We start from the raw sequence: 57,671 nt of genomic DNA on the forward strand, positions 1-57,671 counted from the left end.
GAGCGAAGCGAAGGATCTCCTGGGGTAAGCCACTGCCAAGAGTCGGGAGGTCCTTCGCTTTTGCTCAGGATGACGTGTTGATTGTCGTCCTGAGCGAAGCGAAGGATCTCCTGTGGCAAGCTACTGCCAGGAGTCGAGAGGTCCTTCGCTTTTGCTCAGGATGATGTGTTGATTGTCGCGCGAAAGGATTAAATTCACGGTTTCACAGCATAATCTATACATGGACAACTTGAATTGCCTAACAATTCTCTTATCCATTAATGAATCGCTTTAGTCACATAATAAGGCATTTCTTTGTCTTCGGCTCCTCCTGTTGGAGATCTTGATAGACTTCAAGGCAATTCACTAATAAACCATTGGCCATAAGGCTTAAGCTATTGCTTTCAAGATAAGTGGCTTGATGATTGTCATAGAGTTGCATAGTACCCTTATGAGCAGTGCTATAAGATTTTTTTTGAGCCTCAGGCGACAAGATTGCTTCAGGCAACTGAGCAATGTAAGAGAGGGTTTTCTGTAGTTGCTCTAGCTTACTGATCGTTTTGAGAATAGTCTGGGCGCGCGTATGCATTAAAAAAGAGGGGTCCTCAATAATCGTTTTAAGAAGATTGAGTAAAGGTTTAACTTCATCGGCAACTGCTTCGCTGTTTAAGTTGCTTAGATCAAATTGTTTATAGTCTTGTTGTCGTTGAAGAAGATCAACATGCCATTCTTTTAATTTTGTAGCGAATGAATCCCCTTTTGAAAAAAATTCGACTCCTTTTGGGATTTTGTTGAGGGTGCTCTCAACAAGAGTAAGTAATTCATCAAAATGGATATCCTTTTTTAGTCCAGCGAGCATTACTTTTGCTTCTGCTTTATATAAGCGTTTATCTTCTTTAAGATAGCTTTCTTTTATCCAGAAAGCATAACTGCTTTTTAATGAATTTTTCATAAGGTCTCAGAAGCATAAAATTTAATCATTATAGCGAAGCGGCATGCATAGTCCACACAAACTTCTCCGCGTCCATCTTAAGATTAGATTGTCAATTCGCTTTAAAATAAGCAACGATAACCTTGCTGTATAATAATTTCTACCGGATTGATTTTAATTTAGTGGGTAATAAGGATATGATATAAGCTTATTTGAGCGGAGTCGTTATTAGAGCGGGTGTAGTTCAATGGTAGAACTTCAGCTTCCCAAGCTGATAGCGTGGGTTCAATTCCCATCACCCGCTCCATCTTTGGGCGTAGGAGTACAAGAAGGTACGAGCTATTACAACGGAAGTCGTTTATGGAAATCCATTACCTAGATAAGTTATTTAATCCGCACTCCATTGCCGTCATCGGCGCGAGCGATAAACCTTTGTCAGTTGGCGCTAAAGTGTTCAGTAATTTACTTGCTGATTTTTCAGGTAAGGTGTTTCCTGTGAATCCTAAACACAAGATGATCCAAGGTAAACCGTGTTTTTCTTCTGTTAAAAAAATTAGCCAACCGATCGATCTTGCCGTCATTACCACGCCTGCCGCTTGTGTTCCACAAGTCATGAAAGAGTGTGGAGAAAAAAACGTGCGGCATGCCATTATTCTTTCTGCAGGATTCGGGGAGTCCATGGAAAGAGGTAAAGAGCTTGAGCAAACGATCATCGAGCTGGCCCAACAATTTAAAATCCGCTTTATTGGTCCTAACTGTTTGGGAATAAGAAACCCTTTCATAGGGTTAAATGCGACTTTTGAAAGCAGTCCTATTTTGTCGGGAAATTTAGCGTTTGTTTCACAATCTGGGGCTCTATGTGCTGCAATTTTAGATTGGGCATTTCAAGAGCAGGTTGGGTTTTCTTCTGTAGTTTCCTTAGGAAATAGCGCTGATATTGGTTTTGGTGAGGTACTCGATTATTTGGCGCTTGATGCAAAAACCGATTGCATTTTGCTTTACATCGAAGGAATACGTAATGCTCGTAAATTCATGAGTGGACTGCGGGCCGCTTCGCGCTTAAAACCCATCATTGCCATTAAAGCAGGTCGAAATTCTCAAGGCACCCGGGCTGCTATTTCTCACACAGGGGCGATGATTGGTGCGGATGATGTCTTTGATGCGGCATTGCGCCGAGCGGGTGTGGTGAGAGTGGCAAGCATCAAGGAATTATTTTCAGCAGCCGAAGTGTTTTCAAGCTCTCGCCGCAGCAAAGGGGAGCGACTGATGATCCTTACGAATGGTGGTGGCGCGGGGGTTATGGCCGCTGATCGGGCTGCTGATCTTAATATTCCTTTGCCTGAATTAACGAATGACACCATTTCATATTTGGATTCTGTACTCCCTCGTCACTGGTCACACCATAACCCTATTGATATCTTAGGCGATGCCACGCCAGAGCGATACCAACAGGTCATGAGCGCGTGTTTGAAAGATGAAAATTGTGATGGACTATTAACCATTCTTATTCCAGTTTCCATGTCTGAGCCGCTTAAAGTGGCCGAACAAGTCAACGCGATAAGCCAACAAAGTGATAAACCGATTTTAACGTGCTGGATGGGTAAAACTCAGGTTGAGAAAGCAAATCATTTTTTTGCCCAGCATAAAATTCCTTCGTTCAGCACCCCTGAAATGGCTGTGGAAGCGTTTTCTTATTTAGCAACTTATCACCATAATCAGCAGTTATTGCTGCAAGTCCCTGAACCACTTTCGTACCAAAGCCAACCGGATATTAATGGTGCACAACTCATCATAGAGAGCGCTATCGCAGAGCATCGAAAAATACTGACCACCACCGAGTCAAAGGCAATTTTACGGGCTTTTGGTATCCCCATCACCCAAACTTTACTTGCTCGAACTGCTACAGAAGCCTTAATTGCAGCGGAGTCGCTTGGATTTCCAGTGGTAATGAAAATTTATTCACCCGATATCACTCATAAGCAGGACGTTTCCGGTGTGCAGCTTAATATCACCAACGCTGAGGCGGTGAGAGCCTTTTTTTATCAGTTAATCGACAATGCCAAAAAGAAGCTGCCGAATGCAACGCTCATTGGGGTTACTGTAGAACCCATGTACAAGACTGCGAATGACCGCGAATTGATGGTGGGGGTGATTAAGGATCCCGTTTTTGGTCCCACAATTAATTTTGGAGCGGGGGGAAGTTTGATTGAAATCATGCAAGATCGGGCCATTGCATTGCCTCCACTCAATAAATACCTGACTGAAAACTTAATCGCCCGCACCCGCATTGCAAAACTTTTAGGGGAATTTCGCAATAAGCCTGCCGTGAATATTGCTGCTGTCGAAGATCTGTTATTGCGCATTTCTGAAATGGTTTGCGAACTACCTCAAATTGAAGAAATGGATATCAACCCGCTGATTGCAAATGATAAGGAAGTGGTTGCAGTGGATGCGCGCATTGTGATTAACTTTGAAACGCCACTTATTCCTTATAGCCATCTCGCCATCCATCCCTATCCAGTGCATTTAATTTCTCATTGGCAATTGGCGGATGGTACCCCCATTACCATTAGGCCCATCAGACCTGAAGATGCAACCTCAGAGCAAAATTTTATTCGGCAACTTTCTCAGCAAACAAAATATTTTCGTTTTATGGGGGGGCTGCGCGAATTGACGCCTGAAATGCTGAAAAGAACAACGCAAATTGATTACGATCGCGAAATGGCAATGGTGGCTGTGATCCCAAACAACGCGCAAGAGGCAATTATTGGAATTGCCCATTACAATGTCTATCCCGATTTTCAAACTTGCGAATTTGCTTTAGTTATTGCTGATCAATGGCAAAATAAAGGAATAGGGAGTCATTTACTGTCAAATTTGATGGCGGTTGCTAAAAGCAAAAATTTAAGAACGGTGGAAGGAGTCATTATGTCAGCGAATCTTGCTATGTTAGCGTTGGCAAAAAATTTAGGTTTTTCCATGAAGGCGATGAAAGAAGATCCCACGCTTTTATTGGCTAAAAAATCACTTGTTTAATACTCCCTTTTACAACTCAGGTAGAAAGAGATGCCAAATAACTGCTTAAAATTAGTCAGATTAGGGATCGATACGCAACAAGAATTGACTGTTTTCACCCACTCAAACTGCTTTATTTGTAAATCGGAAGGGTTTGAATCATTAACTCGACTCGTTGTTTCAGCGAATCATCATGCCATCATTGCGACTTTGAACGTCATAAAGTCTGAAATTTTGAAACAGGATGAGGTCAGTTTATCCGAAAGTGCCTGGAAGGAGTTAGGTGTAAACGAGGGAGACTTAGTGGAGTTGTTGCATCTTTCCCCTGTGACTTCGTTAGAATATGTGCGCTCAAAAATCCACGGAAATGCCCTCTCCGCTGCTGAATTTAAAGCAGTTATTCAAGACATTGTGGCCGGGAAATACTCAAATATCCATTTATCGAGCTTTGTTACTGCTTGTGCAGGCGATCATTTGAGTTTAAGAGAGATTATCGATTTAACGCAGGCAATGGTGCAGGCAGGAAAACAGATTGCTTGGAATTACTCTACGGTAGTGGACAAGCACAGCATTGGCGGTATCCCGGGAAACAGAACCACGCCAATCATCGTTGCCATTGTTGCTGCGGCAGGTTTGATTATCCCCAAAACCTCCTCACGCGCCATTACCTCGCCTTCTGGTACTGCAGATACCATTGAAACGATGACCCCAGTGACCTTGGATTTAAGGCAAATTCGACGTGTTGTTGAAAAAGAGGGAGGATGTATGATTTGGGGTGGGGCGATAGGGATTAGCCCTGCGGATGACATGCTGATTCGTGTTGAGCGGGTTTTAGATCTCGACTCCGAAGGACAAATGATTGCTTCTGTGTTATCGAAAAAAGCAGCCATGGGTGTCACTCATGTGGTACTTGATGTGCCAGTAGGGTCAACGGCCAAAATTCGCTCAGAACAAGCCTTTTTAAGACTTAAAGAATATTTTGCCATCGTAGGTAAAGCCATGGGTATGGAAGTGATGGTTATAAAAGCCCATGGTACTCAGCCGGTTGGAAAAGGAATTGGGCCAGCATTGGAAGCAAAGGATATTTTAGCTGTTTTGCAAAACCATGCTTCACTTTCAAGAGACTTGAAAAATAAAGCGATTGCATTAGCCGGTGCTATTCTGGAAATGGGGAAAAAAGCTCAACTAGGGATGGGTGAGCACATGGCCAAGCAGCTGATAGAAAGCGGTGCTGCTTTTAAAAAATTTTTAGCTATTTGCGAAGCACAAGGCGGCTTTAAAGAGCCACCCAACGCTTCTTTAACCTATGACATCGTTGCCACTCACAAAGGGCAAGTGATTGAGATTCAAAACAGGCAATTAGCCAAAGTGGCTAAATTAGCTGGAGCACCTAATGATACAGCAGCAGGGATCGAATTTTTTTCTCCCTTAGGAATTCATGTTGAGCCAGGGGATGTGCTATATCGAATTCATGCTGTATCAAAAGGCGCGTTGGCATATGCAGTTTCTTACGCGCGAGCAATTCCTCACGTTGTGACGATTAAACGAGATTAGTTGAGGGGAGTTGATGAGCTACTTAAGCTTTTCCTGTTTTGAGCCATCGCCACATTAATTTGTTTTTAATTACTTCTACTAAATAAAGGTAACTCACTGTTGCAATGATTAAGAAGATAAAAAAAGAAACGGGGAGTGGAACGAATCCTAAAGAGGCAGCTAAGGGGCTAAAGGGCAATAAAATACTAAAGAAAACCACGGTTAAAACAGTAAATAGTAATGGAACACTTGGTTTGTTTTTAAGCGGTGATCTGACTGTTCGAATAACAAAAATGACCAACGTTTGCGTTGCTAAAGATTCGACAAACCAGCCAGTCTGGAATAAGGCCTCTGACGCTTTGAAATAATAAAGCATAACGCCAAAAGTAATAAAATCAAAAAGAGAGCTAATAGGGCCAATATAGAACATGAATTTGCGGATGAGGTTGATATCCCAATGTTTGGGTTTATTAATGAAACTTGAATCCACATTGTCAGTGGGAATAGAAATTTGTGAGATATCATAAAGTAGATTATTAAGAAGAATTTGAGTTGGTTTCATGGGTAAAAAAGGCAAAAATGGAGAGGCAAATGCCATGCTGAGCATATTACCAAAATTTGAACTGGTGCCCATCATTAAATATTTCATGATGTTTCCAAAGGATTTTCGTCCTTCCATAATCCCATTTAATAAAACGTTTAAATCATGTTCTAATAAAATAATATGAGCCGCATCCCGAGCGACATCAGCTGCACCTGAAACAGAAATACCTACATCGGCACTATGAAGCGAAGGGGCATCATTGATTCCATCCCCGAGATACCCAACAACATGACCATCTGCCCTAAGCGCTCTTATAATGCGCTGTTTTTGATGGGGGGAAACGCGTGCAAAAATTTCAGTTTTTTCTACGACTTTTGCTAAGGCTAAATCAGACATAGATTCTATCTGACTGCCTAGTACTATTTTTTTGGTTAAAAGGCCAACTTTGTCACAAACATGGTGAGTAACTAGCTCATTATCGCCTGTTACTATTTTAACCTTTACCCCTGCCTGTTTTAGCTTGGCAATGGTTTCTTTAACGTCGTCTAAGGGGGGATCAAAAAAAGCTAAAAAACCAACTAGAATTAACTCGTGCTCATCCTCAATCTTATAGCTTGTTTTCGTTGTTGCTCGGCGATATGCAACGGCCAATACTCGATATCCTTCTTGGCTTAGAGAGTGAAAGAAATCCAACGCTTGTTTGATTGCTTTCGCATCGAGTGGTTTTTCTTCGTCATCGGTCTTATATTTTGTGCAAATGTTAATTATATTTTCAGGCGCTCCTTTAGAAATGATAAAGTGGGTTCCGCTTTTATCCACCACGATACTTGAACGTCTTCGCTCAAAATCAAAGGGAATTTCATCGATTTTTACATAGCCTTGTTGAGCAGGATGTTCATGATGCAAAATCGCTGCATCTAAAGGGTTAATGCCTGATTTATTAAGCAGGGCTTTATCTAAAGGATTTTTTATGTTGGTACTAAATAAGCTGCTTAAATAGGCTAACAACAAGACATACTCTGACTTTTCTCCAGAAATATCCGTGTATTTTTCTAAGGTCATTTCACCTTGAGTCAACGTGCCTGTTTTATCAGAGCACAAAATGTCAATGCTGCCAAAATTTTGTATGGACGCTAAGTTTTTAACAATCACTTTTTGCTTTGCCATGTTTAAAGCACCTGCTGTCAAAGTGACTGTGGTAATCATGGGTAAAAATTCGGGTGTAAGTCCTACGGCTAGAGCAATAGAAAACAGTAACGATTCCAGAGGGGGATGTTTAAGATAAATATTGACTAAAAAGACGAAAAGAATAAGGAAAATAACGGTTTTCATGATAAAAAAACCGAAATGTAATATTCCTTTTTCAAATTCGGTTTGTGCCGAGGTAACTAATAAACTTTGGGCAATTTGCCCAAATAGAGTGTCTTTTCCCGTCATTAAGACGAGTGCACTGGCATGTCCGCTGACAACAGAAGATCCTGAAAAAATACCATTTATGGCTTCAGCAGGGTTTTTTAAGCGAGTTGCCGTTGTCGTGGCTTCTTTTTCTACTGGCAGCGATTCTCCCGTGAGGGCTGCTTGTTGCACGTGCAAGTCTTTAGATTGCAGTAATAAACAATCAGCAGGAACAATATCTCCAGCAGCTAAGTAGATAACATCTCCGGGTACCAATTCACTACAGGGTAAATTACACTCGATCCCGTCTCGTAATACAGTCGCTTTTATTGCGACATATAGCTGTAATTTTTGTGCGGCAACGAGAGAGCGATGAGTTTGAAAAAAATCAAGCGCAATACTGATACCGACCACAATTAAGATAATCGCAGCATTAATTGAACTGCCAGTAAAAAATGAAATAAGGGCAGCAATAATTAAGATGATCACCAGAGGATTTGTTGAATGAGAAAGGGCTTCTAAAATAGGTGAGCGATAAGCTTGTGAGACAATTTTATTGGGGCCATAGGTGTCAAACCGTTTTTTAGCCTCTGCCCCAGTAAGTCCTTGAAAGGAACTTTCTAATTCATGCAATGCTTGAGAGGGCTTTAATGTTAATAATATTCCTAAGTCTTTCTGCATATTATTCCTAGTTATTTAGGACATTTTATTCTTCCTCTACCAATTTAGGCTTCACAGTAATACTCGATTTCAGTGAATTAGCAATAAAGCAAAGATTATGGGTGGCTTCAAAAAGTTGGTCCATCTCCTTTTGATCAGGTTTGCTTTCATTTTTAAACGAAACCACAGGGCAGAGAATAATATGGGAAACGGTATGCTTAGTTTCATCGATGGTACAAGTGGCACGGTCGGAATAGCTATCGACGATATATCCCTTTTGGGCACATAATGATAAAAAAGTAAGAAGAAAACAACTTGAAAGAGAGGCTGTGAGTAATTCCTCAGGACAATGGAATTGAGGATTACGGATGAAGTGAGCCGACGAATTGACCTCTAACTTTGGTCCACCGTAAAAAAAGACAGTGTGTTTGCGGTTGTAGGTTTGATAATTGAAATCTTCTGTCCCGCGTTCCCATAAAAGTCGAATATTGTATTCAGGCATGATGAAGTCCTTTTGTCTTATGCATTAAAGCAGTACCGTTGACCAAGGCCCAACCTTTTTATTGATATCACCTCGGATTTTATTTAAGTTTAATCCATTTTAGTATTTTGAACTAATATAAGTATATCCGTGTAAAACAGGGAAAGAGCATGAAGCATGGAACTATTGTAGTGGCTATTGATGAAAGTGATTGTTCTACACTTGCTTTGAAAGAAGCGATTAAGTTAACCCAAGATCTGAATGCAAAATTGCACGCTATTCATGTGATCGACGAAACCATTTTTAATCAAGTTGATGAGTATGTTGAATTTGATTGGTTGTGGAACGCACACAAAGAGTTCGGGAAAAAAATATTAGAAAAAGCAGAAACTCAATTAAGCACAGCGAAGATTGATTTCGCGACCCACCTGATTGAACTTAAACCCAACGAAGGACGGCTTGCTGAGAAAATTGTTTCAACAGCTGACTCTTTGCGTGCAGATACATTAATTATTGGAACACACGGACGAAAAGGGTTTAGCCGCTGGTTTTTAGGAAGTGTTGCTGAAAAAGTAATTCGGATCGCCACCATGCCCGTATTGCTTGTGCGTGAACAGAAGGCTAAGACATAAGGAAAAATGATGAAATACAAAAAAATAATGGTAGCAGTTGATGGTAGTACGACATCCGATCATGCTTTGCAAGAAGCAGTTGAACTGGCACAAGATCAAAAGGCTTTTTTGCGCATTATTTATGTGGTGGATGAGTCCATAGTTAAATACGCCGATAGTTTTATTGATTTTGAAACACTATGGGCTGCGTTTAAAGCAGAAGGCCAAGCTCTCTTAAAAAAAATAAGTCATCGAGTGAAAGCGTCAACTATTCATTTTGATACTCACCTTGTGATTCTTAAATTTTCAGAAGGGCGCCTTGCTGAAAAAATTGTCTCCGAAGCAGAGGATTGGCAGGCTGATTTACTTGTTATTGGTACTCATGGTCGTCAAGGAATTAGTCGCTTCTTTCTAGGTAGTGTTGCTGAGAAAGTCCTTAGAATCGCGACTTTACCGGTTCTTTTAATCAGAGGATGAATCGACTGGCTCGCTTGGCAGATCAATTTTAATTTGTTTTCCCAATGCTAATCTTAATGCATTAATAATTGCGACTACATCAATGATTTCTTGAAGTATGGCTCCCATCACTGGAGGAACAAAACCGGCTGCAGCAAACATCATCCCTAGGATAGAAAGCATCATGCCTCCAATCGCGCTTTGGGCAGCAATTTTGCGGGTGTTTAAGCTTAAGTGAATGAGTTCATCCACTTTGCTTAAAGTGCTTTCCATGATAATGGCTCCCGCTGCTTCTGAAGTAATAGCGCTATGTTGACCAAAAGCGATACCGACAGTGGCGGCAGTGAGGGCAGGTGCATCATTAATACCATCTCCCATAAAAACAGTAGGTGCTTTTTTTATTTCTTGCTGAACTATCATCAGTTTTTGTTCAGGACTTTGAGAGGCATACACTTCAGTTAGGTTGAGCAAACGAGCGAGGTAACTCACTTCGGATTGGCGATCACCCGAAACAAGCATGATTTTTTTAAATTGATGAAATGGGCCTAAATGACTGATAAATGACTTACTCTCAAGGCGTGGCGCGTCGCGAAAATGCAGCGAAGCGGCGTATTGATTATTCATCAAAATAATGCACTCTAATCCAGGTAAAGCGGGTGGAAGTTTATTTTTACAAGATGGGTTGGATTCCAGAAGTTTTTTTCTACTGGTAATAATCACGCTGTGATTTTGAATGGTGCCTATTAGTCCTTGCCCCGGTTTCTCTGAAACATTAGAGGCGTTAAGAAAAGCAAGATGTTGTTCTTGAGCTGCTTGTAAAATAGCGTTGGCAAGAGGGTGTTTGGAATATTGTTCTAGGCTAGCAACATACTGCAAAATCGCTTGCTTTGTATAATCCCCAACGGTGACTATTTCGGTTAAAGTAGGCTTGCCATAGGTAAGGGTGCCTGTCTTATCAAAAATCGCTGTTTTACAAAGGGGTAGCTGCTCCAAAATGGCAGGATCTTTAATAATGATTGCCTGTTTAGCGGCTTTGGATATGGCACTGATTAGCACAATGGGAATCGCAATTAATAAAGGGCAAGGAGTGGCAATAACCAACACCGCAAGAAAGCGTAACGCGTCTTTGGTGATATACCAGGATAAAAATGCGAATAAAAGCGCAAGAGGAGCGAAGATAGCTCCTATTTGGTCGCCTAATCGCCTGAGTGTAGGACGCTTTTGTTCCGCCTCCCCTAAAACTTTGACGATAGCCGCATAGCGCGAATCAGAGGGCAGGGTGGTGGCTTGCACAGTCAGTACAGCATCGCCATTAATGGCGCCGGATAAAACATAAGCACCTGGTGTCTTAGAAATGAGATAAGGCTCTCCAGTCAAATAAGATTCATCCATGGTGCCTTGCCCATGGGTAACTACTCCGTCAACTGGGCATGTTTCATGAGGAAAAATTATTATTTTATCATCAATTTCGATATTCGATAGAGGAATATCCTCAAGATGCCCCTTATTTTGACGATGAGCCAGCGAGGGCATGCGTGAAGCTAAAGCCAACAGTGCTGATGCTGCTTTGCGCCTAGCATAGATTTCTAACGTTTGCCCACTCGCAAGCATAAGAATAATTAATGTTGCAGCCAGGTATTCATGCAAAATAAAACCAGTGATTAATGCAATGGCTGCCAGCGAATCGGCTCCTAAATTACCTTTGAATAGCTTCACTAGAATTTGAAAAAATAAAGGTATTCCCCCAAGGATAATGACGAATAATAAAGGGATATCAGCGATCTCTGGGGCGAAAGCACCCAGAATAAAGTGCAGGCAGATGGCTAATAAAGAAATAAGCGCAATGTACGACTGCCATTTCAGGGCTTGCTTAGTAGTAGACACACAAATGGCGATGATTAGTCTCCTGAGCTTAGCTGAGTTTATTTAATTCAGTATAGAGGCCTAATAGGCCTAATAGAAGACTAAAGCATGCGATCACCACTCCTAAAAATTGAGAAATAAAGAAAGATAATTTATCGGCTCGTTGAATAAGTAATGATACCATAAGCCCATTTAAACCATCGGTTGCCATCATTCCTAGCATAAAAATTAATCCGAGAATGGCTGCAAACGTCCAATGATTTGAAGAAGAAATTGAAATAGAAAACAGTGCGACCTGACTAAACGTATCGAAGGAAAATGCAAACAGGGCCCCAGTCAGTATAATCCAGAAGGCATTAAATCGCTTCAATTTGCTTATGAAAAAATGCTGTACGCTGCTTGGCAGGTGGAATTTTGTTCCATCACGGAAAAGATTGTGAAGTGTTAGAAGTCCAAAAACCAGTAAGAAAAAGATTGATATAAAACTTCCTAAAGGCTCAAGCCAGGTTGGAAATTGGGAGCGAATAAACCCATTACTGATAATGACACTGAGCGTAATCACAACTAATCCATGCCCCAAAGAAAACAATAGTCCTACTCGTTTTGACAATTGATGATAGGCTTTTAAATTACGAGTGATTGAATCAATAGTTGCTAAATGATCTAAATCAAGCCCATGTCGAAGGCCTAATCCAAAGACAAAAAAAATAAGGAGGCTGGGTGAATAAGTCGTTGTATTGGCTAGCATGAGTATCCTTACTTAGTCGAGTTCTTGCTTATAGAAGCAATGGCAAGAATAATAATTTATTTTTTATCGGACTCATCATAGCAAAATATTGTTTCAGGTAAAAAAGGTATGATCCGCATTTTATGCGAGAAATCTAGCTTTGAACTTATTTATCATCGCTCGACGCCATGCATAAAACACGGCACGTAAATGCCTGAAAAAATCCAATGAATGGAATTTTCTTCGTCACCCCATTTCTGCCTGAATGGGCACGCTTTTTTGTTCGAGTAAAGTTTCAAATTCGTTCACACTGTGAGGCTGCGACCAAAAATGGAAAAAATTTCTTCTTTCGGCACAAACTTCTCGAATTTGGTCAATATACTGCTGTTCTTCTCTCGGTGTGAGACCTTGCTCTTTTTGCAGGCGGTTGCGAAGGGTTGCAAACCTTTCTATCTTCCAATGACTATACCAGTCTGTTATGCGCCCATTTTTTTGATTAGCGATGTTATCAATGAGTATGTCGATAATTTCTAATAGTTCAGCCCTGTCAATCGATTTTTCTCTTTGTGGATTGTAATTCATTTCTGCTGCTAAAAATCGAGCTATCGACTTATCGTGCATAGAATTAGCAAGTGCTAGCGTTGTTATTTCTTTTCCCTTTCTAGAGAAAGTAGTTTGAATTTTTGCACCATACAGGCAAAGGATTTTAACAAGCTTAGAATTCTGCACCATCACCGCAAGATGCAAGGGAGTACGATTTTCGCTATCAAAGTGAGTGTTGGGATTCGCTCTTGAATTAAGAAGCATGACTACCCTCTCAAGATTCTGATTGCCTACGGCAATGCTAAGGGGAGTCTTTGTGTTTTGGCAAGGCGCATTGGGTAAAACTTGGGGGTAAGAAAGTAATTTTTGCACCGCGCGAGAATTTTCTTCCACTGCAATTGCCAAAGGTGTATAGCCCTCTTCATCATAACTATTAATTATTTTACTTAAATGTTGTCCAGGCGCATAGGCGGCGAGTAAGTCTAAAATTTTAACCCGGCCATAAGCTGCTGCAAGGTGAAAAGGGTTTCTTCCCTCATGAATGCAATCGACGGATAGTCCTTTTTCCAAAAGAGATTTTACTAAGCCAATGTGATTTTCTTTAATGGCTAAATGCAAGATTGCAGGAAAAAGAGGGGCATAATCGCTCCAATTTTCAATATGGCGAAGAAGTTCAATGATTTTTTTAAGCTCTTGTGTCTCAACAGCAAGAGTGAGCCAAGATAAAGAATTTCCACCTGCTTTGAAATTTGCTTCTTCATAAGTGGGTTGGCTTAATGCTCGCATGGCAGAGGTTTGGCGCCATATGGATAAGCATACTCCCACTTCATGGGCCAGTTTGCTGGGTGAATGAAATTCGCAGGAAAAGAGTAAGAACGGTTCTTGGCGACAATAGGGTAAAGCCTCAATAATTTTTTCTGCAATCTGCTCATCATCATAATACTTGGGTTCACCCTGGATAATGTCTGTTAATTCCCAGCCCTTGTCATGAGAAAATCGCACCGTTATCCGATGAGTTTGATCAGAAAAATTAATAGCGATTTGTTCTAAGTTAACTGCATTGACTTCAAAAAATGTCCTTTTGAGTGAACTAAGGAATATGCTGAATCCACCAGAAGGAAGGACATGAGCATAAGAAGCAATTTGTTTCGCTTCTTCTATTCGTTCAGGATTAAATAAATGCGTTATTTCTTGATGAATATCTCGATGCTTATTACGTGGAAGTAGAAGCGCCTCTCTAATTTTATCGGGCTCTTGATGGAGAGTGATTTCATCCATTAAATTAGCAATTTCATAAAGTTCTTCGACAGGAATCCCGAGGTATGGAGAGGTAATAGGAAAGGGTATTTGTTGATTAACCCGACGCTGAAGCCGCGTATAAAATTTATTTCGCTGATTAAAATCGGTACGATTGACAGATTTTATTTCAAAAAGTAATTCTTTTTTAACTGCTACATAGGCTCTATGGCGATTATCTAAATAATGCTTAATCGCATCAAAAATGACATCTTTTTTGGAAATGGCCTCTCTTTTTTCCAGAAGATATCGAAGCCGGGTTAATAACCATTGTTGCCGAGATGGGAGCATAGGCATTCCAAAAAATCTAAATGAATAATGGTAGCTATTGCACTTTAGTTTGCCAAAAGAAAAATTTTCCGTGCGAGAGTCCTATTTGGAATAGAAAAGCGTGTAATATGTTTCTAGTTGTATGCTGAAATGAGCAACTAAGAACTTCTGTAAAAACAATATTGGACTTTGAGATGCATGAACTGACACTCTCTCGTGCGATTCTTGAGATCATTAATGAACGCGCCTCCACAATGAGTTGCTCATCCATTCGCACCATTTATCTCGAAATTGGCGAGTTAACCGGTGTTGATGAAGCATCGCTGCGATTTAGTTTTAATGTTCTGGCGAAAGGCAGTGTAGCTGAAAATGCAAATTTAGAAATCATTAAATTGAAGGGAAAGGCAATCTGTGACTTTTGTCATGAAACTGTTATGCTAAAAAATTATTATGACGGCTGTGTTAGTTGTGGACGTTATTCTTTAAGAGTAATTCAGGGTGAGGAGTTGCGGGTTAAATCAATGGAGGTGGACTAATGTGTGGATTTTGTGGTTGTTCGCGAGATAAGCATGCACATCATCAAGAAGCCGATGGACCTCATGCCCATCATCATCACAATTCAGACCAACTTGTTGCCATTGAGCAAGAAATTCTCGCCAAGAATAATGAATTCGTCAAAGCAAATCATCAAGCTTTTTTAACGAGGAAGGTGATTGCTATCAATTTGATGTCAAGCCCGGGTTCAGGTAAAACCAGCTTACTTGCCAAAACCATTGCTGACTTAAAACACCGTCTAGATATCGCGGTCATCGTGGGTGATCAACAAACCAATTACGATGCTGAGAAAATCAAATCAAGTGGTGGAGAAGCCGTTCAAATTAATACAGGCAAAGTTTGTCATTTGGATGCGCACATGGTTGGCCATGCGATTGAAGAGTTACCACTAAAAGAGCATTCGCTTCTTTTTATTGAAAACGTGGGTAATCTTGTTTGTCCCGCCTTATTTGACTTAGGCGAATCGTACAAAGTGGTTATTCTGTCGGTAGCCGAAGGGGATAACAAGCCATTAAAGTATCCAGAAATGTTTCGTAAAGCCGATTTATTGCTACTCACTAAAATGGATTTATTGCCTTACGTGGATTTTGAAATGACTCAGTGCATTGCCTATGTAAAAAGGATTAATCCCACCGTTGAAGTGCTACCCGTTTCAGCAAAAACGGGTGTGGGCCTTGATAAGTGGTATGAATGGTTAGAAGCGATCCAAGCGAATGGATGAACGATTACACATTTTAATTAAAGGTCAAGTTCAGGGTGTTGGCTTTCGTCCTCACGTGTATCGAGTTGCTCAGCAGTTAAAGCTCACTGGCTGGGTGCAAAATAATGCATTAGGGGTGCAGATTGAAGTACAAGGCTTGTCAGCTTCTTCTTTTCTTCCGCAATTATTAATTTCATTACCGCCGTTAGCCCAAGTTCAAGCGGTTGAAACAAGTGTGGTTGCTTTAGTTGCCCATGAACAGGGCTTTCATATTATCGACAGTGAAAAAAAGGGGGCTTCACGCAGTATAATTTCCCCGGACACAAGCCCCTGTTTTGACTGTTTAACAGAACTCTTTGATCCTAATAGCCGGTATTATCATTACCCTTTTTTAAATTGCACACAATGCGGGCCACGATTTTCGATCACTCGCGAGTTACCTTACGATCGACGCCAAACCTCAATGGATGAATTTTCTTTATGCTTCGCTTGTCAGCAAGACTATAGCTCTCCAACAAATCGTCGTTATCACGCTCAACCCACTGCCTGTAAAAAATGTGGTCCGGAGCTTTCTGTTTCGATTCAAACGATAGCTCAAGCGTTGTTTGAAGGAAAAATCATTGCCCTTAAAGGGGTGGGTGGGTATCAATTGCTCTGTGATGCTAGAAATAAAGATGCCATTCAAAGGCTACGTCGAAAAAAATACCGTGAAGCTAAACCTTTGGCTTTAATGGTGCTCAATGGGGCTAGCGCTGAAGAATGGGCCATGGTCAGTGCAAAAGAGCGGGAAGCCCTTGAAAGCCAAGCACGCCCTATCGTTCTACTCACAAAAAAGCAAGAATTGCTTCCTGAAACCATTGCATCAAGTTTATCTTGCTTAGGTGTGATGCTGCCTTCTTCCCCCTTACATTATTTACTGTTTCACGCGCTAGCGGGTTCCCCTGAAGGAATGAGCTGGTTAGAAGGTGTTCACCCATGGGTATTGATTGCAACCAGCGCGAATATTGCCGCTAATCCTTTAACGACAGACGATGAAAGGGCGCATAATGAACTCATCGCTATTGCCGATTTGGTCATTTCCTACAACCGCAAAATCTTATCCCGCGTTGACGATTCAGTAATCCGTTTTATTAATCATTCGCCTCATTTTGTGCGCCGTGCGCGAGGGTTTTCGCCAATCAGCATTCAATTACCTTTTTCCATGCCTTCGACGTTGGCTTTAGGGGGACATTTGAAGAATACGTTTTGCATCACACGAGAAGACGAGGCTTTCGTTTCTCAACACATAGGCAGCTTAACGAATAAAGAAACCATCGATTTTTTTCACGAATCACTGACTCACTGGATGCGGTTTCTTGATGTCAAAATCGAACGCATTGCCTGTGATTTACATCCTGATTTTTATACCACGCGTTTGGCTAGCCAATACGCTCTTCCCGTTATTTCCGTGCAGCACCATCATGCCCATCTCGCTTCCGTCGCCGCGGAACATCAGCTTAGGGAATCAGCATTAGGTTTAGCACTCGATGGCTATGGATACGGATGGGATGGCAAGGCTTGGGGAGGGGAGTTGTTTCTTTTGGAAAAAAGCACACCCATTCAGCGATTGGCACATTTTTATCCTGTCCCTCAGCCTGGTGGTGAGCGTACTGTGCATGAACCTTGGCGGATGGCCGCTGCGGTTTTACATTGCCTCAAAAAAGAGGAAGAAATTCTGCGGCGGTTTGGGGAGCAACCTCAAGTTTTGGGCGTTGTGCAATGGCTTAAAAATCATGCTGCCTTACCCACTACAACCAGTTGCGGCCGTCTTTTCGATGCAGCAAGTGCATTGTTAGGGATTAATACGATTTCCCACTACGAAGGGCAAGCACCCATGCAGCTTGAAAGTTTGGTCACATACCCAGAAGTTTTCTCCGATGGCTGGACTTTTACTCAAGAGCAATTTAATTTCTTACCGATGATGAGGCATTTACTGGATATAAAGCCTAAGGAGGGTGCAAATTTGTTCCACGGTACATTGATTGCAGGTTTAGCGGATTGGGTTATGGTGTATGTAAAAAAAACATCGGTCAAGCGCATTTTACTCAGCGGGGGATGTTTTTTAAATAAAGTGCTCACAGAGGGATTATCCAAGGTGCTAGAAAATAATGGATTAACGGTGTATTTGCCTCAGCAATTGCCTGTGCATGATGGCGGTATTTCATTAGGACAAGCCTGGATAGCTGGCAATCAGACGGCAGACTCACTATGTGTTTAGCGCTTCCAGTTCAAATCATGCGATTGCTTGACGCACAAAGAGCACTTGTGAATTTAGGAGGAATTGAAAAAGAAATTTCAATTGCCTTATTAGACCAAGTCAGTGAAGGGGATTACGTGATTCTCCATGTGGGATATGCATTAACTAAGCTGAATGAAGAAGAGGCACAAAAGACCCTAAAACTGTTTGCCGAAATGAAGGGACAGGCACAATGAGATACATTGATGATTTTCGCAATGCGGATTTTGCCCAAGCCATCGTGAATGCGATTAGCAATCGTATTATTTCGAAACGAAATTACCGATTGATGGAATTCTGCGGTGGTCATACCCACACCATTCATCGTTATGGCCTTCCTAGTCTTTTGCCCAATAACGTGGAAATGATCCACGGGCCTGGTTGTCCAGTTTGTATTTTACCCATTCAACGCATTGATAAGGCGATCGCCTTAGCTTTCTTGCCTAATGTAATTTTTTGCAGTTATGGGGATATGTTGCGGGTCCCAGGCTCTCATCAACAAAGCCTATTGCATGCAAAAGCGAGAGGAGCTGATGTAAGGATGGTCTATTCAGTGGATGATGCGCTTCGTTTAGCTCAACAGAATGCTGAAAAAGAAGTTATTTTTTTTGCTATCGGATTTGAAACCACCACTCCGCCAACGGCCTATGCGATTAAAGAAGCAAAACGATTAGAGTTGTCTAATTTTAGTGTATTTTGCAATCACGTGTTGACGCCTGCAGCAATGAATTGCCTTTTGCAGACTTCTGCAGAGCCCATTGCTCAGTTGGATGGATTTATAGGCCCCGCTCATGTAAGTATTGTAACAGGTAGCCAAGCTTATGAATCGGTGAGCCAGGTATATAAAAAACCCATCGTGATTTCGGGGTTTGAGCCACTCGATGTGTTGCACTCCGTTTTAATGTTAATTGAGCAAATTAATGAAGGTCGAAGTGATGTTGAAATTCAATACACGCGAGCGGTTACGCGAGACGGGAATTTGAAATCACAAACAATGATGCGAGAGGTGTTTGAATTACGTTCACATTTTGAATGGCGCGGGTTAGGAACTATTCCGGAAAGTGCTTTGCAAATCAAAGCGGTATACGAGCAGTTTGATGCTGAAAAACGGTTTTCAGTGCCGGATTCTCTTGGTGTTGAGCACAAACAATGCGATTGCGGAGCCATTTTGCGCGGCATAAAAAAACCGACAGATTGCAAACTGTTTGCAAAAGTATGTACACCACAAAATCCTCTTGGTTCTTGCATGGTTTCCTCTGAAGGCGCTTGTGCTGCTGTTTATGCTTATGGAAGGAGAAATTAGTCATGGAAACGCTAGTTCAAAAAGCCTCAGGACCTAAATTGAATACTAAAAATGGTTTTATTGAGCTTAGTCATGGCAGTGGTGGACGAGCAATGGTGCAATTGATCAATGAATTGTTTTTACCGGCGTTCACAAATCCCTGGCTTAATCAAAAAAATGATCAGGCTTGTTTTCCGGTGAACGCAGGGCGACTAGTCATGGCCACGGATGCGCATGTCATTTCTCCCTTATTTTTTCCAGGCGGTAATATTGGTTCGTTGGCTGTCCATGGCACAATAAATGATATTGCTATGGCGGGAGCAAAGCCTCTGTATTTATCCGCAAGTTTTATTCTTGAAGAAGGGTTTCCTCTGGCCGATTTAAAAAAAATCGTGACATCCATGGCTGAGGCTGCCCGCGCTGCTGATGTTGCAATTATCGCTGGAGATACCAAAGTGGTTGAGCGTGGCAAAGGTGATGGCGTCTTTATTAGCACTACGGGATTAGGAGTTGTTCCAGAAGGCATTTCTATTTCTGGCGATCAAGCAAAACCGGGAGATAAAGTGATTCTCAGCGGTTATATTGGGGATCATGGGATTGCCGTCTTGTCGAAGCGCAATCATTTAGAGTTTTCAACTTCTATCGAATCGGATACAGCGGCCTTGAACGATTTAGTTCATCAGATGCTTAAGGCAGTCCCCTCGATTCATTGCTTGCGTGACCCGACACGAGGAGGAGTGGCGTCAACTCTTAACGAATGGGCAGTGCAATCTCAGGTGGGATTTATTATTGATGAACCCCAAATCCCTATTCGTACAGAAGTAGCAAGCGCGTGCGAACTTTTAGGCTTAGATGCTTTATATGTCGCAAATGAAGGAAAGCTGTTAGCTATCTGTGCTGCAGAAGATGCGAATCGATTAATTACAGCTATGCATAGCCATCCTTTGGGTCAACAAGCTGCTATTATTGGTGAAGTGATTGAGGATCCGAGGCATTTTGTGCAACTGCGCACAAAATTAGGCGGGCTAAGGATTATGGATTGGTTAAATGGCGAGCAATTACCGCGAATTTGTTAATGGGGTTTATTTTGCATGAAGTAAGACTCGCAATAAACGGGGATTGAGCCTTGTCCACCAATAAGGGGTGTTTAAGCAGAATAAAGATTGAAAAAGCCCAATCCACTTCTACCTAGAAGGACAATACAACCGATGGACAACAATCACCACTATTTTCTACCTCATGAGAAACTACAAGAACTGATCAATGCATTGCAACAATTAGGTTTCACTTGTGTGGGACCACAAGTGCGCGACGGTGCAATTGTCTATGAGACGTTGACGGAAGCGAAACATTTGCCCTGGGGGATTCGCGACCATCAAAGCCCAGGTGAGTATCAGCTTGAAACGCTGCCCAATCAGCGTGCTTTCTCATGGGCGAACGGGCCGCAAGCCATTAAACCATTGCTTTTTAAACCCGTTGAAACGGTTTGGCGAGTTGAACGCTCAAGCGCCGGAAAATTAGAATTTAAAGCGTGTATCGCAGACGACCCCCCCATCGCTGTTCTTGGTGCTCGCTCTTGCGATTTAGTGGCAATGGCCATCCAAGATAAGGTTTTTATATCGGCAACACATCAAGATGAGCGCTATCGTAGGCGACGAGAATCGTTGTTCGTTATTGCGGTCAACTGTGGCTATGCGTCTGCTAATTGTTTTTGTGTTTCAGCAGGAACAGGGCCTGAAGTGAGGAGTCCTTTTGATATCTTAATGACTGAATTAGATTCGGGTTTTGTCGTTGAAGGTGGTAGTAAGCGTGGGAAAAAGGTAATTTCCAGTTTAAATTTATCAGTGGCAACCGCGCAGCAATGTAAAAAAGCGCAACTCGAAGTGAAAAATGCCGCTGCCATGCAAACGAAACGTATTCCTTTGGATAATCAGCGCGGTTTGCGCGATTTATTATTTGCCAATTTAGGCCATGCCCGGTGGGAGGAGGTTGCTGAGCGATGTTTATCGTGCGGCAATTGCACCTCCGTTTGCCCGACGTGTTTTTGTCACAGTGAAGTAACAAACCCCAGTCTTGATGGCGAAAGCAGTGAGTTGCAACGCGAATGGGATTCTTGCTTTACTGAAGGCCACAGTTATTTAGCCGGCCACCCTATTCGAGATGACACTAGAAAGCGTTATCGTCAGTGGTTAACGCATAAGGTGGGCAGTTGGTTTGATCAATTTGATACCAGTGGTTGCGTCGGGTGTGGCCGGTGCGTTACCTGGTGTCCAGTAGGTATTGACATTACCGAAGAATTAGCAGCCATTTCAGGAGAATCCAATGTGCGGGAGTAGGCAATGACGCCTGATGCTTATTTACCTCAAGCAGCAAAGATTAAAGCGCGACGACAAGAGTCACGCACTATTTTTACCCTTGATCTTCAATTTGTTGAGAAATCTCAGCGACAGACTTTTTCATTCTATCCTGGGCAATTTAACATGCTCTATTTATACGGCGTTGGCGAAGTGGCTATCTCAATTAGTTCTGATCCAGCGGAGCAAGCCTACCTAAGCCATACGATTCGTGCAGTCGGGCGCGTAACAAAAGCAATGCAGCAATTGCAAAAAGGGGATTATGTCGGTATTCGAGGGCCCTTTGGTCAGGGGTGGCCCTTGAAGGAAGCCTTAGGCAAAGACATTGTCATTGTCACCGGTGGCTTAGGTTGTGCGCCGACGGTATCCGTGATCAATTACATTTTAGCGCGGCGTCAAGAGTATGGTGCCTTAACCATTTTTCAGGGTATAAAACACAGTGATGATTTTATTTTCCGCAAGCAATATGAAAAATGGCAAACCATGCCGCAGACTGAAATTTACATAGCAGCCGATAAAGCGGGACCTAAGTGGCCTTGGAGCGTGGGTTATGTCACTGACCTGATCGCCTCACTTAAACTCAATGCCAATAATACAATCGCGATGATGTGTGGTCCACAAGGCATGATGCTTGCTGCTAGCTTGGCATTGGTTAACCAAGGTGTTTCGGAGAATGCAATCTATCTTAGTATGGAACGCAACATGGAATGCGGAATAGGCCATTGCGGGCATTGCCAATACGGTGGTTTATTCATTTGTAAAGAGGGTCCGATTTTTGCCTATGACCGTATAAAAGCGCTATTTACCGAACCAGGGTTTTAACATGCAGAAACCACGATTGGCTGTGTATAAATTCACTTCATGTGACGGTTGCCAATTAGCGTTTTTAAACGCGGGAGAAGCTTTACTCCAATTGTCTGAATTGGTTGAGATTACTCATTTTGCTGAGGCAGGTTACCTTGATGTTAAAGAAAAAATAGATATTGCGTTTGTCGAAGGAAGCATTTCAACACCCGAAGAAGTAAAGCGAATAAAAAAAATTCGCGAAAACGCCACTTTTTTAATCACCATTGGCGCGTGTGCGACTGCCGGAGGAATCCAGGCTTTACGGAATGCAGCTAATTATCAGGAATGGATCTCAAGCATCTATGCTTCATCTAAAACGATTGAAGCCTTAAGCACTTCGACTGCTATTTCGCATCATGTGCAGGTGGATTTAGAGCTGTGGGGATGCCCTGTTAATACTTATCAAGTGATGGATGCGGTGCGCTCTCTGTTATTTGGTGCTGTGCCGCGGGTTAAGCGAGATGCGGTGTGTTTGGAATGCAAGCGCAAGGGGCATGTGTGTGTGTTAGTGACTAGGAAAGAACCTTGCATGGGGCCGGTTACCCAAACAGGCTGCGGAGCCCTTTGCCCACAGCAGGGACGTGCGTGTTATGCTTGTTATGGTCCTTCAGAAAACCCCAATCCACGCGCATTGGGTAACTGGTTTGTAAAATATGGCAATAGCTGCGATAAAATTGCCAGACAGTTTTTACACATCAATAATCAGACTACAGTATTTAATCAAGCGGGCAATTATTTTAAGGGAATCAAGATTGTCAAAGAATAAAGAAAGAGTCATTGAGGTGCCTATCCTCGCACGTGTGGAAGGAGAGGGAGCACTTAAGATAGAAATAAAAAACAACCAAATTCAATCCTTGCAGCTCAAAATTTATGAGCCTCCTCGCTTGTTTGAGAAATTTTTAGAGCAACGCGATTACAGCGAAGTTTTGGATATTGTGGCCCGTATCTGCGGCATTTGTCCAGTTGCCTACCAGATGAGCGCTACTCAGGCTATTGAGCATTGCTTTAGGATGAAACCCAGCCCTTGGGTGCGGGAAATGCGTCGTTTGTTTTATTGCGGTGAATGGATTGAAAGCCATAGCTTACATATTCATCTTTTAGCGTTACCGGATCTTTTTGGCTTTAAAAATGCTCCTGAAATGGCAAAAATTTACCCTCTTGAAGTGCGTCGTGGTTTACGTTTACAGGGAATAGGGAATGCAATCATGCGGCTCTTGGGTGGGCGCTCGGTGCATCCCGTGGGTGCAAGGGTGGGAGGATTTTATAAGGCGCCAAGCTCTGATGCGGTGAGGTCAATCCTACAAAAAGTAAAGGATTCATTTGAAGAATGTGAAGGGCTTATTCGTTGGCTTGCTACTCTGCCTCTGGGTAAAAATGACCAGGATTTTATCTGTGTTTCTTTATTTCACCCAGAAGAATACCCAATGAATGAAGGCCGCATTATCTCTGATCAAGGACTTGATATTGCTATTGAGGAATTTGAAGCGCATTTTAAAGAACACCAAACTCCCTATTCCAATGCTTTACATTGCTTATTACAGGATAGACCTTATTTGGTTGGTCCTTTAGCACGATTAAATAGGAATCATGAACACCTGCCAGGACGAATTAAAGAGTTGTTACAACAACTAGGGATTCATTTTCCAAGTAAAAACATGCACCACAGTATTTTAGCGCGTGCAGTGGAAGTGTACTTTTGTCTATTGGAAGCGGCTCGGATTTTGGAAAATTATTCCCTTCCAGATTTGCCTTTTACCGAGGTTAAAATTGTTCCCGGAAAAGGGTATGGGTGCACTGAAGCCCCTCGAGGTTTATTGTGGCATTGCTTTGAAATAGATGAGAATGGATTCGTGAAATCAGCGCGCATTGTTCCGCCCACCAGTCAAAACCAAGCTCGCATTGAAGAAGATTTACGTTTGTCATTGCAGCAATTTGGGCTTGAGAAATCCAATGACGAGTTGAGAAATTTTAGTGAGCTGCTTATTAGGAATTATGATCCGTGCATCTCCTGCTCCACTCATTTTTTGACGTTGGATGTGACACGAAATGATTGAGTTGCTTATCTTGGGTCTTGGTTCCCCTTTTGGGGATGATCGCTTGGGGTGGGAGGTAGTTCGTTTGTTACAGCAGCGTGAAGAGCTGAAGAGTTACTCTTCACAGCAGGTGCAAATGGTATGTGGTGATAGACCGGGTGTACATTTGCTTGAATTGATGAGTAATGCGAAAACCGTTTTTTTAATTGATGCAGTTAAAACAGGGGCGAAGCTCGGTTCTTTGCATTGTTTTAATCCTGAAGAAATAAAAGTACTTAGCACTTTGCAATCCACCCATGATTTTGGCATAGCGCAAACTTTAGCGTTAGGTAAAGCGCTTAATTCATTACCGCAGAATTTATTCTTGTATGGAATAGAGATAAACGATGTGAAATTCCAATTTGAAATCTCAGATCCGATTAATCAAGCAACCCAAGCCTTAGTAGAGCAAATTCTCAAGTCGATTTTCACTCATTTTAAAGAGAAAGGATTATCGATTTAGCGACTTCAATGCTTAGAACCTGCATGCAGTAAAGAACCTTTTGCAACAAAAATTACTTTATTGACTCATAAAGCAAAGCAACCCAGAGAACACTTTCTGTTCTGGGTTGCTTTGTCGAGTGTCGCAACTGATTATACGCACGATTCTCAATACTTAGCGTTATGCACAGGTAATAGCTGTGGGTTGAACGCCAGGAATTAAATCGTTATGCACGCTATGATCATGCCGCAACGGGGCATAGAGTAAAGAGTAGCGGCAGCGCAAATGACTAACACTTAGTCCTGGTTTCTCTAATTCGACTTGAGGATCTTCTTGTTTCACTTCAGACGAATTCGAGGAGAGCTTATAAGCGTCAATCACTTTATTGAACTCTTCTAAATTCTTTTGAAATTTAGAAGAGAATTGGCATTCTTCTGCCAGTGTACTAATTTTTTCTACTTCCGCAATTATTTCATCAAGTCGCTCAACATTCTCATTATCGTGATTAACTCTTGAAAGACTTGAAAACTCGACTTTTAGTTTAAATAAGGTAATATTCAACTTGTTTTCTAACTGTTGCATCTTGATTTGTTTGAAATCGAGAGCCTCTAGTTTATTGATCAGATCTTGTGTGCGGCTTACGAGACTGCTGTTTTTTTCGTTGGTTGAATACCCTTTCAGCGCGTCAACATTCGCTTCTATTTCTCGATGAAGCATGGCAATTTGCTCTGCCTCTTTTTCCCAATCGATGACATATTTTTTCTCATCCATTTGAAAACCTTCTTGATTTCTTCCTCTTAGGAATCCAGAGGGGTCATTTACTACAAAAGTAGTGAGGCCTTTGATGAGGTCCTCAAGAATGACCTGACGCATGCAAGATTGGTTATTATGACTTGCGCTTTTGAATACTTTGCCAAATCTGACAGGTTTAGCCGCTTTTAAGTCGTTCTTTGGCGGTTCCAGCTCAGTGCTTCGTTGGTCAGCTGCATCGGAATCATAAGGTACGGCTGGATTTTTAAGTCTGTCCCTTAAAAAATCATCAAGCTCAAGGTCTATGTTATTCGGGATAACGTACTTAGTGCGTTCTGTTTGCAATTTATCAAAAGCAAGGACAATTTTTTTACCCCCTCCTGTCCTCATCATCATTTCTTCGCGTTTATCATCCTTGCTTTCTAAATCTTCCACGGATTTATTGCCATCTGCCACGAAAGTGACATCGCGTTGAATAAGAGGCATAGCAGGAATAACTGCTTCCTGGGCGTTAAAGATTGGCCTTAAAGAACTCGAAACAAGAATCGATTTCGAAAGTTTGTCGAAGGTATCTTGAGTTTCTGGGGATAAGCTTTCAAATGTTCGGCTCAAACGAGACACTTCATTACGAGAGAGCGCTGATAATATGGCATGACATCCGGAATAGTCTTTGAGTTCTTCAAAAAGATACTGGGCAACCCAAATCCAGCGATCGACAATGATACTTCTTTCTTCAATAGAGGGTGCAGCCAGGATGAGATTAGTGATGTAATCAGACAGGTTATTATAATTAGCCGCATTCGCTTTGATAGTAGGTGATTTGGCAAAGGCCCAAGGAGAGAATAATTCCTGCAAGCGAATGTTTAGGAATAGTTCTTGATCGAGCCTTGCAAGGGTGTGTCCATAACGTACAATAATTTGTCGATTTAAATGTTCAACTTTAGCTGAAAAGAGGGGATTTGCTCTCATCTTGCTTTTCACAGCAGGATTCATGAGAAAGTCGTTAAACGCTTGGATATCTAATTCATTGGCTTGGAATTTGCTAATTAATTTTTTGAGTATCTTAGCCGGATCATTGTCGTCTTTGATTTCTTGTTTTTTTGCATCGATTTGATCAAAAAGGGTTTTGCAGTCTGGGGTGGCCTTATTGAACCTATCAATAAACTTCTGATTCCAATGCTCAAAAGTTTGCTTCACTTTAGTGGATTGCTTACTAGTGCTCTCTTTTAAGGTTTTTTGTATTTTTATCATCTCTCCATACATGCTTTCGAGAGCATGCTGCTCTTTTTTAATGCGTTTTCGCAGACTCTCCAAGTCATCTAGGCTAGAAATCTCAGGAAGGCGGGTTTCAAGATAGATTTTTAGGCTTGCGTATTTGTCCAGGTACTCTTTTTGATGTTCAGAAAGAACGTCAATATATTTTCTCATTTGCGCTCGCTTCATCGGGTACCTCTCTAGTTAGTTAAATCTTCGCTCTATAGTAAGGCAAGTAATCCAATTTGACTAGATAGTTGTCGCACAAATAATTTTTTTTACATTTTTTCAATCAGGAATGTCACTATTGAAGGAACATAATCAAACAATTTTGATGTTTTTTAGCCAATTTTTACTCTTGTCGGCGGTCCAGCCTCCAGGAATTTAATGAAGTGTCCAGAAGCAAAAAGATAATTTGAGACGCCGCGTATTTTGAAGGGCATAAGAAAGCCTTAATTATTTTTTGATAAAATGCTCTTTATTTGAACGAAATGAATTTTTAATGAGTTTATATCAATGCATTGATCTGCTTGATGCGCAACTGAGCCGATTGATGACTACAAACCCTAATTCAACAACAAAAAAGGGTGAATACAGTGCCCTTTCGCGAGCGGATAAGCGATTTCTCACCGAACTAAGAAACGATCTTTGTTGTCGTGTCTCGACTGATAATTATTGCGACTTATCCCGAGAAATTCATCGAATAGAAACTTATATCAATATCCATAAGCATTTGCGGCGGGATTATTATTTAAATGAAATTCTTCTCGATTTAAAAACGATAAAAAATGGATATGAACAATTTAATCCACATTATAAGGGATTTCACACTAAAAAAGGGGTTTATGAAAAATTCCAAACCCCTGAGTACTGTATTGCTGAATTAAACCAATCTAAATCGTATCGATTGGGCATGTCTGAAGGAGAGTGTTATGGATTTACCATGATAATGGTCGATCCTAATTATTCTCCTTATAAAAATAAGGGAATGAAAATTGGTCTCAATGAGCAAGTTCATCGTTACCAAAAACATCAAGGGGACCGAATACTGGATCAGGCGCTAATAAAAAAAGTACGTCTTACTCATGAAATTTTTTGTCCTGAGCCAAAGCAGCAAGCAAAAGAAATTTTTAATTTCGCTAATGCAAATCAAGGGAAGGAATTTGAGTTAACTCGTAGAGATGTCATGAAATTTCATGCCTGCTACCTGAGTGTGCAACAGGATACGGAAATAAGGTATATGGATCCTGAGCATGGTGTGTATTTATTTCGCAACAAAAACGATTTTATTGATTTCTACGTGGCTGCCGCTAAAAAAGACAAAGAAGACGGAGTTGATTTCCATTTTTATCGACTAACTGAATTAATCTATGACAAAGACCATCGGCTAATTGACTCCAAAACAAAGATGGGGAAAATTCGCACGCTTCTCACTGGAGCAAAATATGATGACGGTGTGAATTCTGCTGAGTTCATTAATACATGCATTCATTTTGCTGGTGGTGCTCTATTGGGAGGATTGGCGGCTGTAATGACGCCCATTGTAGGAGGAGGACTAAGTGTTACCGCTGCAGGGGGATTATTCGGTGGACTTGTGCTAACAGGACTTTCAAAGTTAGCACGCAATAGTGGTCATTATGGTTTATTAGGAATACCTCATTTTATTCAAGACAATTGGTATCGTTCTAAAGAAGACGATGAGGAATCTTGTTTCGAAAAGAATGACATTGAGTATTCAGAGAGGGAGGATCCACTCATACAGTCTACGGCCACCGCTTTACTGCAAATGCAAAAATCGTTTCCCATAAAAGCCAATGGCGAAGCAAGTCATTTGATGCCAGTGGAAAATAAAGAAGAGTGCACAGCACTTGAAGAGTCTTCTACAACCCAAGAATACATGGAGGTTTTTGAACTGCTCCCCGCTATGTTTTCGATTCGTTGAGCCTCAGTTGCTCTTCGCCTCCACTAATATAATCTTCCATCACTAGGCACTTCTATCTATTGATTTATAACTCTCGATTCATCATGATAAAACTTCAGGTGTAACTGGAAACCTACATGTGGTCGATTCAGATCAACAGTTCTGTCTACTGATCAATTCATTTTAAGGATTAATATGTTAAAAAAATGCGTTTATATAGCTCTGGCCTTATTTTCATCAAGTGGCGTTGTCAACGCCTATCAAATCTCTCTTGAAGGAAAGTATGATTGTAAAGGTACTGAAATTGGCTCCAAAACTTCATTTCGTTGTGAGATGGTGATTAACAAAACCGGCGAGACGTATGGCTCTAGCGCAACTTGCGATGATGGTAATTCTTATAAAGGAACGGGAATTTACGATAACAATACCCACATCTTGTCTTCTGGATTTATCAATCCAAAAAAGGCAAAAGAAACCGGTGTTGCGGTCACCTACATTAAAGTTGATGGGAGCATGACTACTGATTGGACCTATTTGAATAATACCACTATCGGACATACTGCTTGCATTAAGAAAAGCACTAAATCCGAATGAGCGTTAGTTTGTTTTACGTGCGGGTAACAGGTTGAAAGTATTACTCTCAACACTGTTACCGTTATCAATAAGAAGGCTGGAATGGGGTAAATTAGTTTTAGTCTTAAGGAGGCGTCACTTTGGAGGGAGGGACCTCTGAGGGACCGTTTTCCTTATCTACCTCAACAATTGTCGCTAAACTAGACTTGAAAAACTTACTTTTTCCGTTGGGTTCAGTTTTTTCTTTACTAGGTATTGCTATATTAGGCTTAAACTCGGTTTGTAATCGAATAGAACCATTAGTTATTTTTTTCATTTATTTTCCTACACGATAATTGAGGTATTTCTTATCACTACTTAGCCCTTGAATCGCTTCAGGATACTAATGAGAGATTAGTGAGGCAATTGTATTAACTTATTAGCAAAAAGCAAATTTATTTTGCATATTATAATGAAATTAGACTCTTCCCATTGCAAAAGGATCTATTGTGAATTTTCCCTACTCCGTAATTGACCTAACCCATACCTTGGATGAATTCTCGCCCTCATGGGAGCAACGATGCGGTTTTTCCACTTCTTTATTAGAGGATTATAACGAATGCGATGGTCAGGTAAGCTTCCGAGTCCAGCAATTCAATACGCCCGCTGGTATTGGTACCCATGTGGATGCACCAGCGCACTGCATGCCCCATGGACTAACGATAGATCAAATACCTTTATCACAATTGATTGCACCTGCTGTTGTGATTGATGTTTCCAAGAAAGCGCATGAATCTTATTTTGTAAGCTTGAGAGATATTGAGGCTTTTGAAAAACGTCATGGTTTTATTTCAGAAGGAACGTTTGTTCTAATCAATACAGGATGGTCACGTTTTTGGACTCAACCAGAACGTTACCATAATCATCATCGATTTCCTTGCGTTTCCAAGGAAGCGGCAGCGTTTTTGACTTCACGAAATATTCTCGGACTGGGCATTGATACTTTATCTCCTGATAGAGCAGAAGGAGATTATCCTGTGCATCAATTGTTGTTAAGCGCTGGCAAACTTATTGTTGAAAATGCAGCTCACTTAGAACAGCTACCTGTAATTGGCAGTTTGATCATGATTCTCCCTATGAAAGTGAAGAATGCCACCGAGGCCCCCATCCGATTGCTTGGATTAATCCATCGAGTGAATGAGGCCTCATCGTTGTGAAGGATCTCCTGACGCAATGTATTGGCAAGAGTTGGGAGGTCCTTCGCTTTGCTCAGGATGACAGCTTGCGTTAAATAGAAAGCGTTGAAAATGCATCATCCAGTGCGCCTCGGTACTGGGAACACTTTGTCTTCCCCGCCTCATCATAGGCTAATTGCTCGCTTGCGGTAATTGCAACATAAGGTAAGGGCTTAAATATAGTGGCATAAAATGGGTTATGATTTTTATCACCAAAGAAGCTTTCATCTTGTGGTAGTTTTTGCGTTGCCTGTATAATTTTATTTAATTCAGTTTCGAGCAACTCGGCTTGCCCTTTGGTTTTACTTAAAAAGTGATAGGTTCCATACGCGCCTCCAATCACAAGCGGCAAACCCACAATAAGCGGTACAATAGAGAAAATTGAGGCTAAAACCAATACTAGTCCTGTGACAACCGCTAATGCAGATAACACGGTATTACAGCCACTATCAGCTGTAGACAGTAACTGATGATTAAAGTTTGAAATTTGTTGAACAAATTGAATTAACCCCTGCTTTTTTTCAATAAAATTGATGTTTTGATATATGTCGTGATTATGGCTTTGGTGACCCTGTATCGAAAGAAGATGAGATAGCATTTGATCAATAATGTAGGATAAATCGGTGATTTTCCCTTTACGGAAATAAGCCATAACAATATTGTGAAGCGTTTTTGACCATTGAGGCTGTGAATTAATAAATTCGCGCGCATAAGAGGTTAATTGTTGAGTGAATTCAGTAGGCAGTTCCCCACCAATATTAAGCTCTTTTGTTGAAAAGAAACTAGAATATTTAGGTAGCCCCTCAACAAAGGGTTTATCTCTTACCGCCACAGAATTCAACAAGCTGGCATACATATAAAATTTACCGAAGTGATCGGTAGCTTGCTTTTCAATTTGCTCGCATAATCGTGCTAATTGAGTAGATGGCATTATTTAATCCTCATTCAAAATGTATGAACTATATCATAAAATAATGAAAGTGATAGGATAGGAGCGAAGTTCGCGATACCACAATTTCATAAATACCCAATATTCCACAAATAAGAATTGTATTTAATTTATTGATTTAATGAGTAAAAATGACGTGTCCGGAAGGATTAGGACCTCCAGATTGAATGTACTGCTAATAAAGCTTACCGACCCCTTACAAAATGAATTCTGGTTCTAACTCAGGCATATAGGGTGGGTTAGTAATTTCTTCATCAAAACCTAACCCTGAGTCTTCATAAAAATCTAGACTTGAGAATGATGGCGATTTTTTATCTGAAGTGAGTGGAGTTGAAAAGAAGGCATGAGTATTGTTGACTGTTCTAGTGCCTTGAGCTTCTACAGAAGAATAAGTCGATTCGCTAGCAGAGCTAAGCCATCCATTAAGTTTAGTTTTATCAGTGACCGTGATGATGGCGATGCCTTCACATTTAGTTTTTTTACGGACTGTGATACCCATGGCAAGTTTTTGCGGTGCTTTGAGCATAAGCGCTTCAGCTGAAGCCATCTCAAGCCGTGGGTTGTCACTTTGAGCAAGCGTAGTCAAAGTGGAGATAAAGGTAGCGGATAATGGTGTAGCGGTTTTTTTTCTTGGCGGTTGTTTCTGGTGAGCTGCTGCAATCTTTCTTTTTCTAGAATTAACTCCTGCTTCTGTTGCACTATTGTCAATTTTTTCTTCGTTAGCAGCTGGTGTAGAAAAATTGGCTTGGGTTGCATCAAAATGCATAGAAGGGGAAAACAGTCCAATGCCTTCGATTTCTATCTGCAGATCTAAAGGCTCAGTCGCGCTAATAAGGCGTAAAATAAAATCCATACAGTCATTGATCTTCTCTGCCTCATGCTGGTTTTCTGTCTCTTGCAAAAGCATTGGATCCGCTGAATCCTGAAAAAGGAATTGTTCTAATTCTTGTAGATTCTGATATTTTCTCTGGCCTTGTTGAAGAAATTTTTCTAAGGCATTTTGGCGGCCAAAATGATGGGGTTGAAGACATAAGTCATTGATTGCTTGCCATTGTTGCTCATCTAATAAAATAGAAAGATTAAGATGGCCGCTATGATGGTCAATAAGCCGTAAAAATTGCTCTTGAGAAAGCATATAGGGAGGTTGAGTCAGCATTGCATAATGCTTAATAGTCGCTTCAATATTACGCGAGCCGCCAATATGGGCTGCGATGCGTACAATTTGTTCCGCAGAAAAATCTAACTCCTTGAGTGCTTGATGCGCTTTTTGCACGGCTTCTATATTATGCGAACCACCAACATGCGCCGCAATACTTACGATTTGTTCTGCAGAAAAGCCTAAATCCTTAAGTGCTTGCTGTGCGAGTAGGACAGCTTTTATATTGAGTGAGCCGCCACCATGTCCCGCAATACAAACAATTTGTTCCGTAGAAAAGCCTAACTCTTTGAGTATGTGCTGCGCTTGTTGCACGGCTTCTATATTGCGCGAACCACCATCATGAGCCACAATACTTACGATCTGTTCTGCAGAAAAATTTAACTCTTTGAGTGTTTGGTGCGCTTGCAAAATGGCTTTTATATTGAGCGAGCCGCCACCATGAGCTGCGATATGCACGATTTGTTCCGCTGAAAAGCCTAACTCCTTGAGTACGTGCTGCGCTTGCTGGACGGCTTCTATATTGCGAGAACCGCCATCATGAGCCGCGATACGCACGATTTGCTCCGCAGAAAAATCTAATTCCTTGAGTGCTTGTTGCGCTTGCAAGACGGCTTTTAGATTATGCGAGCCACCAATATGCGCCGCGATACGCACGATTTGCTCCGCAGAAAAACCTAACTCTTTGAGTGCGTGATGCGCTTGCTGGATGGCTTCAATATTACGTGAGCCACCAATATGGGCCGCGATACGTACAATTTGTTCTGCAGAAAAATCTAATTCCTTGAGTGCTTGTTGTGCCTGTTGGACGGCTACAATGTTATGCGAGCCTCCCTTATGCGCTGCGATACGCACGATTTGGTCTGCAGAAAAACCTAACTCCTTGAGGGCTTGCTGCGCTTGCTGGACCGCTTTTATATTGAGCGAGCCGCCAATATGCGCCGCTATACGCACAATGTGTTTCGCAGAAAAACCTAACTCTTTAAGTGCTTGCTGCGCCTGTTGAACGGCATCTATATTGAGTGAGCCGCCATCATGAGCCGCGATACGGACGATTTGTTCCGCAGAAAAATCAAGCTCCTTGAGTGCTTGGTGCGCTTGCAGGACGGCTTTTATATTGAGCGAACCGCCACCATGAGCTGCGACACGTACAATTTGCTCTGAGGAATAACCTAAATTGGTAAGAGAATTATATTCATTTAGTGCAGTAGTAATATTTTTTGCGCCACCTTTTTGCGCAGCCATGCGAATAATTTGCAGGTGAGTAAAGAAATTTACTAGTTGCTCATGGTCTTTAAGAACAGTTTTTACTGCGAGGCTCGATCCTTTTTTAATTAAGCGTTCAGCCAAATCTTGAGGATACCCCTTAATTTTTAATTCGTTAAGCGTTTGCGGATCTTGTGGCAAAGAAATCTTATTTTTTGTTGATTTAGCTTCAAGGTTTTTAGGCTGATTGGTTTTAGGCATGGTTAAAATATTTACAAAACCATCATATTACTTAAATTAGAACAATATGTCTATAATAAGAGCATTAAAATCATTGAATTGTCAGATCCATGAATTACTTTTAGCTTTTCCACAACCAATAATTTCTGATTATACAAGTCATCTTTTATGCCATGACCTATCAGAAAAGCATTTTAATAGCCTTACTTACTTGCTTGCGAAGGCTTAGCAGCGATAAAAGAGCAATACTATTACTGTGTTTGAACGTGTATTTAAAGTATGGAATTCCTAATGCGATTCGCACAGATAACGAAATCCCTTTTTCTGCTGTCCGGGCATTCATTGGGGTTAAGTAAGTTATCAGTATGGCCGCTATTCAATTTTGAATCAAAATTGGATTGGACTTTCAGACACTGCTGATTAACCATTTTTAAATTAAAGATCAAAGAGATATTTTAATTTGACATTGGAAATCAATAAAAATGAAGATAATACAAATGTGGTAAAATATATTCCAATAAAATCATTATGTAATCACATGTCTATCGAAAATGTTATTAAAGATTATTTAAACCAAATACAAGAGTTGATTTCTTTTCTTTGCAGTAATAATTGTAAAGATGAGAATCAGGAGGAATTAAAAAAACATCTTCAATACTCTATACCTATTATACTTCAACTCACAGGCTTCAATGTTGATAATAAAGAAACCTATAGTTTTTTAACTGATTTGCTCGGTATGTTGAATAAACATCAACTTGCAAATGAAATAAGCGTATTCACTCTTAGAGTATTTATTCAAGCTCTGGCAAATAAAGCGCTTTGGAGGGAACATGTTAATGGCAATGCTAAACAGATATTTCTTTTTTTAAAAGCATTTACAACTTTACCTCCCGAAATTAAGCAAATGGTTAATTTAATCCGTTAACTGAGCCAGTAATTCGACTGTGGCAAGGCTATCGAAAATTTTTTGCGCAAAATGGCCGATTAATTACCCATGACGAAAATTTTTTAATGATATTGGAAAAATTAGTTTCTGCTGAAACAAGTCAACAAATTGATGTACAACCTTTAATTGAAGCAGTGGTTTTAAGCGCAGTAGAAAATTATAAAAATTCAAGAACTGACTGTATCAAATGATAGCAGTCGTCAAACACAAATTGGCCGTTCTCAAGGGTGATTTGTTTTTTCAAGATAAAACTGCATAAAGGGCTTCCTGAAAGAGGAATCCCTTTCAAAAGCCTATTCATTAATTTCAAGATTTTTAGAGATCGACAGATCAACAAATTAAAACTGTATTTCAAGAGGCAGGAGTCAAGCTAAATGAACCCTATATCGTGCCTGATTCAACATAGACATATAGAAAATATTTCCAATAGCGCTATCCGACTCACAATTGGCAATCAAATAAAATAATCGGCTTTTAATGTTTGTAAATTAAGGATCTAACCATGCCTGTCAATAGAGAAGCTCCATTACGGCTCTTTCATAATGGGGAAAAAATAACGGACGCAACCATTCTTGGCACCTACCACCAAGAAGGCAAAGCGGACAGCAGCAAACATTTTGTACTCAAGCTCCACTCTATAAGAATCGCTTATTTTATCAAGGCAAGGAAATCACTGACTGTGTTAGAGGGCTTTAGCACTCCCCGAAGCACTGATGACCTGCCGAAAGCCCAGCAAAAGCGATTGATGCAAGAAGCTTCGCAGCAGCCTAATTCACTGGGTTGTTCTGCGCACACGCTCTTTCAACCACCAAATCAACACAAAAATCCTATGGGGCCTCTTGCCGGAGAAGGTCGCTTATTGCAGCAAGGCGATTTGCTGAGCCGTAGATGGATAGAGGCCTATCACGTACTCGAGCAGGCTTTGCTGACGATGACGAATTCGACCAATGAGGCGAGCTTCACTTGTTAATATCAGTCTTATGGTTTAAGTAGGTGAGTTAAAGTCATGAAAAATAGAGATCAGTCTTAGGTAGTCCCATTTTGGTCTCTTATAGATGAATAATATATCTCTTATTTCCGCTTTGCAGTTCAGTAGCAGCATGACCATCAAAAGAGAGTAGGCGTGAAAAAAGATTATAAAAAACCCTTATTGATTAAAAATTACCAATTAAGTAAAATAATAAACCTTAAATGCTTGTGTTAAGGTTGCTAACCATGCCTGTCAATAGAAAAGTTCCCTTACGCCTCTTTCATAATGGAGAAGAAATAACCAACGCAGCCATTCTTGCCACCCATAACATAGAAGGCAAGGCGAGCAGCACCAAACATTTTGTGCTCATTAATGGCGTTAAAACGGAGGTGATGACTGCAGGACAACGCACTAAAAACCGCCTATTCCATCAGGGCAAGGAAGTCACTGATTGGGCCATTCTTGCTACCCACAGCAAGGAAGGAAAGGGGTGCAGCACCAAACATTTTATAGTCATCAATGGCGTTAAAACTGAGGTTACCACTGCAGAGCAACTCTCTAGAAATCGTTTATTTCATCAGGGAAAGGAAATCACTGATACGGCAATCCTTGCCACTCACAGCAAGGAAGGCAAAGGGGGAAGCATCAAACATTTTGTGCTCATTGATGGGTTAAAACTGAGGTTATAACAGCTCAACAGCGATCCCTTCACCGTTTATTTTATCAGGGTAAAGAAATCACTGATGCGGCCATTCTTGCCACCCACAGTAAGGAAGGTAAAGGGCGTTACAGCAAACATTTTGTTGTCATCAATGGCATCAAGACAGAAGTGTTCAACAAAAAGCAATTAAAACGGCGGCAACCTGCATCGCAACAACCGGAAGAAGAGAGGGGTGTTAAACGCGCGTGCTTGCAAACCTCAGGACCCCATAGGGCATTAACAGACTCCTATAACCAAATTCTTGCTGAATTAGAGGGCCTTAGCGCCCCCCAAAACATTGATGGCCTACCGGAAGTTTGGGAAACACAATTGACACAAGAAGTTGCGCCGTTTAATGGAGCTGTTAACCACATTTACCTGCAAACCATTGGGCAGAAGAGTGCATACTATGATCATCTTGCTGAGTTAAAAGAATTTTGCACCACCCAAACCACTGAGAACCTGACGAAAACTCGGCAAACGCGATTGACAAAAGAAGTTACGCAGTCTAGTTCACTGAGCTATTTTGCGCACACGCTCTTTCCACCACAAAATCAACACGCAAACCCTGTTGGGCATCCTGCCGGAGAAAGCCGCATGTTGCAGCAAGGCGATTTAGTAAGCCGTAGATTGAGAGAGGCCTATCATGTGCTGGGACAGGCGTTGCTCGATGATAGTGAATCCGATAATGATGCGAGTTTCCCTTACTAATACTAGCCTTGCGATTGAGTAGGTGAGTATGTCGCATCCCTATTAAAACCTAATGTGTAAGTTTTTCAGGTTTAAATCATTAAAATAAAAATGTAGAAAACTAAGTCAACGCAAAAATGTGAAGTTTTCGTGCTTATACGCATTTGACGGGCAATAAATGAAAACCTGGCCATAAGTAGACCATGGGAAAATTTAAACCCAATCTTATTATTAGATTCTATATCTATGATTTAAAATCTAGATGAGTAATGGATGGAACCTCTTGGGCTTTTCCATATTTACCTATCCTATATAGAACCTGGCCATTACTTAAAAGTGAAAGCGAAAGAAAACCACTGATAGTAACATTTGAAGCGTTTAAAACAGGTTGAAGTCCCGGGGTAGCATTTCCATAATCAACACTAACGCCTATTTCGTCAGCTTGTGATTTGCTTGCTCGTTCTGGAAGTATTCGATAAAAGCTTTTTTAAAGGCATTAATAGTATCCTCTTCATTAAATAAGGCGAACAGGGCCTAAATTAGAGGGTTTTATGACAGAAACATATTGTGAAATCCAGTTCGCTGCGCGTTCAAATTGTTCTTGCGTAAAACGTAATATGGCCAAGGAAATTAAAAAATTAATGCATGCAATCAGGGTCAAGCCTTGCTTTTTACTATTGAAATTAGGAAGCAAAAAAAGCTTGACTCCTTTGGTTATATTAATCTTATTCTAAACTTAAACAACAAGCATTATGCAGAACATAATTTTGACTAGCACCATTTGGTCCAGCTCCCATTTCTTCAGCTAGCTTTTGAATTTGCTCTTTAGCTGGACCCTCAAAAAAGAAAGCACTTGGATTGCGATTTAAAATAGAAATATAGTCCCTTACTTTAGCATCTTGTTCAGGTTTAAATTTTATTAAATAGCTAGCCAATGTCCCTGCAATGCATGTGAAACCTAATCCTGGAGAGGCTAGACACATCAATAGAAAACCGCCAGAAATGCCTGACAATAATATTTTTTCAGCTTTTGGAATGTCGTTAAGGCTGTTAATCTTGAGATTGGCTACTGAAGCCCTCTGGTGTTGATATTGACGTTGTTGGTGCATATATTAACCCTCATTTTCATTGATTGTGCGCATTATATTGTCGAATTAATAAAATTTGAATCTTTAATTCCTATTTAATCAAATGGAGCAGAATGAGCCTAATTGTATTATCAAAAAATTGGCGAGATTTATTGAGCAGAAAAATGCTTTTTCTGATGTGAAAAAAACAATAATTCCTTTAGATGAATTTACTGCCCCGGCGTTGGATTGAAAAATTACTCGGGGGGAAGTTTATGGTATTCAAACTATTGATCTCTTGTAGAAAAGAGAAATATCGAATCTACACAATCAGTTTATTTCTGCTTAGGTTATATCTATTTGTTTTAAAAAATAATCTATTGTTTAGATTTAGCTTATTCGTGTTCTTTTCAGAAAATGAGTAGGTCAGCTATGCTTGCTAACTTAGGCAATAGGGCGGTAGTAATTTCAATTTCCCTGAAATATACACAATAGGTTAAAGAGGAAATTGAAAAAAAGAGTTTTTATGGTAAAATATTATACATTTTTTTGGTTTTAAATAATTATGCTTGAATACACCGCATATGACTTGTTTAAGATGTTGCGGCCTACATCTAATTCATCCCCAACACTTTTTCCTAAATTAAAGTCTTTTACTTATTTATTAGAAAATTCTGGATTAAAGGTTAGTAGCGAGGAGAAAGTTAATCCGTGGCTATATTTTTATAACGAAAAAACAGAACGATTAATGCTTATTCAGCCTCCCGTTTATTATGCAGGCCAAAAAGATATGGACACTGTGATTGAATTTTTAATAAAAAAGAAAGTACTACCCAAAAAATGCCCTCAAGTTGTTTTATGTGCTTTAGGAGAAGATGATAACTTCCCTGGAACCAACATAAAATACGGTCCTAGAGCTACTTTTTGGCATTTTTCTGAATTTGCCTTAAATAGTGATGCAGACTATTACGAAGAAGTATGGAGCTGGAATTCTTCAACCCGCTTAGAGCCATATTCACTAAGTGTCTTCATGAGAATCTTTCGCTATTTAGAATACTTGTGTGGAGAATATAACGTATTCTCAAGATCACCCAAATCAGAAATAAACGGTCAACATTACGAAGATTTTGCAAAGGTTTTAGATAAACAGGCTAAGGCAGATTTAAAAAAATTGGAAAGCTTTGAGAGACCTGTTACTTTGGAGCGTATTCAACAAGTAGTCAAGTCTGATAATGACTTAATAAGAATCCTACAAATTACACAAGAAACTGCGTTAAAAGACATTTCTGAGTCTAAATATTTAAGGAGAGAACTCCTTCGCTTCAAAGAAATTTATACTCTTCGAACAGAACAAGGAATCAATTACCTTGGAATATTTGGCCTATTTGGTTCTTTTACTGCTCAAGAAAAATTGCATGCTGTGACAAAATTTTTAGAGGATGAAACTCAGCCATTAGAGGAAGCAGCGGAACAAGGCGAATTAGGTAAGTTAATAACGGCTTATCTAGAGGCAAAAAAACAACCAGTACAGAACTACAATTTATCCTCATAACCTATTGGAAATGTCAGTTTTTAATTACCAAAGCGTTTACCGAGGCTGAAAGAGCTGAATTAAGCAGGATTGAATACCATTGTTATAATAGTCATCCCCAAAATAAACAAGCATGTTAGCTTAAAGTTTTTTGCCGCAAATAAAATGTATCGAATGATACATAAACAGACGCAGCAAGATCCTGAGATAATAGACAAAATAGTCGGAACTGGCTGTAATGAGGGGAGTAAACATTTTCTGGTGACCGGAACCGATCAGATACCGGTTCTTGATCAGTTAAATCCAGTTACTGTGAATAGAGCAAACAAGTTAGCTGCTTTTTTTCACCAGGCAACTTATCCGGTGGGATCACAGGCCACAATCAGTGGTTTAAGCACTGCATCACATGATAACAGTCGCCAAACACAACTTGGCCATTCTCAATAGGCGATTTGTTTTTTTCAAGATAAAACTGCATAAAGGGCTTCTTGAGGAGGAACATCACTTTCAAAAGCTTATTCATTAATTTCAAGAATTTCTAAAGATATTGATATCACTGTCTTCCGAGAAGATCTAGGTTTAGATATAGAAGTAATTGTCATTTTGATCCTTGTATGAAAAGGAAATATAGAATCCACACACTCAGGAAATTTGCTTTTCTTCACCGCTTACATCCTCTTTAGTTCCTGAAATTTTCAGTCGAGCTCTTATATCGCTTGCAAGGATACCATGTAACATAGGACGACCTATCTCTCGCATTCACTGCGCCGAGCAAGTTTTTGTTCACATGTCTAGCTAGTCCAATCAGTGATAACGCTGATTCCATTTTTAACGATTGGTCTAAAGATTGGTTAAAAAACTGAGCTTATAATTTTCCAAATATCCCACTTCTAAAGGCCTAGGAATGAAAGAAAAATTTAATAATACGATAGTAGAAACAAATACAATGAGTCATTTTTCTCATGGATTAATGCAGTCAAAAAAAATCAACGTTAATCCGGCAAAAAAATTAGCCCTTATTTTTATTTATAAAAAGATGAGTGCCAAGGAGTCTACACAGATCCTTAGGGGACGAATCGTGGAATGGGTTAGGGAACATGGTCAACCGAAAGATAAGCAAGTCCTCTGGCTTTTACGTGAAAGCAGCGATGGTGGTTCTGTGGCAGTGGAAAGAATACATTACGATCAAGAAAATAGTCGGTGGAGAGGTCATGGTGAACAAGGAATCTTTACAGCATTGGATGGATCAGAGCAGTCATGGATTATATATCCTGCGCGATTTTGTCTTTGTCAGCAGGGCTGGATAGAAAATCAACACCCGGTTGGTTCGGAGGAGTTTAATAAAACAAATAATGCGGCAGGCGGTAAGATATGTACTGTAACCGCGGAGATTGCAGGCCCATATTGTGAGAGAAGAGAACATCATTGTTTTTTATACATAGACGCACTTGCAATGAATAGTATAAAAATTTTAAAATCATTCACTCATAAAAAATGATTTCAATCCTTTATTGAAATTGGCCATTCCGTTAATCATTCCAGCTGTTGTTCAATCCTCTGTTAATTTTTTCGTAAATGTGTTTCTCGCCCGTTTAAATGAACAAGCATTTGCTGCAGGTGCATTAGTAAGCTGGCTTTTTTTCATTTTAATTAATTTATTATTGGGGATATTTAATGCTATCAATATTCTCGTTGCTCATAAATTTGGTCAAAATGATCATTAGGGTATTTCATTAGTGTTAAGAGATGGTCTTATACTTGTTTTTTTACTTATTATTCCCACTTTTTTATTATTCTGGAATATCTCTTTTATCTTTTCTCTCCTTGGTCAAAAACCCGAATTGATAGCATTAGCCACACTCTATGTGCATGCGTTAGTGTGGGGATTATTACCTAAATTTATTTTAATACTGTCATTTGAATTTTTAATTGGTCTGGGTCACACTCGTGTTAGTATGATATTTAACCTCGCCTCCATCCCTTTAGAAATTTTTTTTAGTTATATTTTAATTTTTGGAAAATTAGGTTTTCCTGCATTGGGGGTTGCAGGTGCAGGGTGGGGAATGACTGTTAGCAGGCAAATGGGTTATGGTGTCTATAGAGCAGCTTTTGTCGAGGAAGTTAAAGTTTCTCAAAAACAAAGATAAAAGAGCGGGAAACGGCTAAAATCTCAAAACCTATTCATTTGGAGCTCCTTTTCTGATTGCATTGCTATTTCTGCCTGAATTGAAACTGTATGTATTTGACTGATCCACTGACAAACAATATGAATAAATAATGACTCACATGTATTCAGTGAGGCACTATCGGTTTCTATTATTAGATTGTTCTCAGGATTAGCTAATAAAAACACAAGAAAATGACATGCAGCTCGGCGAGCATTCTCATACTGCTTTTCGTCATTGAGTTTGTTGATAACAGGAGCAACAAGTGTTGCTAGCGTTTTCGTCCCTAACACAGATGCTATCGAGGCTAAGCAATTTAATGCTGCTTCAAAAACAGGTGAACTTAGGTCATTGAGTTTGTTGGTAACAGGAGCAACAAGTGTTGCTAGCGTTTCTTTTTCTAAAGCAGGTATTATCGCGGCTAAGCAATTTAATTCTAATTCGCAAAAACTTCGATTTTGGTCATTCAGAGTATTTTTAACAGACTCAACAAGAGATATTAGCGTTTCTTTCTCTAAAGCCGGGGCTATTGCCGCTAAGCCCTTTAATGCTGTGTCCCGCTTTGTCCACTGTTGGCTATTGAGATTATTTTTAATAAATTCAACAAACGTTGTAAGCGTTTCTTTCTCTAAAGTCAGTGCCATAGTAGTTAAGCAAGTTGATGCTGCTTGGCGAACTATCATCTCTGTGTCATTGAGTTTATTGGTAATAATTTCAAAGAGCGATGCCGGTGTTTTTATCCCTAAAGCGAGTACTATTGCTCTCAAGCAATTTAATGATGCTCTGCGCTCCTGGCAACCGCGGCTATTGAGATAATTTGCAACAGGTCTAAAAAGTGTTATTAAGGTTTTTTTCTCTAAAACAGATGCTATAGTGGCTAAACCTCTTAATGCCCCATAGACAATATACCAATCTTGATCATTCAGTTTTTCTGCAAAAAATTCAGCAAGCGTTGCTCGCGTTTTTTCCTCTAAAATGGGGGCCATAGCGGCTAAACAAGCTAATACTGCTTCATGAATATCTAGATTTCGGTGATAGAGTTTGTTTATAACAGGGCTTACAAGTGTTGTTATCGTTTCTTTTTCTAAAGCTGGTATTATCGCGGCTAAGCAATTTAATACGTCTTTGCAAAAAAATTGGTCTTGGTCATACTGATTATTTTTAACAAGGTTAACAAAAGTTGCTAGCGTTTTTTTCTCTAAAGCAGGTGCCATAGCAGCTAAACAAGTTGGAACTGCTTGGCGAACGTTGAAATCTTGGTCATTGATTTTATTTCTAACAGGTTCAACAAACGTTGCTAGTGTTTCTTTTTCTAAAGCAGGTGCCATAGCAGCTAAACAACTTAGTGCTGCTTGGCGAAGCTCCGGATATCGGTCATTGATTTTATTTCTAACAAGTTCAACAAGGGTAGCTAGTGTTTCTTTCTCTAAAGCAGGTGCCATAGCTGTTAGACACTTGAATACTGCTTGGCAAACTTCGGGATCTTGATTAGTAAGTTTGGAGACTATCGGTGTAATATCTGGAGGAGGAACGTGCCAAATAGTGCCAAGCAGTTTCAATCCTCGTAATCGCTGGGATAAGCTTAGTTGAGGGTTTTTTATCTTCTCAGAAAATTGTTTTGCTAAGGCATGCAAATAGTTGTTATCGCTATTGCAAATCGAGCGCGCTTTGGCGAGTAGGGTGAGTATCTTGATTTGGCTTGGGTAAAACTCGATACTATTATTGTCAAATAAGACAGTCTCTACCGCTCGTTGCTGCGCTTTCCTACCAGTGTGCCAGGCGCTTAAAAGGTCTTTAAGGCCTAGATTGGAATAGATGCGTACTAAAATTTCTTGAGGTAATGGCGAAAAAAAATCAGTAAGAGTATTATTGGATAATTGCGGTTGCACGCTTAACGACTTCTCTGTTTCCGTGAGCTTATGTTTGTTTGTTGGGGGGTTAATGCCTGTGGTCTCTGCTGCAACTTCATTATTGGTGATATCTGCCATTGCCGACGAATCGTTTTCTTTATTTCCAGTGACGTAAGAGCTATTATTGATTTTTCCTTTATGCATAAAATTAATCCTCTGTTGCTAAATCTATGAATTAAGCTTCAGAAAACAAGGTATCATTTGAAAGTTAATTGTTTTGACAAAGCCTGATGCTTTTATGACAGCGACGCGCCTGTTTCCTAACTTGAATGAGTATCAGTGCTCCTCTGTAAACCTTGAGAAGAAGACAGATCGCGGCTCTTTGCAACAAATGATTTTAAAAATTGATAATATCTTATCATGCTGCCTAAACAATAGTCAACATGGCGGCGGGGCACCATCAAGTTAGTACTAGGTCTATTTCGGTGGTGGAAAGATGTGATGGTTGCGCAGCGTTGGAGCAAAAGCGGAAGAGATATCGTTATCTCGTAGAGATATGTGAATCAAAAGTCGGCTAGAGGATAGACTCTTAATAACAAAGCAGCAGCAAACTTGCCAAAGATATGAGAAAAGAATCCAGCAGAAGATCGCACAAGCCCTGTATTTTGAATAGCAGTTATCCGGTTAACCCAACTAAATAGAGCCTCAATGGTTGTCTCATGCGTGAAACAGCTTTAGAAAATGCTTGCTGTTCTGGATTTTCTCTTGCCCTCTCGCTTTTTTGACGGGCGTCATTATTTTTAAATCTTGTTCCATTTCAACAATTTGGTCATCAGGTCTTTTATAAGCTTGATCCCCAAAACCTAAGTTATCATGAAGCATAAGACGTATTACAAATACAATAACTCGTTTGCTGATACCAATTTGAGGAGCAGCTACGCCTACGGCACCCTTGTCAGCAATAATGTCCAACATGATTTTTATAAATTTTTTTAGCCAGTCGCTACCAAATTCTGATTGGGTAATTGGATCAGCGGTCTGCCTTAAAATAGGATCGTTTTTATCCAGAAGTGTGTTTATAGGTCACCTGATTATTGATGATTAATGTCAGTTTAGGCTTAGTTGTTATGCAGGGTGGTTTGTCTGGGAAAGTTAAATACTCTTGAATTCGCCTTAACGCAAACTTGCCCATAGCTAACAGTTTTTGGCAATGGGTTGAGCTTTTGTTCTGGATATAGGGATTTATCCGTTTTAATCCAAATGAAAAGATTGCTTTATAAGAATCATATTTTAGTGGGGATGGAGTCCCCGTAACGAATCCAGGTTTTATCTGTTTGTACTTTTTAATTGTTTCTATACAGTCTAAATGAGGGAGTACACTCCATAATTTTGGTTGATCTTGGTTAATAAAACCTGGTTGATAGCAACCATCAAAAGACCAGAGATTTTTTTCAATTAAATTATGTTCTATTGAGGGTTTTGAAGATAGGAAAAAGATTTGACCTGCTTGATTGATGAGGGCAATAGAGACATAGTCTGTTTCTACTTGACCGAGTACATCAGAGAATATTTTGCGCATAGTGACAAAATGTTCAAAGAGAAATTCCTTGGCTTTGGGGTGAAGTTTTACTTCAATAGCTGTAGGCTAAATAAGTTTCTCAGATGACATTGCCCAATCTACGCCATTACCAGCTGTGGTTAATAATTTTTTGGTGATTAGCAAATAATATATGAGCGATCATTTCTTGGTGTAATAGGTGGTAGCCAAAGTTTATTAATCCCATCAATTTTTGGCTTAATGGCCAAATCTTTATTCCAAAGACGGCTATGATGAGCGCAAATATTTCTTACATAAGTTAGAAAATATAGCCAATTGGCTAAAGTTTTTGGATGTAGTTTATAACTTTCAGCAATTATTCTTTTGTCTTCATTTTTAAGCCCTTTAAAAAGTGTTTCTAACGTCGATTTGGAAATCATCTTAAAAAATTTCATGTAGCTATCTTTTAGAAGAGATATAATGGAAAACAGCATGGATTATTGTTTATCAGAAAACTCCACCAGGACCAAAAGCAATATGGCAAGGAAGAATACAGTTATATCATTCAATTAACACAATTAATTTAGCTAAAAGAACTTATGGGTAACGATATGCTCCGGAATCAACGATCAAATCTAAACTGGAATGACTGATCAAGTGTTCCGGAATACGCAAATTATGATGCAATAGGTAAAATAAACTAAGTAGCTTGGCTGCTTTGAGTTGATTATAATGGTAATGAATCATGATAATATTTCCTGTTTTTGGGTGATTAGGGCTTCTTATTTTTGTACTAACATAATACCAAAAGCAATGACTACAATTCCCACTAGTCCAAACCCATCTATCGCTTCTTTATAAACGAAAAAAGCAATCACCGCAGTCGAAACAGGAACTAAGTAAAATAAACTTGCCACTTTAAGAATTGCACCGTGTCGGATTAATAAATACAGTATACTTAATGCACCAATCGATACCACAACAGACATCCAGCCAAGCGCAAAAATAAATTGATTAGTCCAATCGATTTGCATCGATTCAAAAAGGATTGCCCCTATCAAAGTGCTGATACCGGCAGCTAATGACTGAAGTAAGCCGCCACTCAATAGGTTCATATGAGCACAAAAACGCTTTTGATATAAATTTCCTGCAGCTAACCCAAACAGACCTAAAAAGCTCATGGCTATGCCGACTACATTGGCATGGTTCAAAGTCAATTGGTGGCTAATAACGAGAAATACGCCTAAAAAGCCTAATAAAAACCCAATCGACTGCTGTAATTGTATTCGTTCTTTTAAAATGAACGCTGCTCCCAAAGCAACTAAAATGGGTTGTAGGGCAATAATCAAAGCAGAAATAGCAGGAGAAATACCAAGATAAATGGCAACAAATACGCCAGTGGAGAATACACCGAGCATCAATAGTCCAGCAACCATGATATGAGCCACTTCCTCTAAGCTACGTGGCCAAGGTACCCGTAATAAAAGGGCAATAAAGAAAAGCAAAACAGTCGTGCAAGCAAAACGCCATGTTAAAAAAGTAAGTGGTTCTGAATAAGGAAGACCTAATTTAGCCCCCACGAAACCTGAGCCGTACAACGTAATAAAAATAAGCGGCATAAAAAAATGCCAGCGGGTCAATTGAGTTTCTTGTGCCATTAGCCGTTTACCAAATAATCGGTTCCTATAATAAAATGTTTCATATGGGGTGCGCAGCTGTGCACATTCACTGTTTTTAAGCTCCAGCGTTTAAGCTGCTCTGCTTCATTAGCCACTTTAACAACCTCTTTACCATGTAAGGATAGGTTATTAGAGATACTCACAAAATCCCCTGGTTTCATCAAAACCCGTTTTTTAACCTGGTGAGTAACTGCAATTAATTCATCTAAAGCCGCTTGTGCTTCAGGATTTAGACCAAGGGTTCTTTTTTCAAAAAGACGCAAATGATTATTTCCTGACAAGATGGGATGATTAGCCGCTTCTTCTAATTTTACTCGGGTGGAGTTCATTGTAATGTCATCATAAGGCGTATGATATTCACAACAGCGAAGTTTTTCTTTAATAGCAGTAGATAGATTCTCTAAAATGGCTTTGTTTGAAGAAAAAGTGGTATATATTTTATTATCTTCATGACTTCTTAACGATAAAATATTCACAAAATCAGGACGAACAAAATGATTAGGAAAATCTTTATGAAAATAGATCGAACCTGACGCTTTTTGCGATTGGCTGTATTTTAAAGAGTCTTTGGGGAAAATGTCTTGAAAGACATCCCCGTCATTGACATTTAAATAGGCAATTGGATGCTGGGCTGCCAAATCACTGTACATTTGTAAAAAGCTTTCCGCAACGAATGTTTTCTTCTTAAGATGTTTATCTTGTACCGGATCGGTATTATCAAATTCAGGAAGGGTGGGATCGATAGGACAATTTTCAATAAAAACAAAAGGGGATTCGTAAGTGGATAGGCTGCGTTGCTCATCCATAAACGCGATAAACCGACATAGCTCCGGCACATGGGAAACCATCCAACGGACTTGCTGTTTAAAAGCAGGATAGAATTTATAAGGGTTTATCGATAACAACAAAAATTGCTGGGTTATGCTTTCCTTTTCTTGTTCTGTAAATCTAAAATTAACAGTGAGTTCTCGTAACAAAACGACATCCTTGTAAAAATAAACTGTAAATCATCGCAGTTTAATATAACTGTTAAGCCTAGTTCAAATGATAGCTTTCTTTTTCAAAATAAATTTTCTCAACCTATTCATTAGTAAAATGGATGTGTAGATTATTACCCTGATTCTAAAGTTCCAAGTCAAGCTCCCTTTGATTACATTCAAGCAGCCTTTCTTTTTCCAAGTGTTTTGGAGCATTAGCAATCGATTTTAGCGCATCGTTTCTCTGCTTTAAAGCAGTCATTTTTTCCTGGCATTGGTGCTGCAGTGTATTAAAATGCTTAGAATAATTCTCTAACACCTTAACACCTTTTCTTGTGCTATTTTTAACTGCTTAGCCATTTCGTCAATAAGCTGATTGTTAAGTCTAAAGCCGAGCTCGTGCTGCGTTCTTACAAGTCCTTCTGCTCGATGCACATCATTCCAATCTGTTTTCTTGTCCAGGTAAAGGTTGAGGAATAATTAGACAATCCTGATGTCTGTTTGCGTCACAAGATCAGCTGTGCTTTCTTGAGTGTGATCAATTAATTCGTTAACTATTGTCTCTGGTAACGAAATAGTGCCATTTTGGTACATATCTAATAAAGCCTCTGGATTGTTCGATAGGGATTGGTTTGGATTATGAGCATACCAATTCGAGACTGAACTTGTCCAAGTGTTGTATGGTTTACGATTTTTGTTACTTGGATGTGTATTATACACATATAGCCACTGGTCATTTACATTAATATGACCGTCTTCCGAGCCTTTAATTTTAAAAAAGCTAAAATAATCTTTCTTAGCAAAGCCTTTATCTATATCAATAAGTCTTACACCGTCTTCAGTAAAAAGCATATTGCAAAAACTCTCCTGACCAACATATGTTGCAAGATCAGGATGAGCATAGCCAAATTGATTTAGTTTTCTTAAAGTTAGAATGAATTCGTTTAAGAACATGAACCGTTTATCAGACGGTAATTCTCTCGGGTTTTTCTCCTTTATTTTAGGCATATAAAAACGAGGCCAATCATTATCAATATTTTTAATATTCCATAGCCCTAAGACAAAGTATTGAGTATCGATGTTGTTATCTTTTAGAAAAAATTTTTGTTTCATAATGTGAACATTAAATTCTTGGTAATCAACTTTTTGATATTGTTTAGAAAAAATGATTTTATAGGCTTTATCTTCAGTCTTTTTATAAACTTCACCCTCAGTACCATCACCTAACAAATTTGATGTATTATTATCTGACAATTGCGAAGCAGTTTTTACTTTTTTTCGCTGGCTAACCCACATACGAACGAAATCTTGCGCTTGCCATTGACTCGAAGTTTGAGCATAGCGAATAGCATATACAATGTTTTCATAACGAATAATTTTAAATTCCTGTTGATTGATATCTAAATAGTGGGAGGTTATATCAGTACCACCAATAATTTCACTAAGAGAAGGCATGTTATAGTATCTTCCATTTACTTGGATTTAAATTATACATTGAGATTGTATATTGATCAATTTTCTGGGTGCTAAAGTGAAGCTGACAACTAATTGCTCGATTATGTAAATAACAGCTCGTGATACGAAGGGGGTGGATATGATTCAACCGATTATAATATAAAGAAATTATTATCTTCTAAATACTATGCCACAATATTTATTCGATACTCTAATCAAATGCGACAATGCTTTTAAAATAGCTATTGAAGTGCATTTCGATTATTTTCTCCTTGCACTATGTTGAATTGCAGGATAAAACCTACGGCAGTATTCAATTGATTTCTATGAAAGATAACGAACAGACGGGAATATTAGCGAGTTGAATGTAGATGAGTATTTTCTTTTAAGACGAGCATGCTGGAACTATCTTGAGCATCGTCAATTATCACTCAAAGCTAACATTGATCACCTTATTTTCCTAAATTGGAGTAGAAACTCCAAATCGTTAGAATGCTTCGTTTCACTAAGAACAATGGAGTTACTGAAGGTTTCCATCGAAAGATCAAGTTGATTCAGAGAAGAGCTTACGTTTCAGAAATTTTTGAGAGTTAGAGGGCTATGTGGATGAGTGAACTTCCCCAGAATTTGGGGAAGAGTCAATATAATTTGTAACCTATGTTTGCGGAATAGACCTGATTAAAATGGCGCGCCCGGAAGGATTCGAACCTCCGACCCCCTGGTTCGTAGCCAGATACTCTATCCAACTGAGCTACGGGCGCGTGTTTTGGCGGAGAGAGAGGGATTCGAACCCTCGATGGGATTTTGTCCCATACTCCCTTAGCAGGGGAGCGCCTTCGGCCTCTCGGCCATCTCTCCATGATGGAGGCGAAGTATAGCAGGTATTTATACGGCGTCAACTTTATTATTTTAGATTCAATCTTTATCTGAGTTAACGCTTTTTTAAAAGACAGTGTGTTGTTAAATTGTCTGAGTTAAGGTTAATGCATTGGCTTACTGCTGTTTAAATAAAGAAACTGTTGCTGGAAACATTAACGATAATCGACAGAGTTTTTAAATAAATATCTAGGTTGTCGTCCTGAGCGAAGCGAAGGATCTCCTTAGAGGATTACTGCCAAGAGTCGGGAGGTCCCTCGCTTTTGCTCGGGATGACATGCTTTGCTCAGGAGCTTTATGTTTTAAAAAAATCAACTTGTCCAGTTTTGATGTTATGCATCGCTACAACGATGGTAAGTTTTCCCTGGTCCATTAGCGATTTTATAATGGGACTGCGCTGAGGGATTTGCTGGGCAACTGCCGATGCGTTTGCTTTTGCGATCGCATCCACTAATTCCATATCAGTACACGTTTTTCCAGGCATTGATTTTTCTATACCAGGTATTACAGGTTGAATTTTGTTTAAAACATGGTCAAGATTTCCTAACTGAACGTGCTTGCAGGCCCCCGCAACAGCGCCGCAAGAAGTGTGACCCATGACCACAATTAACTTTGCTCCGGCTGCTTCTGCGCCAAACTCCATCGAGCCTAGGATATCGTCATTGAGTACATTGCCAGCAACTCTCAACGTGAAAATATCTGCTATTCCTTGATCAAAAATCATTTCGGGTACACTTCTTGAGTCCATGCAATTTAATATAATTGCGAAAGGGAATTGACCGTAAGAGGATTGCTTTGCTTGAGCTAAATAATCACGTTGAATCCCTTGATTAGCAACGAATCGTTTATTCCCAGCAATTAGCTTATTGAGGGCATCCTCTGGACTAATTTCTTGTTGCCTGGCTTGGGAAATGGTTTTACCTAATAGTGGAGGGGCGCTCGTATCCGCTAGTGCCAGCGGTAGACTAAAGCAATTAATGAGTAAAAATGCTACTAGATGTTTCATAGTTATTCCTTTAACGTTAATTCGCTCATAGATAGACGTTACCGATTTAAAAGACAACTCGCAACACTTTTGAAGTAAAAGAATTTCCGGCAATCCATTTTGCTACTCATTGCTGTTCTTTCCACGTAAATCCGTAATAGTGCTTTCCGAATCTAATGAAAATTGATTTAATCAAAATGATTTCTTGAAATAATTTCCAAAACTTAGGTTTACTGTTATCTTTTAATGAGATATTGCCGATAGTCAATGATCTTGACGGGTACCAGGAGGAGTAATGAAGCAGAAGTCGAACTTAAGCGGCAGAGAGGTGTACGTAGTGGATGGTAGTCGAACCCCTTTCCTCAAAGCGAAAGGAGTCGGCCCTTTTACCGGATCCGATTTGGCTGTGGCGGCAGGCATGTTGCTATTAAATCGTCAGCCAATCTCCCCTACGCAAATCGATGAAGTCATTATTGGTTCTGCTATGCCAGGCCCTGATGAAGCAAACATTGCCAGAGTGGTCGCTTTACGCCTAGGCTGTGGCGAAAAAGTTCCGGCTTTTACTGTCATGAGAAATTGTGCTTCAGGCATGCAAGCGCTTGATAATGCCGCGTTGCAAATTGCCAGCGGTCGAAGCGATTTGGTCTTGGCCGGGGGCACTGATGCAATGAGCCGTGCACCTCTATTGTTTAATGAAAAAATGGCAGCATGGTTAGCGCGATGGTTTAATGCAAAAACGGCCAGTCAGCGTTTTGGTCTTGTCACCCAATTTAGACCTTCCTACCTTGCTCCTGTTATTGCTTTATTGCGCGGTTTAACGGATCCCATTGTGGGTATGAATATGGGGCAAACTGCAGAGAAAGTAGCCTATCGATTTAATATTACTCGTGAACAAATGGATGAGTTTGCGAGTGAAAGTCATCACCGTTTGGCTAAGGCTTATGCTGAAGGAAAAATGGATGAAGTTGTCCCTATAATCGACAGCAAAGGGCATATTTATCAGCAGGATGATGGCATTCGACCAGATAGTACCGTAGAAAAACTAGGAAAGCTAAAGCCATTTTTCGATAAAAAATACGGCATGGTTACTGCGGGTAATAGTTCACAAATTACGGATGGAGCTTGTTTATTGCTGTTAGCCAGTGCTGAAGCCATTAAAAAATACCGATTACCGGTTATTGGCCGCATTGTTGATTCACAGTGGGCTGCTCTTGATCCTGCACAAATGGGGTTAGGCCCTGTTCATGCTGCAACACCCATTTTGCTGCGCCATCATTTAAAACCAGCGGATATGGATTGCTGGGAAATTAACGAAGCATTTGCAGCTCAGGTACTGGGTTGCTTAGCTGCCTGGGATGATGCCGATTACTGCCGTACACAATTAGGATTAAAACAAGCAATGGGAGCCCCTTCGCTTTCACAGCTTAATAAAGATGGGGGTGCAATTGCTGCAGGCCATCCGATTGGAGCAAGTGGTGCTCGCATTGTTTTACATGTTTTGCAATCACTTAAACAACATAACGGAACTCGAGGTATGGCTGCTATCTGTATTGGTGGAGGACAAGGTGGAGCAATGTACTTGGAACGAGTGACAGAGGTGAAAGAACAATGAGCAACTACAAACATTGGGAAATGCAGCTAGACGCCGATCACATTGTCTGGTTAGGGATTGATCGAAAGGATGTCTCTGTTAATGTCATTAATGATGAAGTTCTAGACGAATTAAATGGTATTTTACAAGAAGTATCGCAAATTCCTGATGCCAAGGGATTAGTTATTTATTCTGCAAAAGATAAAGGATTTATTGCTGGAGCTGATGTCCGGGCTTTTTCTCAATTTAAAACTCCAGCAGAAGCTGTCGATTTTTTAAGAAAAGGACAAGCTGTTTTTGCTCGTTTAGAAGCTTTGGCTATACCCACGGTTGCCATGATTCACGGTTTTTGCATGGGTGGGGGATTAGAGCTTGCTCTCGCTTGTGATTACCGTGTGGCGACAGATGATCAAAATACCCGTTTGGGCTTACCGGAAATCATGCTGGGTATACACCCGGGTTGGGGTGGTACTGTGCGGTTGCCTCGATTAATTGGAGGATTTGATGCACTTGCTAAAGTCATTTTGGCTGGTGCTCCGATTGCTGCAGTAAAAGCAAAGCAGTTGGGCATAGTTGACGATGTGGTTCCGCTCAGGCAATTAAAACGTGCTGCAACCTATTTTATAAAAAATAAGCCACGAAAGCATAAACCCAGATTGTTGCAAGCGCTCACTAATTATTCGTGGGTACGATCCATCTTATCGCCAATTCTTCGCTACAATGTTGCTAAACGAGTCATAAAAAAACATTATCCCGCTCCTTATGCAGTAATCGATTTATGGGAAAACGAAGGAGGGGAGGTTGAGCGTGCTTACCTTAAAGAAGTCGATTCTGTTGAGCAGTTGGTAAGCCAAGGAGATACTGCCGCTAACCTTATTCGTGCTTTCCTGCTCCGCGAGCGAATGAAAGGGTTTGCGAAAGACAGCGATTTTAAAGCAGAACATGTTCATGTGATCGGTGCAGGTGTAATGGGGGGGGATATTGCGGCTTGGTGTGCTTTGCGTCGAATTAAAGTCACACTACAAGATAAAAGCTACGCTCAAATAGCACCGGCTATTGGACGTGCTCATGCCCTCTTTAAAAAGAAACTTCGCCAACCCCGACTAATCCAAGCAGCCATGGATAGATTGATCCCTGACCCCGAGGGGCATGGTGTTGCTCGCGCTGACGTGATCATTGAAGCTGTATTTGAAGATCTTGAAGTAAAGCGTGCAATCATGCAAGGCATTGAAGCAAAGGCGAAAAAAGAGGCTATTATCGCCACAAACACTTCAAGCATACCCCTTGATGAAATCAGTGAAGTCATGAAAGATCCTACGCGTTTAGTAGGAATTCATTTTTTCAATCCCGTTGCTAAGATGGAATTAGTGGAAGTAGTAAGCGGAACAAAAACAGCAAAAACAATGGTTCAACAGGCTTGTGCTTTCGTCAATCAAATTGGTCGTTTACCATTGCCCGTTAAATCGAGTCCAGGATTTTTAATCAATCGTGTACTGATGCCTTACCTCATGGAATGCGTGCAATTACTTGAAGAAGGTTATAGTGGTGAAGAAATCGATGAAGCAGCCAAATCGTTTGGCATGATAATGGGACCTGTCGAGTTGGCAGACACGGTAGGTATGGATGTTTGCTTGGCTGTTGCTGAAAACCTCACTTCGCATTTTGGGGGAACAGTCCCAGTTCGGTTGCGGGAAATGGTTAAAGAAGGGAAATTAGGGCGCAAGTCAGGGCAAGGTTTTTATCGATATAAGAATGGTAAACCCATTAAACAAAAAATCAGAAGCACTAAACCCAATAAGGACATTGCCAATCGCTTAATTCTTCGTATGGTTAATGAAGCCGCTTCATGCTTACGTGAAGGCGTGGTAGCCGATAGCGATTTGCTAGATGGAGGTATGATTTTTGCCACGGGCTTCGCGCCTTTCCGAGGTGGCCCGATGAATTATGCCAAGCATTTCGGTCATGATAAACTCAATGAGCTTTTTGCTAAATTAGAAGCTCAGTATGGCGAACGTTTTAAGGCTAATGTTAGTTTATAAGCGCGTTTAGAAATCACGTCAGATCATCTCGGTGTTTTTGACGTGATGCCTCTGATCGTTTAGTTTGAATAGACGTTAACTCACAAGAATTAGAGCATCCTGAATGTTGCAAACTAAGTTTTTCCTAATGAGAACAAGGCATTTTTCAGAAACAAATGAACAATTATTGCAAAGGTTACTGTTCTGTTTCTTGATGATTATTTTCTCTTCCTCATGGTCTATTTCGCTGGTTTTACCGGAAAAAGGTGATTTAGTGGGTGAGATTCAATCTACTCGTCCCGAAATAGGAGAAACTTTAAGTGATGTTGCGATACGTTATGATATTGGTTATTACGAAATGATGAGGGCAAATCCTAGAGTCGACCCAGTAAGACCACTTTCACCAGAAGTTCGTTTGATTATTCCATCCCATTTTATTTTGCCGCCAGGGCCGCGTGAGGGTTTAGTCATTAATTTAGCCGAATACCGTCTTTATTATTATCCTCCCAATGATAATGTTGTGATTACAATGCCCGTTGGAATTGGTCGAGAGGGTTGGACTACACCAGTGGGAATGACCAAAGTAATAGCCAAGGAAAGAGATCCCGTTTGGAGACCCACTGCCAATGTTCGTGCGGAAGCAGCAAAAAATGGGATTCCTATTCCTGATACTTTTCCTCCGGGGGAAGGAAATCCACTTGGCAGGCACATCTTAAGACTAGGCTGGCCTACTTACCTCATTCACGGAACTAATCGCCGTGATGGCGTGGGTTCGCGTGTTAGTGCAGGGTGTATCCGAATGATGCCCGAGGATATCGAATATTTGTTTGATCTTGTAACAGTGGGCACGCCAGTGCGTGTCCTGAATGAACCCATTAAATTGGGTCGCCATAAAGGAGCAATTTATATGCAAGTTCATCCGCCACTGATCGAGCAAAAAAACAGTAATTTGCACCAACTCATTGAGCAACAGTTGACAAAAATGGAGGTAACAAAAATTAATGCTAAGGTGGTGCAAGGAGAAGAGAATTATCCCACAGGCATTCCTCAAAAAATTAGTTAGATTGATATTTTTTTACAAACGAAAAATAAATAGCATAAGCCAATAGCAGAAGGACTGTGCTGCCAATCAAGTCAACAAAATAATGCCAGCCTAATAAAACACAAGAAGCAATCAATAAGACATTAATCGGGACAAGAAGAGCGAAAAGAATAGGCCAGCAGCGCACGAGAGCAAGACAAAGCCAAGCCCAAATGACATGAAAAGAAGGCATGGCAATCATTCCTCCATCCAGGGTAGAGGGAGGGATATAATGATGCAGCTCAGTGAATTTTACTCCGGTTGCATATTGTTCTGTCATAAAATAAGGACTGCTAATAAAACTTGCTGGGCCCATGGTAGGAAAAAAATAATAAAAAGTAAAACCAAACAATGTAGTGAGAAGGAGCATCGAATAATATTCACGGATGTAGTTAAATTTGCATGCAAAAATAATAATAATGGGTAGATAGATCATTTGAAAAGGCAAGCTATTATAACCCAATGCCAGTAGAGTTCTAAACCAAGCGATATTGGCTACCCACTTCATGAGGGCTTGCAAATGAATAAATAACGTTTGATCGGTCGCAATTAATTTTTTATCAATGGGATCAAAGGGAGTAAATTGAGCAGCGATAGTGGCAATTGTAATCACTGATATGACTAAAAAGAAGTAGACAAGTTCGCGAGCGATTTTAAAAAAAGAGCTTTTTGCACCAAACAGTAAATAAGTCCCCATCAATGCCAGCGTTAAAATGATACCCATCATTGGCATCTCATGGGGAAAGTAATTATTACCCGGGAAGTGATAAGCAAAACAGTTGATAGCTAATGCTGCAGTGGACAAGATACCAATGATAACTGCTATGGTTAAATTAAAATATCTAGCATGAAAAGGCATCGTTAAGGTAATTAGTCCATTTCACTGCTTTGCTGTTTCTGTCTGATTGCATGGTAGATTTCTTCACGGTGAACTTCGATTGATCTTGGGGCTTGAACACCAAATTTCACATTACCATGCTCTAAGGTTTTAAACGCAACTATCTGAACAAGTTCCCCTTTAATGCAAACTGTCAATGGTACTTCAAATGGGATGGTCACAATATTCATTTAAAAACCTCTTTTTTTTTTAGTACGTTATATCTTATGGGCATTCTAAAAGCAATGTTTTTACGAAGAACATTATCGATTCATAAGACGGATGGTTATTTTTTATTACTTGATAATAAAAGAAATTTATCAGGGAAACAATGCAGCCGGCTTCCTATGGATATAATTTGACCTTGGCCCACATCGCTTTACCACAAAATTCAAGATAAATTTTGAGCAAACAGATTTGAGTTCTGCTACTGAAATTCAACCCCTTTGGCGCCAAGGCCCAACCTACAAATCGCATCTGCAACCATGAACATTTGCTAGATAAAAGAAAATCAGTTACTATTGTGCGTTTTTTAAACCCTTGCCTTACTTCGTTTTTTACGAGGAAGGCTTTTATCCAT

At 40.2% G+C, this 57,671-nt stretch carries 50 protein-coding genes, 3 tRNA genes and 3 pseudogenes; 32 read left to right on the forward strand and 24 right to left on the reverse strand.

Annotated elements, in window-relative coordinates:
• Nucleotides 1-274 precede the first annotated feature (274 nt).
• Entirely contained in the window at nucleotides 275-931 is a 657-nt protein-coding gene (locus B5D33_RS03725; RefSeq protein ID WP_058451477.1) for a hypothetical protein, read from the reverse strand.
• Nucleotides 932-1,143: 212 nt separating this feature from the next.
• Here B5D33_RS03725 and B5D33_RS03730 point away from each other — a divergent pair.
• The 3 genes from B5D33_RS03730 (at nucleotide 1,144) to B5D33_RS03740 (ending at nucleotide 5,479) form a co-directional block, all read left to right on the forward strand.
• A tRNA-Gly gene (locus B5D33_RS03730) sits at nucleotides 1,144-1,217 on the forward strand.
• A gap of 53 nt (nucleotides 1,218-1,270) precedes the next feature.
• Nucleotides 1,271-3,946 (forward strand): bifunctional acetate--CoA ligase family protein/GNAT family N-acetyltransferase, encoded by a 2,676-nt coding sequence (locus B5D33_RS03735; protein WP_058451476.1) that lies wholly within the window; start codon nucleotides 1,271-1,273, stop codon nucleotides 3,944-3,946.
• Nucleotides 3,947-3,976: 30 nt separating this feature from the next.
• Nucleotides 3,977-5,479: a thymidine phosphorylase family protein gene (locus tag B5D33_RS03740; RefSeq protein ID WP_058451475.1), complete on the forward strand. Its 1,503-nt coding sequence runs from the start codon at nucleotides 3,977-3,979 to the stop codon at nucleotides 5,477-5,479.
• Nucleotides 5,480-5,501: 22 nt separating this feature from the next.
• Here B5D33_RS03740 and mgtA read toward each other — a convergent pair whose 3' ends face one another.
• Both mgtA and B5D33_RS03750 read right to left on the reverse strand, forming a co-directional pair.
• Entirely contained in the window at nucleotides 5,502-8,078 is a 2,577-nt protein-coding gene (gene mgtA, locus B5D33_RS03745) for a magnesium-translocating P-type ATPase (protein ID WP_058451474.1), read from the reverse strand.
• Nucleotides 8,079-8,103: 25 nt separating this feature from the next.
• A complete protein-coding gene (locus B5D33_RS03750; RefSeq protein WP_058451473.1) occupies nucleotides 8,104-8,559 on the reverse strand; it encodes an OsmC family protein in 456 nt (151 codons plus the stop codon).
• A gap of 149 nt (nucleotides 8,560-8,708) precedes the next feature.
• Here B5D33_RS03750 and B5D33_RS03755 point away from each other — a divergent pair, with 149 nt between their 5' ends.
• Both B5D33_RS03755 and B5D33_RS03760 read left to right on the forward strand, forming a co-directional pair.
• On the forward strand, nucleotides 8,709-9,170 hold the full coding sequence (locus B5D33_RS03755) for a universal stress protein (protein WP_058451472.1): 462 nt from the start codon (nucleotides 8,709-8,711) through the stop codon (nucleotides 9,168-9,170).
• Between the two features lie 6 nt (nucleotides 9,171-9,176).
• Nucleotides 9,177-9,626 carry a universal stress protein gene (locus tag B5D33_RS03760; RefSeq protein WP_324610524.1) on the forward strand — a complete coding sequence of 150 codons (450 nt, stop codon included), beginning with the start codon at nucleotides 9,177-9,179 and terminating at the stop codon, nucleotides 9,624-9,626.
• On the opposite strand, the gene B5D33_RS03765 is transcribed toward B5D33_RS03760, so the two are convergent.
• From B5D33_RS03765 to B5D33_RS03775, 3 genes are all read right to left on the reverse strand, one after another.
• The gene (locus B5D33_RS03765; RefSeq protein WP_078767325.1) at nucleotides 9,612-11,489 is read right to left on the reverse strand and encodes a heavy metal translocating P-type ATPase; all 1,878 of its coding nucleotides are present in this window, start codon (nucleotides 11,487-11,489) and stop codon (nucleotides 9,612-9,614) included. The two genes, B5D33_RS03760 and B5D33_RS03765, sit on opposite strands and share 15 nt — an antisense overlap.
• A gap of 28 nt (nucleotides 11,490-11,517) precedes the next feature.
• Nucleotides 11,518-12,216, reverse strand: coding sequence for a HoxN/HupN/NixA family nickel/cobalt transporter (locus tag B5D33_RS03770; protein ID WP_058451469.1), 699 nt, complete (start codon nucleotides 12,214-12,216; stop codon nucleotides 11,518-11,520).
• 225 nt (nucleotides 12,217-12,441) lie between these two features.
• Nucleotides 12,442-14,325, reverse strand: coding sequence for an ankyrin repeat domain-containing protein (locus B5D33_RS03775; RefSeq protein ID WP_058451468.1), 1,884 nt, complete (start codon nucleotides 14,323-14,325; stop codon nucleotides 12,442-12,444).
• Between the two features lie 173 nt (nucleotides 14,326-14,498).
• Between B5D33_RS03775 and hypA the strand changes: the two genes are divergently transcribed.
• The 11 genes from hypA (at nucleotide 14,499) to B5D33_RS03830 (ending at nucleotide 24,851) form a co-directional block, all read left to right on the forward strand.
• The gene (gene hypA / locus B5D33_RS03780) at nucleotides 14,499-14,840 is read left to right on the forward strand and encodes a hydrogenase maturation nickel metallochaperone HypA (protein WP_058451467.1); all 342 of its coding nucleotides are present in this window, start codon (nucleotides 14,499-14,501) and stop codon (nucleotides 14,838-14,840) included.
• Nucleotides 14,840-15,580: a hydrogenase nickel incorporation protein HypB gene (gene hypB / locus B5D33_RS03785; RefSeq protein ID WP_058451466.1), complete on the forward strand. Its 741-nt coding sequence runs from the start codon at nucleotides 14,840-14,842 to the stop codon at nucleotides 15,578-15,580. Before hypA ends, hypB begins: the two co-directional genes overlap by 1 nt.
• Nucleotides 15,573-17,816 (forward strand): carbamoyltransferase HypF, encoded by a 2,244-nt coding sequence (gene hypF / locus B5D33_RS03790; protein ID WP_058451465.1) that lies wholly within the window; start codon nucleotides 15,573-15,575, stop codon nucleotides 17,814-17,816. The genes hypB and hypF overlap by 8 nt, the downstream gene beginning before the upstream one ends.
• Nucleotides 17,807-18,031: a HypC/HybG/HupF family hydrogenase formation chaperone gene (locus B5D33_RS03795; protein WP_058451464.1), complete on the forward strand. Its 225-nt coding sequence runs from the start codon at nucleotides 17,807-17,809 to the stop codon at nucleotides 18,029-18,031. The genes hypF and B5D33_RS03795 overlap by 10 nt, the downstream gene beginning before the upstream one ends.
• Nucleotides 18,028-19,137, forward strand: coding sequence for a hydrogenase formation protein HypD (gene hypD / locus B5D33_RS03800; protein ID WP_058451463.1), 1,110 nt, complete (start codon nucleotides 18,028-18,030; stop codon nucleotides 19,135-19,137). The genes B5D33_RS03795 and hypD overlap by 4 nt, the downstream gene beginning before the upstream one ends.
• 2 nt (nucleotides 19,138-19,139) lie before the next feature.
• Entirely contained in the window at nucleotides 19,140-20,192 is a 1,053-nt protein-coding gene (hypE, locus tag B5D33_RS03805; protein WP_058451462.1) for a hydrogenase expression/formation protein HypE, read from the forward strand.
• A gap of 132 nt (nucleotides 20,193-20,324) precedes the next feature.
• Nucleotides 20,325-21,452, forward strand: a complete 1,128-nt coding sequence (locus B5D33_RS03810; protein WP_058451461.1) for a 4Fe-4S dicluster domain-containing protein — start codon at nucleotides 20,325-20,327, stop codon at nucleotides 21,450-21,452.
• Nucleotides 21,453-21,455: 3 nt separating this feature from the next.
• Nucleotides 21,456-22,292, forward strand: coding sequence for an FAD/NAD(P)-binding protein (locus B5D33_RS03815; RefSeq protein ID WP_058451460.1), 837 nt, complete (start codon nucleotides 21,456-21,458; stop codon nucleotides 22,290-22,292).
• A 1-nt stretch (nucleotide 22,293) separates the two neighbouring features.
• The gene (locus tag B5D33_RS03820; RefSeq protein ID WP_058451459.1) at nucleotides 22,294-23,082 is read left to right on the forward strand and encodes an NADH-quinone oxidoreductase subunit B family protein; all 789 of its coding nucleotides are present in this window, start codon (nucleotides 22,294-22,296) and stop codon (nucleotides 23,080-23,082) included.
• Entirely contained in the window at nucleotides 23,069-24,370 is a 1,302-nt protein-coding gene (locus B5D33_RS03825) for a Ni/Fe hydrogenase subunit alpha (RefSeq protein ID WP_058451458.1), read from the forward strand. Before B5D33_RS03820 ends, B5D33_RS03825 begins: the two co-directional genes overlap by 14 nt.
• Entirely contained in the window at nucleotides 24,363-24,851 is a 489-nt protein-coding gene (locus tag B5D33_RS03830; protein ID WP_058451457.1) for a hydrogenase maturation protease, read from the forward strand. The genes B5D33_RS03825 and B5D33_RS03830 overlap by 8 nt, the downstream gene beginning before the upstream one ends.
• Nucleotides 24,852-25,010: 159 nt before the next feature.
• On the opposite strand, the gene B5D33_RS03835 is transcribed toward B5D33_RS03830, so the two are convergent.
• Nucleotides 25,011-27,008 (reverse strand): RasGEF domain-containing protein, encoded by a 1,998-nt coding sequence (locus B5D33_RS03835; RefSeq protein ID WP_160158655.1) that lies wholly within the window; start codon nucleotides 27,006-27,008, stop codon nucleotides 25,011-25,013.
• A 328-nt stretch (nucleotides 27,009-27,336) separates the two neighbouring features.
• Between B5D33_RS03835 and B5D33_RS03840 the strand changes: the two genes are divergently transcribed.
• A complete protein-coding gene (locus B5D33_RS03840; protein ID WP_058451455.1) occupies nucleotides 27,337-28,776 on the forward strand; it encodes a hypothetical protein in 1,440 nt (479 codons plus the stop codon).
• Nucleotides 28,777-28,950: 174 nt separating this feature from the next.
• Nucleotides 28,951-29,349, forward strand: a complete 399-nt coding sequence (locus tag B5D33_RS03845) for a hypothetical protein (RefSeq protein ID WP_058451454.1) — start codon at nucleotides 28,951-28,953, stop codon at nucleotides 29,347-29,349.
• 103 nt (nucleotides 29,350-29,452) lie between these two features.
• Here the strand turns inward: B5D33_RS03845 and B5D33_RS03850 are convergent, their stop codons facing one another.
• Complete coding sequence (locus B5D33_RS03850) at nucleotides 29,453-29,644, reverse strand: hypothetical protein (protein ID WP_058451453.1); 192 nt, start codon at nucleotides 29,642-29,644, stop codon at nucleotides 29,453-29,455.
• 172 nt (nucleotides 29,645-29,816) lie between these two features.
• Here B5D33_RS03850 and B5D33_RS03855 point away from each other — a divergent pair, with 172 nt between their 5' ends.
• Nucleotides 29,817-30,524, forward strand: coding sequence for a cyclase family protein (locus B5D33_RS03855; RefSeq protein WP_058451452.1), 708 nt, complete (start codon nucleotides 29,817-29,819; stop codon nucleotides 30,522-30,524).
• Nucleotides 30,525-30,594: 70 nt separating this feature from the next.
• Here the strand turns inward: B5D33_RS03855 and B5D33_RS03860 are convergent, their stop codons facing one another.
• Both B5D33_RS03860 and B5D33_RS03865 read right to left on the reverse strand, forming a co-directional pair.
• The gene (locus B5D33_RS03860) at nucleotides 30,595-31,473 is read right to left on the reverse strand and encodes a hypothetical protein (RefSeq protein WP_058451451.1); all 879 of its coding nucleotides are present in this window, start codon (nucleotides 31,471-31,473) and stop codon (nucleotides 30,595-30,597) included.
• 214 nt (nucleotides 31,474-31,687) lie between these two features.
• Complete coding sequence (locus tag B5D33_RS03865) at nucleotides 31,688-34,114, reverse strand: TAL effector repeat-containing protein (protein ID WP_058451450.1); 2,427 nt, start codon at nucleotides 34,112-34,114, stop codon at nucleotides 31,688-31,690.
• A gap of 439 nt (nucleotides 34,115-34,553) precedes the next feature.
• Between B5D33_RS03865 and B5D33_RS03870 the strand changes: the two genes are divergently transcribed.
• The 4 genes from B5D33_RS03870 to B5D33_RS03885 all read left to right on the forward strand — a co-directional run bounded on the left by B5D33_RS03870 (nucleotide 34,554) and on the right by B5D33_RS03885 (nucleotide 37,423).
• Complete coding sequence (locus B5D33_RS03870) at nucleotides 34,554-35,021, forward strand: hypothetical protein (protein WP_058451449.1); 468 nt, start codon at nucleotides 34,554-34,556, stop codon at nucleotides 35,019-35,021.
• Nucleotides 35,022-35,544: 523 nt separating this feature from the next.
• Nucleotides 35,545-36,012, forward strand: coding sequence for a hypothetical protein (locus tag B5D33_RS03875; protein WP_058451448.1), 468 nt, complete (start codon nucleotides 35,545-35,547; stop codon nucleotides 36,010-36,012).
• Between the two features lie 245 nt (nucleotides 36,013-36,257).
• Nucleotides 36,258-36,701: a hypothetical protein gene (locus tag B5D33_RS03880; RefSeq protein WP_058451447.1), complete on the forward strand. Its 444-nt coding sequence runs from the start codon at nucleotides 36,258-36,260 to the stop codon at nucleotides 36,699-36,701.
• 140 nt (nucleotides 36,702-36,841) lie between these two features.
• Nucleotides 36,842-37,423 (forward strand): hypothetical protein, encoded by a 582-nt coding sequence (locus B5D33_RS03885; RefSeq protein WP_058451446.1) that lies wholly within the window; start codon nucleotides 36,842-36,844, stop codon nucleotides 37,421-37,423.
• A gap of 704 nt (nucleotides 37,424-38,127) precedes the next feature.
• Here B5D33_RS03885 and B5D33_RS03895 read toward each other — a convergent pair.
• Complete coding sequence (locus B5D33_RS03895; protein WP_058451444.1) at nucleotides 38,128-38,511, reverse strand: hypothetical protein; 384 nt, start codon at nucleotides 38,509-38,511, stop codon at nucleotides 38,128-38,130.
• 523 nt (nucleotides 38,512-39,034) lie between these two features.
• Between B5D33_RS03895 and B5D33_RS03900 the strand changes: the two genes are divergently transcribed.
• The 5 genes and pseudogenes from B5D33_RS03900 (at nucleotide 39,035) to B5D33_RS03920 (ending at nucleotide 42,147) form a co-directional block, all read left to right on the forward strand.
• Entirely contained in the window at nucleotides 39,035-40,021 is a 987-nt protein-coding gene (locus tag B5D33_RS03900) for a hypothetical protein (protein ID WP_133140979.1), read from the forward strand.
• 153 nt (nucleotides 40,022-40,174) lie between these two features.
• Nucleotides 40,175-40,447 carry a hypothetical protein gene (locus B5D33_RS03905; protein ID WP_133140980.1) on the forward strand — a complete coding sequence of 91 codons (273 nt, stop codon included), beginning with the start codon at nucleotides 40,175-40,177 and terminating at the stop codon, nucleotides 40,445-40,447.
• Nucleotides 40,448-40,504: 57 nt separating this feature from the next.
• A pseudogene (locus tag B5D33_RS17035) lies at nucleotides 40,505-40,618 on the forward strand (hypothetical protein); the annotation flags it as partial.
• Between the two features lie 286 nt (nucleotides 40,619-40,904).
• Complete coding sequence (locus B5D33_RS03910) at nucleotides 40,905-41,498, forward strand: hypothetical protein (protein ID WP_058451441.1); 594 nt, start codon at nucleotides 40,905-40,907, stop codon at nucleotides 41,496-41,498.
• 19 nt (nucleotides 41,499-41,517) lie between these two features.
• Nucleotides 41,518-42,147, forward strand: a pseudogene (locus B5D33_RS03920) (MATE family efflux transporter).
• A gap of 23 nt (nucleotides 42,148-42,170) precedes the next feature.
• Here the strand turns inward: B5D33_RS03920 and B5D33_RS03925 are convergent.
• From B5D33_RS03925 to B5D33_RS03955, 8 genes are all read right to left on the reverse strand, one after another.
• The gene (locus B5D33_RS03925) at nucleotides 42,171-44,219 is read right to left on the reverse strand and encodes a HEAT repeat domain-containing protein (RefSeq protein ID WP_058451438.1); all 2,049 of its coding nucleotides are present in this window, start codon (nucleotides 44,217-44,219) and stop codon (nucleotides 42,171-42,173) included.
• 513 nt (nucleotides 44,220-44,732) lie between these two features.
• On the reverse strand, nucleotides 44,733-45,095 hold the full coding sequence (locus B5D33_RS03930; RefSeq protein WP_078767330.1) for a peptide deformylase: 363 nt from the start codon (nucleotides 45,093-45,095) through the stop codon (nucleotides 44,733-44,735).
• Complete coding sequence (locus tag B5D33_RS03935) at nucleotides 45,076-45,594, reverse strand: flagellar biosynthesis protein FlgJ (RefSeq protein WP_234802451.1); 519 nt, start codon at nucleotides 45,592-45,594, stop codon at nucleotides 45,076-45,078. The genes B5D33_RS03930 and B5D33_RS03935 overlap by 20 nt, the downstream gene beginning before the upstream one ends.
• Before the next feature lie 137 nt (nucleotides 45,595-45,731).
• A complete protein-coding gene (locus B5D33_RS03940) occupies nucleotides 45,732-46,007 on the reverse strand; it encodes an Abi family protein (RefSeq protein WP_162263012.1) in 276 nt (91 codons plus the stop codon).
• Nucleotides 46,008-46,149: 142 nt separating this feature from the next.
• Nucleotides 46,150-46,299 carry a hypothetical protein gene (locus B5D33_RS16545; RefSeq protein WP_156414998.1) on the reverse strand — a complete coding sequence of 50 codons (150 nt, stop codon included), beginning with the start codon at nucleotides 46,297-46,299 and terminating at the stop codon, nucleotides 46,150-46,152.
• A 35-nt stretch (nucleotides 46,300-46,334) separates the two neighbouring features.
• Nucleotides 46,335-47,210 (reverse strand): DMT family transporter, encoded by an 876-nt coding sequence (locus B5D33_RS03945; protein WP_058451436.1) that lies wholly within the window; start codon nucleotides 47,208-47,210, stop codon nucleotides 46,335-46,337.
• Nucleotides 47,210-48,208, reverse strand: coding sequence for a TauD/TfdA family dioxygenase (locus tag B5D33_RS03950; protein ID WP_058451435.1), 999 nt, complete (start codon nucleotides 48,206-48,208; stop codon nucleotides 47,210-47,212). The genes B5D33_RS03945 and B5D33_RS03950 overlap by 1 nt, the downstream gene beginning before the upstream one ends.
• A 480-nt stretch (nucleotides 48,209-48,688) precedes the next feature.
• Complete coding sequence (locus tag B5D33_RS03955; protein WP_058451434.1) at nucleotides 48,689-49,663, reverse strand: hypothetical protein; 975 nt, start codon at nucleotides 49,661-49,663, stop codon at nucleotides 48,689-48,691.
• 480 nt (nucleotides 49,664-50,143) lie between these two features.
• Between B5D33_RS03955 and B5D33_RS16275 the strand changes: the two are divergent.
• Nucleotides 50,144-50,273: pseudogene (locus tag B5D33_RS16275) on the forward strand (transposase); the annotation flags it as partial.
• A gap of 74 nt (nucleotides 50,274-50,347) precedes the next feature.
• Here B5D33_RS16275 and B5D33_RS03960 read toward each other — a convergent pair.
• From B5D33_RS03960 to B5D33_RS03970, 3 genes are all read right to left on the reverse strand, one after another.
• Nucleotides 50,348-50,424: transfer RNA gene (locus tag B5D33_RS03960), tRNA-Arg, on the reverse strand.
• Nucleotides 50,425-50,430: 6 nt separating this feature from the next.
• Nucleotides 50,431-50,521: transfer RNA gene (locus B5D33_RS03965), tRNA-Ser, on the reverse strand.
• A gap of 313 nt (nucleotides 50,522-50,834) precedes the next feature.
• Nucleotides 50,835-51,551 (reverse strand): carbonic anhydrase family protein, encoded by a 717-nt coding sequence (locus B5D33_RS03970; RefSeq protein ID WP_411550292.1) that lies wholly within the window; start codon nucleotides 51,549-51,551, stop codon nucleotides 50,835-50,837.
• Nucleotides 51,552-51,819: 268 nt separating this feature from the next.
• Here B5D33_RS03970 and B5D33_RS03975 point away from each other — a divergent pair, with 268 nt between their 5' ends.
• From B5D33_RS03975 to B5D33_RS03985, 3 genes are all read left to right on the forward strand, one after another.
• Nucleotides 51,820-53,136 carry an acetyl-CoA C-acetyltransferase gene (locus B5D33_RS03975; RefSeq protein WP_058451432.1) on the forward strand — a complete coding sequence of 439 codons (1,317 nt, stop codon included), beginning with the start codon at nucleotides 51,820-51,822 and terminating at the stop codon, nucleotides 53,134-53,136.
• Nucleotides 53,133-55,154, forward strand: coding sequence for a 3-hydroxyacyl-CoA dehydrogenase NAD-binding domain-containing protein (locus tag B5D33_RS03980; RefSeq protein ID WP_058451431.1), 2,022 nt, complete (start codon nucleotides 53,133-53,135; stop codon nucleotides 55,152-55,154). Before B5D33_RS03975 ends, B5D33_RS03980 begins: the two co-directional genes overlap by 4 nt.
• Before the next feature lie 127 nt (nucleotides 55,155-55,281).
• A complete protein-coding gene (locus B5D33_RS03985; RefSeq protein ID WP_058451480.1) occupies nucleotides 55,282-56,196 on the forward strand; it encodes a L,D-transpeptidase family protein in 915 nt (304 codons plus the stop codon).
• On the opposite strand, the gene B5D33_RS03990 is transcribed toward B5D33_RS03985, so the two are convergent.
• Together B5D33_RS03990 and B5D33_RS03995 are read right to left on the reverse strand one after the other, a co-directional pair.
• Nucleotides 56,189-57,073: a phosphatase PAP2 family protein gene (locus B5D33_RS03990; RefSeq protein ID WP_058451430.1), complete on the reverse strand. Its 885-nt coding sequence runs from the start codon at nucleotides 57,071-57,073 to the stop codon at nucleotides 56,189-56,191. The genes B5D33_RS03985 and B5D33_RS03990 overlap by 8 nt on opposite strands.
• A gap of 11 nt (nucleotides 57,074-57,084) precedes the next feature.
• Nucleotides 57,085-57,282 (reverse strand): carbon storage regulator, encoded by a 198-nt coding sequence (locus B5D33_RS03995; RefSeq protein WP_058451429.1) that lies wholly within the window; start codon nucleotides 57,280-57,282, stop codon nucleotides 57,085-57,087.
• Between the last annotated feature and the right edge of the window lie 389 nt (nucleotides 57,283-57,671).

The organism is Legionella maceachernii, from assembly GCF_900167045.1.
GTDB classification, from domain to species: Bacteria; Pseudomonadota; Gammaproteobacteria; order Legionellales; family Legionellaceae; genus Tatlockia; species Tatlockia maceachernii.

Bases quoted from the DNA above. Each gene is read 5' to 3' on its own strand.
- B5D33_RS03945 (WP_058451436.1), bottom strand. From the start codon at position 47,210: ATGGCACAAGAAACTCAATTGACCCGCTGGCATTTTTTTATGCCGCTT.
- B5D33_RS03840 (WP_058451455.1), top strand. From the start codon at position 27,337: ATGAGTTTATATCAATGCATTGATCTGCTTGATGCGCAACTGAGCCGA.
- B5D33_RS03910 (WP_058451441.1), top strand. From the start codon at position 40,905: ATGAAAGAAAAATTTAATAATACGATAGTAGAAACAAATACAATGAGT.
- B5D33_RS03880 (WP_058451447.1), top strand. From the start codon at position 36,258: ATGCCTGTCAATAGAAAAGTTCCCTTACGCCTCTTTCATAATGGAGAA.
- B5D33_RS03795 (WP_058451464.1), top strand. From the start codon at position 17,807: ATGTGTTTAGCGCTTCCAGTTCAAATCATGCGATTGCTTGACGCACAA.
- B5D33_RS03755 (WP_058451472.1), top strand. From the start codon at position 8,709: ATGAAGCATGGAACTATTGTAGTGGCTATTGATGAAAGTGATTGTTCT.
- hypE (WP_058451462.1), top strand. From the start codon at position 19,140: ATGGAAACGCTAGTTCAAAAAGCCTCAGGACCTAAATTGAATACTAAA.
- B5D33_RS03820 (WP_058451459.1), top strand. From the start codon at position 22,294: ATGCAGAAACCACGATTGGCTGTGTATAAATTCACTTCATGTGACGGT.
- B5D33_RS03940 (WP_162263012.1), bottom strand. From the start codon at position 46,007: ATGAAATTTTTTAAGATGATTTCCAAATCGACGTTAGAAACACTTTTT.
- B5D33_RS03935 (WP_234802451.1), bottom strand. From the start codon at position 45,594: ATGCGCAAAATATTCTCTGATGTACTCGGTCAAGTAGAAACAGACTAT.
- B5D33_RS03995 (WP_058451429.1), bottom strand. From the start codon at position 57,282: ATGAATATTGTGACCATCCCATTTGAAGTACCATTGACAGTTTGCATT.
- B5D33_RS03985 (WP_058451480.1), top strand. From the start codon at position 55,282: ATGAGAACAAGGCATTTTTCAGAAACAAATGAACAATTATTGCAAAGG.
- B5D33_RS03760 (WP_324610524.1), top strand. From the start codon at position 9,177: ATGATGAAATACAAAAAAATAATGGTAGCAGTTGATGGTAGTACGACA.
- B5D33_RS03975 (WP_058451432.1), top strand. From the start codon at position 51,820: ATGAAGCAGAAGTCGAACTTAAGCGGCAGAGAGGTGTACGTAGTGGAT.
- hypF (WP_058451465.1), top strand. From the start codon at position 15,573: ATGGATGAACGATTACACATTTTAATTAAAGGTCAAGTTCAGGGTGTT.
- B5D33_RS03770 (WP_058451469.1), bottom strand. From the start codon at position 12,216: ATGCTAGCCAATACAACGACTTATTCACCCAGCCTCCTTATTTTTTTT.
- B5D33_RS03835 (WP_160158655.1), bottom strand. From the start codon at position 27,008: ATGAGAAAATATATTGACGTTCTTTCTGAACATCAAAAAGAGTACCTG.
- B5D33_RS03990 (WP_058451430.1), bottom strand. From the start codon at position 57,073: ATGCCTTTTCATGCTAGATATTTTAATTTAACCATAGCAGTTATCATT.
- B5D33_RS03905 (WP_133140980.1), top strand. From the start codon at position 40,175: ATGATACATAAACAGACGCAGCAAGATCCTGAGATAATAGACAAAATA.
- B5D33_RS03860 (WP_058451451.1), bottom strand. From the start codon at position 31,473: ATGCCATCTACTCAATTAGCACGATTATGCGAGCAAATTGAAAAGCAA.
- hypD (WP_058451463.1), top strand. From the start codon at position 18,028: ATGAGATACATTGATGATTTTCGCAATGCGGATTTTGCCCAAGCCATC.
- B5D33_RS03725 (WP_058451477.1), bottom strand. From the start codon at position 931: ATGAAAAATTCATTAAAAAGCAGTTATGCTTTCTGGATAAAAGAAAGC.
- mgtA (WP_058451474.1), bottom strand. From the start codon at position 8,078: ATGCAGAAAGACTTAGGAATATTATTAACATTAAAGCCCTCTCAAGCA.
- B5D33_RS03850 (WP_058451453.1), bottom strand. From the start codon at position 29,644: ATGAAAAAAATAACTAATGGTTCTATTCGATTACAAACCGAGTTTAAG.
- hypA (WP_058451467.1), top strand. From the start codon at position 14,499: ATGCATGAACTGACACTCTCTCGTGCGATTCTTGAGATCATTAATGAA.
- B5D33_RS03815 (WP_058451460.1), top strand. From the start codon at position 21,456: ATGACGCCTGATGCTTATTTACCTCAAGCAGCAAAGATTAAAGCGCGA.
- B5D33_RS03865 (WP_058451450.1), bottom strand. From the start codon at position 34,114: ATGCCTAAAACCAATCAGCCTAAAAACCTTGAAGCTAAATCAACAAAA.
- B5D33_RS03750 (WP_058451473.1), bottom strand. From the start codon at position 8,559: ATGCCTGAATACAATATTCGACTTTTATGGGAACGCGGGACAGAAGAT.
- B5D33_RS03735 (WP_058451476.1), top strand. From the start codon at position 1,271: ATGGAAATCCATTACCTAGATAAGTTATTTAATCCGCACTCCATTGCC.
- B5D33_RS03895 (WP_058451444.1), bottom strand. From the start codon at position 38,511: ATGCACCAACAACGTCAATATCAACACCAGAGGGCTTCAGTAGCCAAT.
- B5D33_RS03955 (WP_058451434.1), bottom strand. From the start codon at position 49,663: ATGCCTTCTCTTAGTGAAATTATTGGTGGTACTGATATAACCTCCCAC.
- B5D33_RS03845 (WP_058451454.1), top strand. From the start codon at position 28,951: ATGTTAAAAAAATGCGTTTATATAGCTCTGGCCTTATTTTCATCAAGT.
- hypB (WP_058451466.1), top strand. From the start codon at position 14,840: ATGTGTGGATTTTGTGGTTGTTCGCGAGATAAGCATGCACATCATCAA.
- B5D33_RS03775 (WP_058451468.1), bottom strand. From the start codon at position 14,325: ATGCTCCCATCTCGGCAACAATGGTTATTAACCCGGCTTCGATATCTT.
- B5D33_RS03740 (WP_058451475.1), top strand. From the start codon at position 3,977: ATGCCAAATAACTGCTTAAAATTAGTCAGATTAGGGATCGATACGCAA.
- B5D33_RS03810 (WP_058451461.1), top strand. From the start codon at position 20,325: ATGGACAACAATCACCACTATTTTCTACCTCATGAGAAACTACAAGAA.
- B5D33_RS03900 (WP_133140979.1), top strand. From the start codon at position 39,035: ATGCTTGAATACACCGCATATGACTTGTTTAAGATGTTGCGGCCTACA.
- B5D33_RS03925 (WP_058451438.1), bottom strand. From the start codon at position 44,219: ATGCATAAAGGAAAAATCAATAATAGCTCTTACGTCACTGGAAATAAA.
- B5D33_RS16545 (WP_156414998.1), bottom strand. From the start codon at position 46,299: ATGATTCATTACCATTATAATCAACTCAAAGCAGCCAAGCTACTTAGT.
- B5D33_RS03980 (WP_058451431.1), top strand. From the start codon at position 53,133: ATGAGCAACTACAAACATTGGGAAATGCAGCTAGACGCCGATCACATT.
- B5D33_RS03875 (WP_058451448.1), top strand. From the start codon at position 35,545: ATGCCTGTCAATAGAGAAGCTCCATTACGGCTCTTTCATAATGGGGAA.
- B5D33_RS03830 (WP_058451457.1), top strand. From the start codon at position 24,363: ATGATTGAGTTGCTTATCTTGGGTCTTGGTTCCCCTTTTGGGGATGAT.